60 protein-coding genes and 4 tRNA genes (2 of these 64 cut by a window edge) are annotated in these 55008 nt (G+C 61.4%); 43 read left to right on the top strand and 21 right to left on the bottom strand.

Going from position 1 to position 55008, the window contains the following annotated elements; all coding sequences use genetic code 11:
* The 5 genes from A4A58_RS08010 to A4A58_RS31075 all read left to right on the top strand — a co-directional run.
* Positions 1-963, top strand: partial view of a beta-ketoacyl-ACP synthase III gene (locus A4A58_RS08010; protein WP_068730934.1) — the 3' portion only. Its footprint begins 15 nt before the window's first position; the window shows 963 of its 978 coding nt (coding positions 16-978); its start codon lies off the left edge, out of view; the stop codon is at positions 961-963.
* Positions 964-1097: 134 nt separating this feature from the next.
* Positions 1098-1433 carry an integration host factor subunit alpha gene (locus A4A58_RS08005; RefSeq protein ID WP_068730933.1) on the top strand — a complete coding sequence of 112 codons (336 nt, stop codon included), beginning with the start codon at positions 1098-1100 and terminating at the stop codon, positions 1431-1433.
* Positions 1434-1468: 35 nt separating this feature from the next.
* The gene (locus A4A58_RS08000) at positions 1469-2278 is read left to right on the top strand and encodes a MerR family transcriptional regulator (protein WP_068730932.1); all 810 of its coding nucleotides are present in this window, start codon (positions 1469-1471) and stop codon (positions 2276-2278) included.
* A 159-nt stretch (positions 2279-2437) separates the two neighbouring features.
* Positions 2438-2515 (top strand) — tRNA-Pro (locus tag A4A58_RS07995).
* A 434-nt stretch (positions 2516-2949) separates the two neighbouring features.
* The gene (locus A4A58_RS31075; protein ID WP_165826964.1) at positions 2950-3087 is read left to right on the top strand and encodes a hypothetical protein; all 138 of its coding nucleotides are present in this window, start codon (positions 2950-2952) and stop codon (positions 3085-3087) included.
* A 128-nt stretch (positions 3088-3215) separates the two neighbouring features.
* On the opposite strand, the gene A4A58_RS07990 is transcribed toward A4A58_RS31075, so the two are convergent.
* Both A4A58_RS07990 and A4A58_RS31070 read right to left on the bottom strand, forming a co-directional pair.
* Complete coding sequence (locus A4A58_RS07990) at positions 3216-3497, bottom strand: hypothetical protein (protein ID WP_068730931.1); 282 nt, start codon at positions 3495-3497, stop codon at positions 3216-3218.
* Between the two features lie 346 nt (positions 3498-3843).
* Complete coding sequence (locus A4A58_RS31070) at positions 3844-4014, bottom strand: hypothetical protein (RefSeq protein WP_170849687.1); 171 nt, start codon at positions 4012-4014, stop codon at positions 3844-3846.
* 184 nt (positions 4015-4198) lie between these two features.
* Here A4A58_RS31070 and A4A58_RS07985 point away from each other — a divergent pair, with 184 nt between their 5' ends.
* Positions 4199-4444 carry a hypothetical protein gene (locus A4A58_RS07985; RefSeq protein ID WP_068730930.1) on the top strand — a complete coding sequence of 82 codons (246 nt, stop codon included), beginning with the start codon at positions 4199-4201 and terminating at the stop codon, positions 4442-4444.
* Positions 4445-4508: 64 nt separating this feature from the next.
* Here the strand turns inward: A4A58_RS07985 and A4A58_RS07980 are convergent, their stop codons facing one another.
* The 3 genes from A4A58_RS07980 to A4A58_RS07970 all read right to left on the bottom strand — a co-directional run bounded on the left by A4A58_RS07980 (position 4509) and on the right by A4A58_RS07970 (position 8620).
* Positions 4509-5777 carry an O-antigen ligase family protein gene (locus A4A58_RS07980; protein ID WP_068730929.1) on the bottom strand — a complete coding sequence of 423 codons (1269 nt, stop codon included), beginning with the start codon at positions 5775-5777 and terminating at the stop codon, positions 4509-4511.
* 62 nt (positions 5778-5839) lie between these two features.
* Entirely contained in the window at positions 5840-7378 is a 1539-nt protein-coding gene (locus A4A58_RS07975) for an undecaprenyl-phosphate glucose phosphotransferase (protein WP_068730966.1), read from the bottom strand.
* A gap of 108 nt (positions 7379-7486) precedes the next feature.
* On the bottom strand, positions 7487-8620 hold the full coding sequence (locus tag A4A58_RS07970; protein ID WP_068730965.1) for a glycosyltransferase family 4 protein: 1134 nt from the start codon (positions 8618-8620) through the stop codon (positions 7487-7489).
* Positions 8621-8852: 232 nt separating this feature from the next.
* On the opposite strand from A4A58_RS07970, the gene A4A58_RS07965 reads away from it, so the two are divergent.
* Together A4A58_RS07965 and A4A58_RS07960 are read left to right on the top strand one after the other, a co-directional pair.
* Positions 8853-11156 carry a GumC family protein gene (locus A4A58_RS07965; RefSeq protein WP_068730928.1) on the top strand — a complete coding sequence of 768 codons (2304 nt, stop codon included), beginning with the start codon at positions 8853-8855 and terminating at the stop codon, positions 11154-11156.
* A 508-nt stretch (positions 11157-11664) separates the two neighbouring features.
* Complete coding sequence (locus A4A58_RS07960; protein ID WP_139069801.1) at positions 11665-12339, top strand: hypothetical protein; 675 nt, start codon at positions 11665-11667, stop codon at positions 12337-12339.
* A gap of 8 nt (positions 12340-12347) precedes the next feature.
* Here A4A58_RS07960 and A4A58_RS07955 read toward each other — a convergent pair whose 3' ends face one another.
* Positions 12348-13529 (bottom strand): GNAT family N-acetyltransferase, encoded by a 1182-nt coding sequence (locus tag A4A58_RS07955; RefSeq protein WP_068730926.1) that lies wholly within the window; start codon positions 13527-13529, stop codon positions 12348-12350.
* 126 nt (positions 13530-13655) lie between these two features.
* Here A4A58_RS07955 and A4A58_RS07950 point away from each other — a divergent pair, with 126 nt between their 5' ends.
* Positions 13656-14693: a polysaccharide deacetylase family protein gene (locus A4A58_RS07950; RefSeq protein WP_068730925.1), complete on the top strand. Its 1038-nt coding sequence runs from the start codon at positions 13656-13658 to the stop codon at positions 14691-14693.
* On the opposite strand, the gene A4A58_RS07945 is transcribed toward A4A58_RS07950, so the two are convergent.
* On the bottom strand, positions 14690-14914 hold the full coding sequence (locus tag A4A58_RS07945) for a DUF2842 domain-containing protein (protein WP_068730924.1): 225 nt from the start codon (positions 14912-14914) through the stop codon (positions 14690-14692). The genes A4A58_RS07950 and A4A58_RS07945 overlap by 4 nt on opposite strands.
* A gap of 153 nt (positions 14915-15067) precedes the next feature.
* Between A4A58_RS07945 and A4A58_RS07940 the strand changes: the two genes are divergently transcribed.
* Together A4A58_RS07940 and A4A58_RS07935 are read left to right on the top strand one after the other, a co-directional pair.
* Positions 15068-16159, top strand: a complete 1092-nt coding sequence (locus A4A58_RS07940) for a COX15/CtaA family protein (protein ID WP_068730923.1) — start codon at positions 15068-15070, stop codon at positions 16157-16159.
* Between the two features lie 119 nt (positions 16160-16278).
* Positions 16279-17088 carry an FTR1 family iron permease gene (locus A4A58_RS07935; RefSeq protein ID WP_068730922.1) on the top strand — a complete coding sequence of 270 codons (810 nt, stop codon included), beginning with the start codon at positions 16279-16281 and terminating at the stop codon, positions 17086-17088.
* Between the two features lie 18 nt (positions 17089-17106).
* Here A4A58_RS07935 and A4A58_RS07930 read toward each other — a convergent pair whose 3' ends face one another.
* The 3 genes from A4A58_RS07930 to A4A58_RS07920 form a co-directional block, all read right to left on the bottom strand.
* Positions 17107-18387 (bottom strand): O-acetylhomoserine aminocarboxypropyltransferase, encoded by a 1281-nt coding sequence (locus A4A58_RS07930; RefSeq protein ID WP_068730964.1) that lies wholly within the window; start codon positions 18385-18387, stop codon positions 17107-17109.
* A 148-nt stretch (positions 18388-18535) separates the two neighbouring features.
* The gene (locus A4A58_RS07925) at positions 18536-19132 is read right to left on the bottom strand and encodes a CoA-binding protein (protein ID WP_068730921.1); all 597 of its coding nucleotides are present in this window, start codon (positions 19130-19132) and stop codon (positions 18536-18538) included.
* Between the two features lie 5 nt (positions 19133-19137).
* Complete coding sequence (locus A4A58_RS07920; RefSeq protein WP_068730920.1) at positions 19138-19959, bottom strand: enoyl-CoA hydratase; 822 nt, start codon at positions 19957-19959, stop codon at positions 19138-19140.
* 76 nt (positions 19960-20035) lie between these two features.
* Between A4A58_RS07920 and A4A58_RS07915 the strand changes: the two genes are divergently transcribed.
* The 6 genes from A4A58_RS07915 (at position 20036) to A4A58_RS07890 (ending at position 23797) form a co-directional block, all read left to right on the top strand.
* Complete coding sequence (locus A4A58_RS07915) at positions 20036-20467, top strand: PaaI family thioesterase (protein WP_068730919.1); 432 nt, start codon at positions 20036-20038, stop codon at positions 20465-20467.
* Between the two features lie 151 nt (positions 20468-20618).
* A complete protein-coding gene (rplM, locus tag A4A58_RS07910; RefSeq protein ID WP_068730918.1) occupies positions 20619-21083 on the top strand; it encodes a 50S ribosomal protein L13 in 465 nt (154 codons plus the stop codon).
* On the top strand, positions 21083-21559 hold the full coding sequence (gene rpsI / locus A4A58_RS07905) for a 30S ribosomal protein S9 (RefSeq protein WP_068730917.1): 477 nt from the start codon (positions 21083-21085) through the stop codon (positions 21557-21559). Before rplM ends, rpsI begins: the two co-directional genes overlap by 1 nt.
* 244 nt (positions 21560-21803) lie before the next feature.
* On the top strand, positions 21804-23048 hold the full coding sequence (locus A4A58_RS07900) for a GGDEF domain-containing protein (protein ID WP_068730916.1): 1245 nt from the start codon (positions 21804-21806) through the stop codon (positions 23046-23048).
* 137 nt (positions 23049-23185) lie between these two features.
* Entirely contained in the window at positions 23186-23422 is a 237-nt protein-coding gene (locus A4A58_RS07895; RefSeq protein WP_068730915.1) for a hypothetical protein, read from the top strand.
* A gap of 78 nt (positions 23423-23500) precedes the next feature.
* Complete coding sequence (locus tag A4A58_RS07890) at positions 23501-23797, top strand: antibiotic biosynthesis monooxygenase family protein (protein WP_068730914.1); 297 nt, start codon at positions 23501-23503, stop codon at positions 23795-23797.
* 105 nt (positions 23798-23902) lie between these two features.
* Here the strand turns inward: A4A58_RS07890 and A4A58_RS07885 are convergent, their stop codons facing one another.
* Entirely contained in the window at positions 23903-25042 is a 1140-nt protein-coding gene (locus A4A58_RS07885; protein ID WP_068730913.1) for an AI-2E family transporter, read from the bottom strand.
* Between the two features lie 122 nt (positions 25043-25164).
* Between A4A58_RS07885 and A4A58_RS07880 the strand changes: the two genes are divergently transcribed.
* Positions 25165-25851 (top strand): hypothetical protein, encoded by a 687-nt coding sequence (locus A4A58_RS07880; protein ID WP_068730912.1) that lies wholly within the window; start codon positions 25165-25167, stop codon positions 25849-25851.
* Positions 25852-25926: 75 nt separating this feature from the next.
* Here A4A58_RS07880 and glnA read toward each other — a convergent pair whose 3' ends face one another.
* Both glnA and A4A58_RS07870 read right to left on the bottom strand, forming a co-directional pair.
* The gene (gene glnA / locus A4A58_RS07875; RefSeq protein WP_068730911.1) at positions 25927-27336 is read right to left on the bottom strand and encodes a type I glutamate--ammonia ligase; all 1410 of its coding nucleotides are present in this window, start codon (positions 27334-27336) and stop codon (positions 25927-25929) included.
* 233 nt (positions 27337-27569) lie between these two features.
* On the bottom strand, positions 27570-27908 hold the full coding sequence (locus A4A58_RS07870; protein WP_068730910.1) for a P-II family nitrogen regulator: 339 nt from the start codon (positions 27906-27908) through the stop codon (positions 27570-27572).
* Between the two features lie 442 nt (positions 27909-28350).
* Here A4A58_RS07870 and A4A58_RS07865 point away from each other — a divergent pair, with 442 nt between their 5' ends.
* Complete coding sequence (locus tag A4A58_RS07865; RefSeq protein WP_068730909.1) at positions 28351-29847, top strand: bifunctional ADP-dependent NAD(P)H-hydrate dehydratase/NAD(P)H-hydrate epimerase; 1497 nt, start codon at positions 28351-28353, stop codon at positions 29845-29847.
* 12 nt (positions 29848-29859) lie between these two features.
* Here the strand turns inward: A4A58_RS07865 and A4A58_RS07860 are convergent, their stop codons facing one another.
* Complete coding sequence (locus A4A58_RS07860; protein WP_068730908.1) at positions 29860-31176, bottom strand: multicopper oxidase family protein; 1317 nt, start codon at positions 31174-31176, stop codon at positions 29860-29862.
* Positions 31177-31326: 150 nt separating this feature from the next.
* On the opposite strand from A4A58_RS07860, the gene A4A58_RS07855 reads away from it, so the two are divergent.
* The 6 genes from A4A58_RS07855 (at position 31327) to A4A58_RS07830 (ending at position 38839) form a co-directional block, all read left to right on the top strand.
* Positions 31327-31411: transfer RNA gene (locus A4A58_RS07855), tRNA-Leu, on the top strand.
* A 161-nt stretch (positions 31412-31572) separates the two neighbouring features.
* Positions 31573-32925, top strand: coding sequence for a trigger factor (gene tig, locus A4A58_RS07850; protein ID WP_068730907.1), 1353 nt, complete (start codon positions 31573-31575; stop codon positions 32923-32925).
* A 310-nt stretch (positions 32926-33235) separates the two neighbouring features.
* Entirely contained in the window at positions 33236-33871 is a 636-nt protein-coding gene (locus tag A4A58_RS07845) for an ATP-dependent Clp protease proteolytic subunit (protein ID WP_068730906.1), read from the top strand.
* 446 nt (positions 33872-34317) lie between these two features.
* Positions 34318-35592: an ATP-dependent Clp protease ATP-binding subunit ClpX gene (gene clpX, locus A4A58_RS07840; RefSeq protein ID WP_068730905.1), complete on the top strand. Its 1275-nt coding sequence runs from the start codon at positions 34318-34320 to the stop codon at positions 35590-35592.
* A gap of 306 nt (positions 35593-35898) precedes the next feature.
* The gene (gene lon, locus A4A58_RS07835) at positions 35899-38325 is read left to right on the top strand and encodes an endopeptidase La (protein ID WP_068730904.1); all 2427 of its coding nucleotides are present in this window, start codon (positions 35899-35901) and stop codon (positions 38323-38325) included.
* Between the two features lie 97 nt (positions 38326-38422).
* Positions 38423-38839: a GFA family protein gene (locus A4A58_RS07830; protein WP_068730903.1), complete on the top strand. Its 417-nt coding sequence runs from the start codon at positions 38423-38425 to the stop codon at positions 38837-38839.
* Between the two features lie 12 nt (positions 38840-38851).
* Here A4A58_RS07830 and A4A58_RS07825 read toward each other — a convergent pair.
* From A4A58_RS07825 to A4A58_RS07800, 6 genes are all read right to left on the bottom strand, one after another.
* Positions 38852-38928, bottom strand: a tRNA-Val gene (locus A4A58_RS07825).
* Between the two features lie 97 nt (positions 38929-39025).
* Entirely contained in the window at positions 39026-39211 is a 186-nt protein-coding gene (locus A4A58_RS07820; protein WP_068730902.1) for a hypothetical protein, read from the bottom strand.
* Complete coding sequence (locus A4A58_RS07815; RefSeq protein ID WP_068730901.1) at positions 39211-39825, bottom strand: acyl-homoserine-lactone synthase; 615 nt, start codon at positions 39823-39825, stop codon at positions 39211-39213. Before A4A58_RS07815 ends, A4A58_RS07820 begins: the two co-directional genes overlap by 1 nt.
* An 82-nt stretch (positions 39826-39907) precedes the next feature.
* The gene (locus tag A4A58_RS07810; RefSeq protein ID WP_068730900.1) at positions 39908-40642 is read right to left on the bottom strand and encodes a helix-turn-helix transcriptional regulator; all 735 of its coding nucleotides are present in this window, start codon (positions 40640-40642) and stop codon (positions 39908-39910) included.
* 204 nt (positions 40643-40846) lie between these two features.
* Positions 40847-42106 (bottom strand): peptidase T, encoded by a 1260-nt coding sequence (pepT, locus tag A4A58_RS07805; protein WP_068730899.1) that lies wholly within the window; start codon positions 42104-42106, stop codon positions 40847-40849.
* Between the two features lie 98 nt (positions 42107-42204).
* The gene (locus A4A58_RS07800; protein WP_068730898.1) at positions 42205-42525 is read right to left on the bottom strand and encodes an HU family DNA-binding protein; all 321 of its coding nucleotides are present in this window, start codon (positions 42523-42525) and stop codon (positions 42205-42207) included.
* A 255-nt stretch (positions 42526-42780) separates the two neighbouring features.
* Here A4A58_RS07800 and A4A58_RS07795 point away from each other — a divergent pair.
* A tRNA-Asp gene (locus A4A58_RS07795) sits at positions 42781-42857 on the top strand.
* 109 nt (positions 42858-42966) lie between these two features.
* Here A4A58_RS07795 and A4A58_RS31445 read toward each other — a convergent pair.
* Positions 42967-43242, bottom strand: coding sequence for a DUF3072 domain-containing protein (locus A4A58_RS31445; protein WP_244499694.1), 276 nt, complete (start codon positions 43240-43242; stop codon positions 42967-42969).
* A gap of 75 nt (positions 43243-43317) precedes the next feature.
* Here A4A58_RS31445 and A4A58_RS07785 point away from each other — a divergent pair, with 75 nt between their 5' ends.
* The 17 genes from A4A58_RS07785 to nuoL all read left to right on the top strand — a co-directional run.
* Positions 43318-43509, top strand: a complete 192-nt coding sequence (locus tag A4A58_RS07785; protein WP_068730896.1) for a hypothetical protein — start codon at positions 43318-43320, stop codon at positions 43507-43509.
* Entirely contained in the window at positions 43497-43706 is a 210-nt protein-coding gene (locus A4A58_RS07780) for a hypothetical protein (RefSeq protein ID WP_068730895.1), read from the top strand. The genes A4A58_RS07785 and A4A58_RS07780 overlap by 13 nt, the downstream gene beginning before the upstream one ends.
* Before the next feature lie 231 nt (positions 43707-43937).
* Complete coding sequence (locus A4A58_RS07775) at positions 43938-44303, top strand: NADH-quinone oxidoreductase subunit A (RefSeq protein ID WP_068730894.1); 366 nt, start codon at positions 43938-43940, stop codon at positions 44301-44303.
* On the top strand, positions 44294-44881 hold the full coding sequence (locus A4A58_RS07770) for a NuoB/complex I 20 kDa subunit family protein (protein ID WP_068730893.1): 588 nt from the start codon (positions 44294-44296) through the stop codon (positions 44879-44881). The genes A4A58_RS07775 and A4A58_RS07770 overlap by 10 nt, the downstream gene beginning before the upstream one ends.
* Positions 44882-44907: 26 nt before the next feature.
* Positions 44908-45522, top strand: a complete 615-nt coding sequence (locus A4A58_RS07765; RefSeq protein WP_068730892.1) for an NADH-quinone oxidoreductase subunit C — start codon at positions 44908-44910, stop codon at positions 45520-45522.
* On the top strand, positions 45519-46712 hold the full coding sequence (locus A4A58_RS07760) for an NADH-quinone oxidoreductase subunit D (RefSeq protein WP_068730891.1): 1194 nt from the start codon (positions 45519-45521) through the stop codon (positions 46710-46712). Before A4A58_RS07765 ends, A4A58_RS07760 begins: the two co-directional genes overlap by 4 nt.
* Entirely contained in the window at positions 46709-46999 is a 291-nt protein-coding gene (locus tag A4A58_RS07755; RefSeq protein ID WP_068730890.1) for a hypothetical protein, read from the top strand. The genes A4A58_RS07760 and A4A58_RS07755 overlap by 4 nt, the downstream gene beginning before the upstream one ends.
* Positions 46996-47964, top strand: coding sequence for an FkbM family methyltransferase (locus tag A4A58_RS07750; protein WP_244499693.1), 969 nt, complete (start codon positions 46996-46998; stop codon positions 47962-47964). The genes A4A58_RS07755 and A4A58_RS07750 overlap by 4 nt, the downstream gene beginning before the upstream one ends.
* A gap of 10 nt (positions 47965-47974) precedes the next feature.
* Positions 47975-48781 carry an NADH-quinone oxidoreductase subunit NuoE gene (nuoE, locus tag A4A58_RS07745; protein WP_068730889.1) on the top strand — a complete coding sequence of 269 codons (807 nt, stop codon included), beginning with the start codon at positions 47975-47977 and terminating at the stop codon, positions 48779-48781.
* Positions 48781-48993 carry a hypothetical protein gene (locus tag A4A58_RS07740; protein ID WP_068730962.1) on the top strand — a complete coding sequence of 71 codons (213 nt, stop codon included), beginning with the start codon at positions 48781-48783 and terminating at the stop codon, positions 48991-48993. The genes nuoE and A4A58_RS07740 overlap by 1 nt, the downstream gene beginning before the upstream one ends.
* An 11-nt stretch (positions 48994-49004) precedes the next feature.
* Entirely contained in the window at positions 49005-50330 is a 1326-nt protein-coding gene (nuoF, locus tag A4A58_RS07735) for an NADH-quinone oxidoreductase subunit NuoF (RefSeq protein WP_068730888.1), read from the top strand.
* Between the two features lie 11 nt (positions 50331-50341).
* A complete protein-coding gene (gene nuoG, locus A4A58_RS07730) occupies positions 50342-52411 on the top strand; it encodes an NADH-quinone oxidoreductase subunit NuoG (protein WP_068730887.1) in 2070 nt (689 codons plus the stop codon).
* A gap of 4 nt (positions 52412-52415) precedes the next feature.
* Positions 52416-53441, top strand: a complete 1026-nt coding sequence (gene nuoH / locus A4A58_RS07725) for an NADH-quinone oxidoreductase subunit NuoH (protein WP_068730886.1) — start codon at positions 52416-52418, stop codon at positions 53439-53441.
* 7 nt (positions 53442-53448) lie between these two features.
* Positions 53449-53937 carry an NADH-quinone oxidoreductase subunit NuoI gene (gene nuoI / locus A4A58_RS07720; RefSeq protein WP_068730885.1) on the top strand — a complete coding sequence of 163 codons (489 nt, stop codon included), beginning with the start codon at positions 53449-53451 and terminating at the stop codon, positions 53935-53937.
* Positions 53938-53946: 9 nt separating this feature from the next.
* Entirely contained in the window at positions 53947-54585 is a 639-nt protein-coding gene (locus tag A4A58_RS07715; protein ID WP_068730884.1) for an NADH-quinone oxidoreductase subunit J, read from the top strand.
* Positions 54582-54890: an NADH-quinone oxidoreductase subunit NuoK gene (gene nuoK, locus A4A58_RS07710; RefSeq protein WP_068730883.1), complete on the top strand. Its 309-nt coding sequence runs from the start codon at positions 54582-54584 to the stop codon at positions 54888-54890. Before A4A58_RS07715 ends, nuoK begins: the two co-directional genes overlap by 4 nt.
* A gap of 7 nt (positions 54891-54897) precedes the next feature.
* Positions 54898-55008 carry the start of an NADH-quinone oxidoreductase subunit L gene (nuoL, locus tag A4A58_RS07705; protein WP_068730882.1) on the top strand. It continues 1968 nt past the right edge of the window, so the window shows 111 of its 2079 coding nt (coding positions 1-111); its start codon is at positions 54898-54900; its stop codon lies beyond the right edge, outside the window.

The following is a 55008-nucleotide window of genomic DNA, read 5'->3' as shown; positions in this document are numbered from 1 at the left end:
TCGGTCGTGCTCGGCTGCGGCTCTTACCTGCCGGAGCGGATCCTGACCAATGCCGAACTGGCATCCAAGGTTGACACATCGGACGAGTGGATCGTTCAGCGCACCGGTATCAAGCAGCGCCATATCGCTGCGGATGGCGAGTTCACCTCGCATCTGGCGATCAAGGCCGCGCAGGCGGCGCTGGCCAATGCCGGCGTTGACGCGCAGTCTATCGATCTGATCGTGCTGGCGACCTCGACCCCGGACAATACGTTCCCGGCAACCGCCGTTGCGGTGCAGAACGCGCTGGGCATCACCCATGGCGCGGCGTTCGACCTGCAGGCGGTGTGTTCCGGCTTCATCTTTGGGCTGACCACCGCCGACAGTCTGCTGCGCACCGGCGCCGGCAAACGCGCGCTGGTGATCGGTGCGGAGACTTTCTCGCGCATTCTCGACTGGACCGATCGCGGAACCTGCGTGCTGTTCGGTGACGGCGCCGGTGCGGTGGTGCTGGAAGCACAGACCCAGCCCGGCGAAGCCAGCGATCGCGGCGTGCTGACCACGCATCTGCGCTCGGACGGCCGGCACAAGGAGAAGCTGTTCGTCGATGGCGGCCCGTCCTCGACGCAGACGGTGGGTTACCTGCGCATGGAAGGTCGCGAGGTCTTCAAACATGCGGTGGGCATGATCACCGACGTGATCGTCGATGCCTTCAAAGCCACCGGCGCCAGCGCCGAGACTATCGACTGGTTCGTGCCGCATCAGGCCAACAAGCGCATTATCGATGCGTCCGCGCACAAACTGCATATTGCACCGCAAAAGGTGGTGCTGACCGTGGATCTTCACGGCAACACGTCGGCGGCGTCGATTCCGCTCGCATTGTCGGTGGCGGTCAATGACGGCCGCATCAAGAAGGGCGACCTCGTGCTGCTCGAAGCCATGGGCGGCGGCTTCACCTGGGGGTCTGCACTCATTCGCTGGTGATGATGCAGATCGACAACATCTCAAATTGTCATGATTTTCCATGCCTTTGCATCGATGGTGACTGTTGACCGGAGCGCGTTAACCTCCTAATTTCTGACGCGAATTTGGTTCGCCGAGAGTAGTTGGGGCAGGCGATGACGGGCACGGGAAAAACAGTCACACGCGTCGATCTGTGCGAGGCGGTCTACCAAAAGGTAGGTCTCTCGCGCACGGAGTCGTCCGCGTTTGTTGAATTGGTTTTGAAAGAAATTACGGATTGTCTGGAGAAGGGCGAGACAGTGAAGCTGTCGTCGTTCGGCTCCTTCATGGTGCGCAAAAAAGGCGAGCGCATCGGTCGCAATCCGAAGACGGGCACAGAAGTACCGATCTCGCCGCGGCGAGTGATGGTATTCAAGCCGTCGGCGATCCTGAAACAGCGGATCAATGGCGACAGTACCGCAGTGGGCAACGGTAAAGATCACGACGACTAACGAGAGAAACAGGGCGAACCACAGGGATCCTGCACTTGGACAAAGCGCCGGATGCGTTTCGAACCATAAGCGAGGTCGCTGACGATCTCGATATACCGCAGCATGTTCTGCGGTTCTGGGAAACGCGGTTCACTCAAATCAAACCGATGAAGCGATCAGGCGGCCGGCGATATTATCGTCCGGACGATGTCGATCTGCTGCGCGGCATCCGCCGGTTGCTCTACGGCGAGGGTTACACCATCCGCGGTGTGCAACGAATCCTGAAAGAGAACGGCATCAAATCGGTGCAGGGGCTGGTCGACGGCCACGCTGCGCCGAGCTTCGCGCCGACGTCTGCCGCCATCGCGCCGCGCGTCCAGGCGAAGCGTCCCGTGGTCGAAGAGGATCACGAGGAAGAAGAAGCCGAGGACGAGGCTGAACGCGACGAGGACATCGAGGAAGAGGCCGAAGACGAGGCTGACGCCGAAGGCGCCGAGGACGAGGAAGAAGAGGGCGACGAGGACGACGGCGAAGAGGGTGAGGACGAAGAGGCTGAGGAAGAAGACAAGGAGGAAGCTGCTGCTCCCGTTGTCGCTCGCCGCGAACCTCCGATGACATCGACGTCGCCGCGCGTGGGGCCACAGCTGCAGCGGCCGCCATCGCGGGCAAACCCCGCCTTGGCAAATCCTGGCGTGGCGCGGCCCGAACCGGCGATGTCGGCTCCGACGCAGAGCGCAAGACCGGCTGCGATCCCGCACCCAAGGCCGAACCCACAGCGCCGGCTGGAGCGCGAACGGCTCGAAGCCGTGCTCGAGGAGCTGCTGGCGGCGCGTCAGGCGCTCGATACGGCGATGAAGGACGGCTAGAGTTTGCTTCATCTCCGATGAAGCAAACTCTAGCGTTTTTCCTTATTGGAGCATGATCTTGTCCGAAAACCGGTATCCACCCCCGCCCCACAACCAATCCGGTTCAATCCACTCAGCCTTCTTGCGCCTCGAACAGATCGAAGCTACACGATGCCCCATCGGAGCGTAGCGCAGCCCGGTTAGCGCACTAGTCTGGGAGACTAGGGGTCGGAGGTTCGAATCCTCTCGCTCCGACCATTTTTCCAAATGATTTCAAGATATTAGAAGTCTCGCTTGCGAGCGGTGCCGGCTGAATTGGGCGGCCTCGATCGAGCGCGCGCGACACCGCCTTACGATTTCGGTTCGACGAAATCACCGTGAATCACGTCGTCTTTCCGTCCGGCGAACCAGAGAAGCCCGACATAAGCCGCTGCACAAACCAGGAAGCCGAGGACAATAATCTCTAACATAATATCTACTCTACGCTGAAAACATTAGACTTCTCCCGGCTCCGGGTTCCGTCAATTGCCCCAGCCGCACTCCTTAGTGAATCCTTGCCGTCGTGACCCTTTGGCCACAGATGCCGATGTCGCCTTTGGGAGGGCGGCCAGGTAGGTGGCGCCGACGTGTCGTTTTTGCGCCAATGGAACCCTTCGTCATCGAGCCGATTATCCTGAAAACAGGAGGCTCGCATGGCAAGTCACTGGCATACCGCAGATGGTCCGTCGGAGATCCGGCATGACGATGATATCGGCTACTACGGTGGTTGGACCATCAGCGGGTTAGCGGTGGTTGCGACCATCACGGCTGTTTGGCTGTTTGGTATCTAGGCCACTGCGTAACTAAAGCACTTGCGGTGTGTGACAACGCAGCAGCGATGCGCGCGAAGGCTGAATGATGGTGACGAAAAAAGGCCCGGAGCAATGCTCCGGGCCTTTTTCGATTCAGCTAGCTGCGGTTAGTAGTAGCCGTAGCTGCGATAGTAGCGAGGGCCGCCATAGTAGCCGTCGCCGTAACCATAGCGCGGACCATAGGCATAACGCGGGCCGTAATGGCGCGGGCCATAAGCATATCCGTAACCGGGGCCGTAAGCGCCATAGGCACCGGCCGCCAATGCGCCGGCAGCGATGCCAAGACCGATGGCGGCGCCGCGACCGCCACGGGCCTCAGCGGGTTTCGATGCGATCGACGCCGCGCCGACGGCAGCGACGGTGGCAAGAATAAGTGCTGTCTTCTTCATGCTGCTTCTCCTTCGTGTCGAGAAGTCAACGTGTCGGTGTTTTGAAGGTTCAGTTCCGATTCATGGCATATCGACCACAAATTTTGCCGCGATGGGGGAACGAATAATATGGCTCGATCAGCTAGCGGCGTTCCGCTTTACGCGTTGCGACCGAAAGTGAGATGCGCGTGCAGCGTCGATCATCTCGCAGCTCATGGTGGGTCCAGAAAAGATAATGGCCCGGAGCGAACTCCGAGCCATCAAACGCAGACGTACATCCGGTCTGCGCTTCCTTGACTCCACAGTGAGTCGAGAAGGTTAATAAATGTCTAACGTCGATGCGTGACGACATGATGACCGATCGCGGTCATCCCGTCGGGCCTTCGACTTCCTTGTGATCCTTGTCAGGCAAGACGCCGCTGCCGGGCGTCTTGTTCTCGTCGGTCAGTTCCGGCTTGTCGTGCGGGCCGGCCGGCGGAATTTTCTGATCGGGCTTCGGCTGTTTGTCGAAGGCGCGGTTCTTTGCTTGCTGTGTCATGCGAAGAGAACGGCTCAGTTCCTCGCGTGTTCCCTTGATGATGGATGTCCATCGCAAATCACAAGAGAATCTGGCACGGCTCGAACATGCGCGGGTCCTTTGTCGATGTGCTTCATTTCGTGCGGAACCTTCCGGGCGGTAATGGCTTGTCCCGCGATACTTTTAAAGGAAGGAATAAATTGTCATGATCAAGAAACTGGCTTTGCTGGCGGCTGCGGCCGTTCTCTATGTCGCAGCACCTGCAGGCCCCGCGTCTGCGCAGGGCATCAATGTGCAGATCGGCGGCGGTGGTTATCACCATCAGGATCGTGGCTATCATCGCGGCCATGGCTATCGCCAGAGCCGCGCCTATGTGCGCCGCGACTACGGTCACCGCCATCACGGCTGGGATCGCCGCGGTACGCGCACCAAGACTGTGATCGTTCGCTAACGGACGTCTATGGTTTGAACAAAGCAGCCTCGCGCAAGCGGGGCTGCTTTCGTTTGTGAGCTTGTCAGACGCTGCCTGGCAGTCCGGATGCCGTACGCAATTGCGCCGTGGCCATATATTGCTGCGTGGCGACGAACATGCCCCACATGATGCCGAGCATCATCCAGAAGTGGCGCCAGTGGTCGGTGTCGATGATGAAGGCTTCACCGACTGTCCCGAGATAGGCTGCGAACACCGCGAGATAAGCGCGCTGCCATGGTACGCGCACGAAAATGTAGCGAAAGCCGAGCAAAGCCGTGATGAACACCAGCGCGGGATAGCACACCCCTGAAATCCAGCCGCCGGACATGAAGGCGTTGAGATAGGAGTTGTGGGTGTCTTCCGGAAAGAAGCGCGTGAATTGCAGCGGGCCGATGCCGAAGGGCAGATCGAGTGCCATTTGCGCGCCGAGAATATGTCGGCCGAAACGACCGAAGCGGCCTTCGTCATATTTCTGATCGAACGAGGCGCGCTGCTTGAACATGTCGGCGATGAAGTCGAACTGCAGCAGGATCACGATCACCAGCGCCACGACGGCCACGGCCGCCAGCGCCATGATGATGATGCGCGAGCGCTGTTTGTTGGACTGGCTGGTCAACACCATCAGCATCAGCATGAAGGCCGAGGTGATCGCCAGCAGACCCCAGGCGGCGCGGGAGAAAGCGAGCAGGACGGCGAGCGCAATGATGCCGAGCGCAATGGCACTGCGAAGCGAGCGGCTGAAACCGTCGCTGACCACGCTCTGCAGGCAGAACAGCGCCGGCAGGACCAGAAACGCGCCCAGCACGTTGGGATCCTTGAAGGTGCCGGCGGCGCGGCCGTAGAGCGTGAACATCTCCGCGCCGGGGATCAGATGCAGATAGCCCAGGATGCCGGCCAGCGATGCCACCAGTGCGCCGACGATCAGGCCGCGGCGCAGCAGATCGATGCGCGCCAGCGTGTCCTCGGACATCACCAGCGCGACGAAGATCGCCATGATGGCCATGTACCAGGAGGTCAGGATCCAGTTCACGATAGGCGTCTTGTCGAGCAGATAGGCCGCGCAGATCGTGTAGCCGAGATTGACCAGGAACAGCATGAGCAGCAGCGGCATGAACACCAGCCGCATGCGCAGGCCCGACGCGAAGAACACCACCATCGCGGTGAGGGTGGCGATCTCAAAGGGGCTCGGCTCGATGAAGACGATGGCGCCGCCAAAGCCCATCGCCCACAGCAGCGCGCGCTGCAGCGTCACCACGGCGGGAGGCGCCGCAGGCGAGGCGATGTAGTGATCGGCAGTCGCGTGAGTGCTCATGGTGGCATCACTCTACGCAGGCAGGGTTGACGAGTGGTGTAAGGCAGAGGCTGAGGCCTGCCTCAATACGCGTTCTCGTTCTTCGTCAGCATTGAAACCGGCGTTTTCAGCATGATGTAGACGTCGAACAGCACTGACCAATTCTCGATGTAGTAGAGATCGAACTCGACGCGCTTCTGCAGTTTCTCCTCGCTGTCGACTTCGCCACGCCAGCCATTGACCTGCGCCCAGCCCGTGATGCCGGGCTTGACGCGGTGGCGAGCGAAATAGCCGTCGACGGCCTCGTCCAGCAGTTGGCTCTGCACCCTCTGCTGAACGGCGTGGGGGCGGGGGCCGACCAGCGACAGGTTGTTCTTGAACACCACGTTGAAGAGCTGCGGCAATTCGTCGATGGAGGATTTGCGAATGAACCGGCCCACGCGGGTAACGCGCTTGTCACCCTTCGTCACGACGGTCTTGGCCAGCGGATCGGCCTGGTCATGATAGAGCGAGCGGAACTTGAAGACGTCGATGCGCTCGTTGTTGAAGCCGAAGCGCTTCTGCCGGAACAACACCGGGCCGGGGCTGTCGAGCTTGATGGCGATGGCGACCAGCGCCATGAACGGCAATGCGGCGATCAGGATCAGGCCGCCGACGATATGGTCGAACAGCCACTTCATCACCAGATCCCAGTCGGTGATCGGCGCCTCGAATACGTCGAGGGTCGGCACCTTACCGAGATAGGAATAGGAGCGGGGGCGGAAGCGCAGCTTGTTGGTGTGGGCGGAGAGGCGGATATCCACCGGCAACACCCACAGCTTCTTCAGCATTTCCAGAATGCGCGTCTCGGCCGAGATCGGCAGCGCGAACAGCACGAGATCGACGCGGGTGCGCCGCGCGAATTCGATGATGTCATCGACCTTGCCAAGCTTCGGCGCGCCCGAGATCGTGTCCATCGAGCGCTTGTCGTTGCGGTCGTCGAACACGCCGAGGATCTGGATATCGGAATCCTCTTGCGCATTGAGGTCTCTGATCAGCGTCTCGCCATTGGAATCGGCGCCGACGATGATGGTGCGGCGGTCGAGACGGCCCTGATGCGCCCAGCGCTTGATCAGCGCGCGCACGACGGCACGTTCCGCGATCAGGGCGACGAGGCCGACGAAGAAGAACGAGGAGAGCCAGACACGCGACACCGCGCCGCCGACCTTGGCGAAGAACGAGACGCCGATGAACAGCAGGAACACGAAGGCCCATGCCGACATCATGCGCGTGAGCTGCTTGATGTGGCCGCGGAACACCTGCACCTGATAGATGTCGGCAGATTGGAAACACACCACAGCAGCAGCAGCCATCGCGACGATCGCGGCGAAGTATTCCCATCTGAAGCCAGCTTCTGGCGCGACATAGAGCAGGTTGAGCGCAATGCCGATGATGCTGAGCATCAGGAAATCGACCACGCGCACGACGCCCGTGATGACGACGGGCGAGTAGGCGGCGCGCACCTTCTGATCGGCGACGGCGAGCGCCGCGGGCGTCAGTCTGCGACGACGTTCGAACCGGCGTTCGCCGGGCGCGTCCGTCGCGGCCGCGTCGATCATTGAGCGTGCGTTGATCGGGTCCAAGGTGAAATGTCCGTTGTTGCGCTGGCGTGCGATGTCGCACGTCAAGCCTACCGCTTTTCGCAAGAATTACCGGACAAATCGGAAGATTTGGTTACAGGTTAAGGAAAGTTAACGTTTCGCAAATGCGCTGCGATAGCCTTCGATGACGCCCTCGACCATCGCGTCCTGCGAGAAATGTTCCGCGATGCGCTCACGGAGCAATTGTGCACGCGCGCGCGCAGCGGCGATGTCATCGAGAGCAGTTTTGATCGCCGCGGCCATGGCGTCGACATTGTTCGACTGGAACAATGCCGATGTGTGCGATCCGAAGATTTCCGGAATGCCGCCGACATTGGCGGCGATCATCGGAATGCCGGCAGCGGCGGCCTCGATCACGACATAGGGCATCGAGTCGCCGCGCGATGGAACCACCAGCAGGCGTCCTTTCGAGAACCCGTAACGCGGTTTGACGTGGCCGATGAAGCGTACGGCGTCGGTGAGACCAAGGCGCGCAATCTGAGCCTTCAATGCGTTGGTCTCTTCGCCGTCGCCGCCCAGCGTCAGGGTGACGGGCTGACCATCGGCACGCAGGCGCGCCACGGCATCGACCAACAGATCCGCGCCCTTGATGCGGCGGAACTCACCGACATAACAGATGTCGGTGGCGTCATCGGCGGGCTCGATGGGGTCGAATTCGCCAGATGTCACGCCGTTGAACACGCATTTCACGAGCCCTGACGGTGTGCCGATCATGCGCTGATAGGTGTCGCGGGCGAAGGCGCTCTCGAACAGGAACAGTTCGGTGCGGTTCATCAGGGCGCGTTCGAGGCGGCTGTAGAAGGCGCCTTTCGCCGTATTTTGCGGATAATGCAGCGAACCGCCATGCGGCGTGTAGATGCGGATGACGTTGTTCGACTTTGCCTTCAGGCGCACGAAGGCGCCGGCCTTGGCGCCGTGGCCGTGCAACACGTCCGGCTTCAGCTGGCTGACGAGGCGCATGAACTGCATCCAGACCAGAACGTCGCCCGGATGTGGCTCGCGGTGGATCGGCAGGCGATAGGTGCCCAGTTTCAGGCGCGGGGCGATCTCGGCCAGTGCATCGCGGGCGCGGTCGCCGCCGGTCAGACTGTCGGCGACGATGCCGACTTCATGGCCGCGATCGGCCTGGCCGTTGGCGACATCGATGATGTGGCGAAAGATGCCGCCGACCGGCGCGCGGACAGCGTGCAGGATGCGAAGCGGCTTGTCCGAAGGTGCGTCCATGATCAGAATCGGCATTCGCTGACGAGGAGGGCGTCGCCGGGAGCTGGGACGCACATCGGAAAATCCCTGAAGCAATTGAATCCAATAAGAGCCTTCGTCGTTAAAAAAACGTGTGGATTCAGGCTTCCGCTGCAACGTCGGGTATCAGCCTGCCAATTAACCGCGCGGCAACCTTAATCGTCTTTAATCGATTCCGTTGAGTAGACGCTGTGGCGTTTGGGTGGGGTAGGCGATGCGTTTGGCATTCTGGCGTGCAGGCAAGGGCGATGCGTCGGTCGAGCGGGCCATCAAGGCGCCAACCATGCCAAACCCGGTTTCTCGCAAAAATCCGGAGAAGAAAGCAGAGCGTGTGATCGCTGCGCCGGCGCCTGATCTCGGCGACCTCGATCTGCGTGCGCTGTGGCAGGCGCTCATCCGCCGCAAGATGTGGATACTCGTCCCGACGCTGCTGGCGCTCATCGGCTCGCTCGTTGTCGTCAACATGATCACGCCGCGCTTCAAGTCCGAAGCGCGCATTCTGATCGACGGGCGTGAAAACGTTTTCCTGCGGCCAAGCGGCGAGCGCAACGAAGAGCGTACCTCTCTCGATGCGGAAGCCGTGACCAGCCAGGTGCAGCTGCTGCTGTCGCGCGACCTTGCCCGGGAGATCATCAAGAAGAACAAGCTCGCGGAGCGCCCGGAATTCGATCCGGTGTTGCAGGGTGCGCAGCCATGGCGGTCGCTGCTCGGCCTGATGGGCATTGGCCGCGATCCGTTCTCGATGACGCCTGAAGAGCGCGTGCTTGATGCCTATTACGAGCGTCTGACGGCCTATGCAGTCGACAAGTCGCGCGTCATGGTCGTCGAATTCCAGTCGCGCGATCCTGAACTTGCTGCGCGTGTCGCCAATTCCATCGCCGACGGTTATCTGGTGATGCAGCAGAACGCGCGGCAGAATCAGGCGCGATCGGCCGGGCAATGGCTGTCCGGCGAGATCGATGACCTGCGTAAGAAGGTCGTCGAGGCGGAAGCGCGCGCGGAGGAATTCCGCTCCAAGTCGAGCCTGTTCATCGGCACCAACAATACGTCGCTCTCGAACCAGCAACTCGGCGAAATCAACAGCCAGCTCAACAATGCGCGTTCGCTGAAGTCCGACGCCGAATCGAAGGCACGGCTCATCAAGGACATGCTGCAGACCGGCAAGCCGATCGAATTCTCGGAAGTGCTGAATTCCGACCTGATCCGCCGGCTGTCCGAGCAGCGCGTGACGCTGCGTGCGCAGCTCGCCGAACAGTCCTCGACGCTGCTCGACGCGCATCCGCGCATCAAGGAATTGCGGGCCCAGCTCGGCGATCTCGACAAGCAATTGCGCGACGAAGCCGCCAAACTGTCGCGCATCTTCGAGAACGATGCGCGCATCGCCAGCGGTCGCGTCGATGGCCTCACCAACAATCTCGAACAGCTGAAGCGCCAGGCGACGTCCAGCAACGGCCAGGATGTGCAGTTACGGGCCCTGGAGCGCGAGGCGAGGGCGCAGCGCGATCTGCTCGAATCCTATCTGGCGAAATACCGCGAAGCGTCCACGCGTGAGAATATCGAGGCGGCACCGACCGATGGTCGCATCATCTCCCGCGCTATCGTGTCCAATACGCCGGCCTATCCGAAGAAACTCCCGATCGTCCTGATCGCGACGCTTGCCACGCTGATGCTGACCGCCGGTGGCATCGTGACCAGCGAGCTGTTGCGCATGACCGCGCCGCGCGGTGCTGCGCCAATGGCGCCTGTTGCACAGGCCCGCGTCACCGAGCCGGCGTTCAAGCCGTTCGTGGATCAGGCGCCTGCTGCCGTGCGTGAGCCGGAAAGTGTCGTTGCGCCGGGCATCGTGCCTGAGCCGGCTCCCGTTGCCGCGCCGCGGCCCGTGGTGCGCGATACGCATCCCGAACTGGCCGCTGGCGTCAGCGAAATCGAACAGCTTGCGCAGGAATTTCGTGCGGCAGGCAAATCGGCGCGCAAGATCACGATCCTCGGCACCGGCCACAACGACAACATTGCGCTCACCGCGCTGACCCTGTCGCGCATCCTGTCGCGCGATGCGAAAGTGGTGCTGGTCGATCTGGCCTCGTCGTCGCCGACGCTGGAAGCGGTGTCGAACGATCCGCGCGCGCCCGGATTGGCGGAGCTGATGCTGGGCGAGGCGTCGTTCGGCCAGATCATCACCAAGGACCGGATGTCGGGCCTGCATATGGTGGCGGCTGGCCGCGCCGGCGCAGATCGCTCGCTGTTGCAGTCGCCGCGCCTGACCATGGCGCTGGACGCGCTGTTACGCGTCTATGACCACGTGCTGCTGGATGCCGGCACCGCGGCCGATCTGCCGGCGGGACTTCTGACCGATCAGGCCCGCGCCGTGGTGGTGCCGGAAGTGACCATGAGCATGGATGCGCGCGAGCTGATGGCCGAACAGCTCAAAGCCGTGGGCTTCGCCGATGTGAAAATGTTGCGCTCAACGCCGCCCGCCAACGACCCGGTCGGGCCGGGCGGCCGCGTGTTTGCGGCGTGATGCTTGCTTACCTCGCCCCGCCTAGCGAAGCTTCACTTCGCCGGGCGGGGAGAGGTCGGATTGCGAGCGTAGCGAGTGATCCGGGTGAGGGGGAGTTCGTGAGTCTCACTGGCCGCCCCTCACCCGAAACCTTCGCTTCGCTCTGGTTTCGACCTCTCCCCGCAAGCGGGGAGAAGTAAGGAAAGGTGCGTCTCCTAGTGGATAAAATCAGACGTTTGGTACCCTGTTGAATGCCTGCTCTCGACCCCAAGCGGAAATTGCTGAGGAGTCCTGCGGACGCCGGCTTTTGGTTCACAGCTGAAGTTCTTGAGGTCCCCAGGCGGTAGGCTTGGTAATAACCGCCAATGCTTGGTGGAGCAGCTTAGCACGAGGCGGAATGGTTGGCTTTGTCTCCTTAAGGCTTGGCCGACCATATCACCGGCTCCGTCGAAAAATGGGGCCTGTCAGATTAGCAAGAAACCGCTATCGTAGGCGAAGACTCGCTTGGCGAAATATTGAACTTGGCAGTGTGACATTGCCCATATTGCGAACTACTGACGGGACGACGGTCACTGCGACGAGCGAACAGCTCGCACAATTTCGCGCCTGGCTTGCTGTGGAAAGCGGCCTGGACAGTCGGATTTCGAAGTTGTTCTGGTTGGATATGTATCTGGGATACACGGTTCAGAACCTTAACTGCGTCGCGGTGATGCGGGCGATACGAGATCTGGAAGCCGATGAGCCGCATTCAGGCGTGAAGGCAGCTACCCAATTCAAGCATCCACCTCTCAAGGGACTCTGGCACAAACACCATTATTCCGCGCAGTGGCTAATCCCAAACGTCATTCAAGGGTTCGGCAAGAACGGCCTGGAAAAGCTTGCAAACGAGATCATGGACCCAGCTGTGCACACTGTCGTCACGGAGCAGATGTGCAACGAATTGGCTTGTCGGGCCATCTTTGAGCCCCTTGCCAACCGCAGCTCAGATGGAAAACTTACCGGTGAATGGCTGATTTTCGCCAAGAGTGAAGGGGTGAACCGTTATCTTTCGTTGGGATACCATCCCACCGACGACCATGCCAGCTACGACCAAGTTCTGTACGATAGGATCATGAAGCACTGCGTCGACGATTTTCCCGATCTGCACAAGTGGATCATCTCAATGGGGGTCAGCTTGCCACCCTTAGGGGATCCAAGCGTCTGATTTATCCACTAGCGCTGAAACGCGTGGCGCAGCATCTGTGCCATCTGCAGCAGGGCTGGTGTCTGCTTCACGATCCGCTTGGCATGGGCGAAGGACGACAGGCCCATGGCACCGAGCTTGCCACGCGTGGTGAGCGGCACGAAACTGTCGAAGATCGGCTCGTCATCCTTGCAGAACATCCGCTTGTAGTCGTCGCCGCCAATGCCGAGATCCAGCGAGGTCACGCCGCGCTCGGCATAGGCATCGATGATGGTGCGCATCAGGATCAGCCCGGGGCTGTATTTGGCATTCTCCGACATGGTGTAGGTGTTAAACATCATCGAGAAGCGGTTGTCGTCGGCGACGCCGGCGAACATCGCGATCACTTCCTCGTCGCATGCGAGCGCGTGGATATCGATGGTGTAGCCGTCCGCACGTGGCGTCGTACAGGCCTGGTGGATGAAGGCCTCGACGCCGGGCTCGGCGAATACGTTGGGCAGGTTCTGTTCGGCCATGCGGAGCGGCTTGATTGCGAAGAAGGCGTCGAGCACACGCTTGACCTCGGCCTCCGTCTTCGCGTGCATGTAGCGATAGCCGGCAAGATTTCGGTACTTGCCTTCCTTGGTCTTCAGGCGCTTGCGGAACGAATTGCTGATCCGATCGGTCGGCGCTTCGCCGGGCACCATGTTCAGCACCGGGCAATCATTGGTCGAGGCCTGGCTTGGCAAAAGCGCGAGCGGATTGTCGATGCCGATCCAGCTTTTAGGCTGACGGACCAGCGCGAGCACGTCGACCGTCTCGGTGTGTTTTTGAATTCTCCGCAGCAGCGCGTCGATATCTGCCTTTGTCGCCTGCGCCGCGAAGTCGCGCCGAAACAGCGGCATGTTGAAGGTGACGTGCTTGCCGCCGAGATAGCCGGCGACGCGCATGCCGTTTTCGCGGCTGACGGCGAGCGGCAACAACATCAGCGGCTGATGTGCGGCGTCATAGGCGATGATGATGAAGGGCTTCAGCCCTTCCTGGACGCCGATATGGGTCTGCCAGGCCGACTGGAAGTCGAAGCGCTGATAGGGCGTGGAGAGCTGTTCGGACGTCTCAAGGCTGCGCCAGATGGCTTCGGCGGCGCTGAAATCGCTGATCACATCGACGCGCGCGATGCGGCTCGCAGTTGCCATCGCCACAGGTGTTTCCATCACAGCAGCCATGGTCATCGCGAGCCTGTTTCAGATTTTGTTTAGATTTTTAGGTTTGGGGCGACCTTTGCAAAGAAATGTCAACAAACAGTAATGACAATAGCCGACTGGCGAGAGGCATGACGCCGCTTGGGGGAATCTGCGGTGTCATACAAGACCGGTTGGCTGTTGGCGCTGGGCTTCGAGCTGACTTATCTCAGCGGCATGCACCGTTTGCTGGAGGGCAGACACGGCGATGCCGGTATCATCCTCAAATTCGAACGCGTGCGACCGCCCCGGCAGGATGCATTCCAGCCGCTGAAAGCCCACGAGATCACGCCGTGGTTTCTCGATCGCACGATCCGCGCGCTGAAGCGCTGGCCCGTCGATATCGTGGGCATGGACGAGGTGTGCCGCCGCGCCAGCGAGCCGCGTGCGGGACGGCGCTTCGTTGCGCTGACCTTCGATGGTGGCACGCGCGACTTCGTCGATTTCGCCTATCCGCTGCTTCAGGCGCATGAGGTGCCGTTCACACTCTATCTGCCGAGCGCCTTTGCCGACGGGCTCGGTGCCATGTGGTGGCTGGCGCTGGAGCAGGCGATCGCAACGCATGATCGCATCAGCCTGATCATCGATCACCGGCAGCGGCATTTCGAAACCGCCTCGGTCGCTGACAAATATCGCGCCTACTATTATCTCGATGGCTGGATGCGGACGCTGCCGCCGCATGAACTGGCCGTCGCGGCGGACGATCTCTGCAAACGCTATTCGGTCGATAATGCGACCCTGTCACACCATGCTGCGATGCATTGGGACGATGTGGCCACATTTGCGGGAAATCCGCGGGCGACGATCGGTAGCAGCACGGTCAACTATCCGGCGCTCGCCAATCTCGGCGATAGCGCGGCGTCGCGCGAGATCGCCATGGGGCGGGCCGTGGCGCAAGCTGCACTGCCCTATGAGCCGCGGCATTTCGCCTATCCGTTCGGCGATAAAGCCTCATTCAACAGGCGTCACGTCGCGATGGTGGAGCAGGTCGGCTTTGCCAGCGCCGTGACATCGCTGCCTGGTGTCATCGAGGCCAATGGCAGATCGGATCTGCATGCGCTGCCGCGGCTCGCCTGGGACGGCCGCCGACAATCGTTGCGCGCCTTGCGCGTGATGGTATCCGGCGTGATGCTCGGCGCTGGCGCGCAGCGCTAGCCGACCTCGGGATCCACAGGATCGGCCTTGCTCATCCAGCTGATGATCGGCATCGCTGGCAGCACCCAGCCGAGGCCGGCGATGACATAGAAGGCTGCCTGCAGCCAGCCGTTATTGGCCAGCCACGGCGTCTGCGCCACGGTCATGCCGAGCAGCGACCACACCACCACGAGGATCAGCAGAAAGATGGTTCCGAAGAATTTGCGGGTGCGGATGGTCATGACGGAAATGTGCGGTCCAAAGTCGGTCTGAGATCGGGTTAGGCAAAGTGCCCAACTTTGCAGGCCTTCGCGGGCGGACTATAAGGGGCTCGAAATTTCATTCAAGGCGCTGATTTTGGCGCCGATTTTGCGACTGCTCCCGAGATCCATGCGATGACCGCTTCGTCTCAAACCCGCCCCAAGGAATTACGCCCGGTGCGCTGGTGGCTGATTGCCGTCGCCGCGATGATCGTCGCGATGGTGCTGGTCGGCGGCGCGACGCGGCTCACCGAGTCCGGCCTGTCGATCGTCGAATGGAAGCCGGTGACCGGCGCCATTCCGCCGCTGGATCAATCGCACTGGATCGCGGCCTTCGAGGCCTACAAACAGATCCCGCAATATCGCGAACTCAATGCCGGCATGACGCTCGATGAATTCAAGACCATTTTCTGGTGGGAATGGAGCCATCGTCTGCTCGGCCGTGTCATCGGCGTGGTGTTCCTGCTGCCATTCCTCTGGTTCCTGTGGCGCGGCGTTCTCACCTCGGAACTGAAGAAGCGGCTGTGGGTGATCTTCGGTCTCGGCGGCCTGCAGGGCGCGGTGGGCTGGTGGATGGTGGCATCGGGCCTGACCAAGCGCGTCGAAGTCTCGCAATATCGGCTGGCGGCGCATCTGATGCTGGCACTGATCATCTTCGCCGCCATTGTCTGGACGCTGCGCCGCCTCGGCGACCGCGCGCCGGTGCTGGCGGCAGGCCGCTTGCGCGTGACGAGTTGGGTATTGCTGGGGCTGACCTTCCTGCAGATCTATTTCGGTGCGCTGGTCGCGGGCCTACGCGCGGGTCGCGTGTTCAATACCTGGCCGGAGATCGATGGCGCGCTGATCCCGTCGGCGTCACGGCTGTTCTTCGAGGACCCGTGGTGGCGCAACATGTTCGACAACACGCTGACGGTTCAGTTCCAGCATCGCATGACCGCCTATGTGCTGTTCGCACTGGCGATCTGGCATGTGGTTGATGCGATCCGCGCGCGGGCAGGGAGCGCCGTCGTCAATGGCGCGTTGTGGCTGGCGGCATCGATCGCGGTGCAGGCAGCACTCGGCATTCTCACGCTGCTGCATCAGGTGCCGATCGATCTGGCGCTGACGCATCAGGCGGTTGCGATCGTAGTTTTGACGCTAGCGATCCTGCAGGTGGAGCGGATGAAGCCGCGCGGGGCGGCATTGACGGAACGTCAGCTCGATCTCGCGGTCGGCAAGGCTGCCTAGCTGTTGCGCGTTACCGACTAGAACGATTGTAACGGAGTTGACGCAGTCGTGTGGCTGCGCGGCTTTCGCTCATACGCAGTGCGCAATAGATTCGGCACACCACCACACGGGATTGGGTCATGTCCTCCGCATTCATTCAGGCTGCCGTCATTCTGCTGCGCGAGGGCCTTGAGGCCATGCTCGTGATCGCGGCACTGGCCGGCTATCTCAGGAAATCCGGCGGCAGCCATCGCGTGACCGCGCTCTATCTGGGCGCGCTGGCGGCGATCCTCGCCAGCCTGGTCGCAGCCTGGGCTTTTGCGGTGTTCAATTCAGGTGATCACAGCGACGTCTTCGAGGCCATCGTCATCCTGTTTGCGGCAGGCCTGATGCTCTATGTCAGCGGCTGGCTGATGGTGAAGCAGGATCCGCGCGGCTGGCAGGATTATCTGGCGGCGAAGGCGGATCAGGCGATCGCGCAGGATACCGGTCTCGCCGTCGCGATGCTGGCATTCCTGGCGGTGTTTCGTGAGGGCGCCGAGACGGTACTGTTCATCAACGCGCTCGCGACCACCGAAGGCGGCTGGAGCGTCGGACTGTTCGGCGGTCTGGCAGCGGCGACCGCCGGTCTGGTCGTGCTGTTCTATTTCATCAATATGATTGCTCAGCGCATCCCGCTGCGGCCGCTGTTCATCATCACCTCGGGCTTCCTGTTCGTGATGGGCATCAAGTTCATCGGCGAAGCAATCCAGGAATTCCAGGAACAGGCGATGATCGGGGTGACCGACGCGCCAGGCAGCGCATTCCTGACGGCAATCGGATTCAATCCGACGCTGGAGGCGCTGTCGATCCAGTTGCTGGTGGTGCTGTTCGCGCTGGCGACCTATTCGGTGTTCCAGCGCAATGCGCGCTTGATCCGCGAAGCGAAAGCGATGCGCGCCAAAGCGTGACGCGCATCGCAGTTCGGCTTACGCGTTCAGCGCCTGTTCGAGATCCGCGATCAGATCTTCCTTGTCCTCGATGCCGACAGACAGCCTGACAACGTCGGGCCCGGCGCCGGAGCGCGTCTTGGCTTCGTCGTCGAGCTGGCTGTGGGTGGTCGAGGCCGGGTGGATCACCAGCGAGCGGGTGTCGCCGACATTGGCCAGATGCGAGAACAGTTTCAGGTTCGACACGAGACTCACGCCGGCGTCATAGCCGCCCTTCAGGCTGAAGGTGAACACGGCGCCCGCGCCCTTCGGCGCATATTTGCGGGCGAGGGTGTGATAGCGGTTATCCGACAATCCCGAATAATTCACCGCCGCCACTTTCGGATGTGCCGATAGCCATTCGGCGACCGCCTTGGCATTGTCGCTGTGGCGCTGCATGCGCAGCGGCAGCGTTTCGATGCCGGTCTGGATCAGGAATGCGTTGAACGGCGACAGCGCCGGACCGAGATCGCGCAGGCCGAGTACGCGGCAAGCAATGGCGAAAGCGAAGTTACCGAAGGTCTCCTGCAGCTTGATGCCATGATATTCCGGGCGCGGCTCTGACAGCACCGGATATTTGTTGCCTTTCGACCAGTCGAAGGTGCCCGCGTCCACGATGATGCCGCCGAGCGAATTGCCGTGGCCGCCGAGAAACTTGGTCAGCGAATGCACGACAATGTCGGCGCCGTGATCGATCGGCTTGATCAAATAGGGCGTCGCCAGCGTGTTGTCGACGATCAACGGCACGCCGGCCTTGCGGGCCACGGCCGCGACCGCCTCGATGTCGGTGATCGAGCCGGCAGGATTGGCGATGGACTCGATGAAGATCGCCTTGGTCTTGTCAGTCACCGCGCGCTCGAACGAGGGGACGTCATCGGGATCGGCCCACACTACGTTCCAGCCGAAGCTCTTGAAGGCATGGCTGAACTGGTTGATCGAACCGCCATAGAGTTTGCGCGAGGCGATGAATTCGTCGCCGGGCTGCAGCAGCTGCTGAAACACCACGAGCTGCGCGGCATGGCCGGACGCGACGGCGAGGGCTGCCGTGCCGCCTTCCAGCGCTGCGACGCGTTCCTCGAGGACAGCCGTGGTCGGATTGGTGATGCGCGTATAGATGTTGCCGAAGGATTGCAGGCCGAACAACGAGGCGGCGTGATCCGCATCGTTGAAGACGAACGAAGTGGTCTGATAGATCGGCGTCGCACGCGCGCCGGTGGTCGGGTCGGGCTGCGCGCCGGCATGGACGGCGAGGGTGCCGAAGCCTGGAATACGATCGTTCATCATCACTCCCTGTCGAATAGCGGTTTGTTGGCGCCAACCTGATCGGGCGCAGCGCTGCCGTCAAGGCGAGGCGACATTTTGCCCAGACTTCGCAACAGTCATGCTGCGCTGTGTCATTTCAAAGGAAATAAAATCGCGAAACGCACCGTCAGGCGGTGTCGTTCTTGTCCTTGTTATTTTGCTGCGCAACGCGATCGGCCGCAGCGGTGCTGCCACCGCCGACACTGCTGCGATTGAGCGACAGCCGCATGCCCTGCGTCGGGATCGGCGCGCGCTTGGAGCTGAGCGTGCGCGAATTGACACCCATCCACTGGATCTCCGACGACAGCCGGCCATATTCGATCTTGGGGCAGCGGTTCATCACCACTTTGATGCCCGCGGCTTCAAGCTTGGCGGCGGCCTCATCATGGCGCACGCCGAGCTGCATCCAGACCACCTTGGGCAGCGGATCGAGCGTCAGCGCGATGTCGACGATCGGCATGACATGCTCGGCGCTGCGGAAGATGTCGATCATGTCGATGGGGCGACCGATCTCCCGCAGCGAGGCGACGAACGGCTTGCCCAGCAGGCTCTTGCCGACCTGGCCCGGATTGGTCGGGATCATGTCGTAGCCGCGTTCGGCGAGATACTTGAACACGAAATAGCTCGGCCGCACGTTTTGCGGAGAGGCGCCGACCATCGCGACGGTTTTGACGGTGTTGAGGATCTCGCGGATATAGGCGTCGTTATAGCTGTCGTGGTTCATTTCAATTACCGGTCTGCCCACTTCGGCTCGCGCTTTGCGATGAATGCGCCGATGCCTTCCTCGGCATCGCGGGCCATCATGTTCTCGGTCATCACCTCGGCGGCGAAGCGATAGGCCTCCGCGAGGCTCATCTCAGCCTGGCGATAGAACGCTTCCTTGCCGATCTTGACCGTATGCGCCGACTTGCGCGCAACTTGTTCTGCCAGCGCGATTGCCGCATCGCGTTCGGTGCCAGCAGGTACGACGCGGTTGACCAGGCCGATCTCTCGCGCGCGTTCGGCGGAGATGGGCTCGCCGGTGAGCAGCATCTCCATCGCCTGCTTGCGCGGTACGTTGCGCGACAACGCCACCATGGGCGTCGAACAGAACAGGCCGATATCGACGCCGGGCGTCGCGAACTTTGCGTGTTCGGAGGCGATGGCGAGATCGCAGCTCGCCACGAGCTGGCAGCCCGCGGCAGTGGCGACGCCTTGCACCGCTGCGATCACCGGCTTCGGCAGCCGCACGATGGCCTGCATCATGGCGCTGCAGATTGTCATCATATGCGCGAAATAGGCGCGGCCGCGATCGGTGTCTGTACGTCGCGCGGTAAGTTCTTTCAGGTCGTGTCCGGCGGAGAAGACCGAGCCGTTGGCGGCGATCACCACGGCGCGCACGGTCTTGTCGCCGGCCATGTCATCGAGGGCGGCGTGCAATTCGCCGATCAGTCCTTCGGAGAGACTGTTGCGGGCCGCCGGACGATTCAGCGTCAACACGCCGATGCTGCCGACCGTTTCACGCAGAAGAATGGATGGCCGCGCTGTTTCCGCGCGTGCTGGTTGAACCATGACTTGAGATTCCATCGCTGGGCAGGACCATCACCATATTGTAACAGGACGGCACAAGCGAGAGCAGGGTAGAGACATGGCGACTGCGAAAATGAGCGTGGCTGAACTCGAGGCGTTTCTGAAGCGCGAGTTCCCGCAGGCCTTTGGCGCCGGCGATATCGCGATTGAAAGCGCTGATGGTACCACTTGCCTGCTGCGCCAGACCTATGGCGAACGCATGCTGCGGCCGGGCGGTACGGTATCGGGTCCGACACTGATGGCCCTGGCCGATTTTGCCATGTACGTCGTGCTGTTGTCGGCGATCGGCCCGGTCGGCCTCGCGGTGACCACCAGCCTGAACATCAATTTCCTGCGCAAGGGCCTGCCGGGGCAGGATGTGCTGGCTGCCGCCAAGCTGCTGAAGCTCGGCAAACGCCTCGCAGTGGGAGAAGTCACCCTGTTGTCAGGCACTTCGGCCGATCCAATCGCCCATGTAACGTCGACCTATTCCATTCCGAACGTTGGGTAATTCCAAGGGTATTATAGAACCATAATTATAACGTAATGATTTAACTGGCGAATTCAGTCATGTTTGGCATTGACGGAATCCGGTTCTCTATCTAGAAACGCGTTCAGTTCGGCGGATCACCGCCGATATCCCCTTTTCATGGATATTCACAATGAAGACGTTTTCGGCAAAGCCCGCCGAGATCACGAAGAAGTGGATCGTCATCGACGCCACTGGTCTCGTGGTGGGCCGGCTGGCCACGCTGGTCGCAATGCGGCTGCGCGGCAAGCACCTCCCGACCTACACCCCGCATGTCGATTGCGGCGACCATGTCATCATCGTCAACGCGGACAAGGTGGTTTTCACCGGCCGCAAGCGTGAAGACAAGGTCTACTATCACCACACCGGCTTCATCGGCGGCATCAAGGAGCGCACTGCAAAGTCGATCCTCGAAGGTCGTTTCCCGGAGCGCGTTGTCGAGAAGGCCGTTGAGCGCATGATCCCGCGTGGCCCGCTCGGTCGCGTCCAGTTCGGCAATCTGCGTGTTTATGCCGGTGCAGAGCACCCGCACGAGGCCCAGCAACCAGAAGCATTCGACGTTGGCGCGTTGAACCGCAAGAACAAGAGGGCCGCATAATGTCGGATACCATGCAGTCTCTCGACCAGCTGTCGTCACTGAAGGTGTCGGCTCCTGATGCGCCGAAGTATGTGAAGAAGATCGACAAGCAGGGCCGCGCCTATGCGACCGGCAAGCGTAAGGACGCTGTCGCTCGTGTCTGGATCAAGCCGGGCGCCGGCAAGGTCGTGGTCAACACCCGTGAAGTCGAAGTGTACTTCGCGCGTCCGGTGCTGCGCATGCTCATCCAGCAGCCGCTGGTCGCTGCAGCCCGCGCTGGCCAGTACGACGTGATCTGCACCGTTGCCGGTGGCGGTCTGTCGGGCCAGGCCGGTGCCGTGCGTCACGGCATCTCCAAGGCTCTGACCTGCTTCGAGCCGGATCTGCGCGGCGTCCTCAAGAAGGGCGGCTTCCTGACACGTGACTCGCGTGTCGTCGAGCGCAAGAAGTACGGCAAGGCGAAAGCCCGCAAGTCCTTCCAGTTCTCGAAGCGCTAATTTCTGCTTCGATAAAATTTGCCGCAAATGCGGTGAATACAATTTTGAAAAGGGCGCCTTCGGGCGCCCTTTTTGCGTTCCGGTACATTCCGGATACCGACAGATTGATGCAGTTTTTCGTGAAAACTTGTGCGGGCGCGCAAACGGATTTCCAATCGGTACACTCGTATGTTCGATGATGGCGAAGAGGCCAGTCCGAATCATGATGGTTCGGAAATCTCGCAACAATTGCCGGTGCTCAAATATGTCGCTCGATTCTTCCACGCTCTATCTGGTGGCAACCCTGGTTGCGGCGATGTTGGGCGGGATGCTGCTGTTCTTCGGACGACAGGAAAAGATCGCGGCCCTCAACTGGTGGGGGCTGGCTTACCTGCTCGGCGCCGTATCGGTCGCATTGTGGACACTTGCCGCGTCGCTCCTGGGTGACGTGCTGTCGCTGGCATTCAACGCCGTGGGCTTCGTGGCCTGCGGCATGGTGTGGAACGCTGCGCGCGTGTTCCATGGCCGCAGCCCGAGCTGGGCCGGCCTGTTTCTCGGCGCCATCGCCTGGATCGCGGTGATCTTCACCCTGCCGGCTGAGGCCGCGTCGCTGCGCATGACCATCGGCGCCGGCATCGTCGCGCTTTATGCGATGTTGACGGCCCATGAATTGTGGAACGAGCGTCGCAAGGCGGTGCAGCGGCGGTGGCCGACCATCCTGGTGCCGATGCTGCATGGTTTCGTCCTGATGCTGCCGATCCTGCTCGGCGATCTGCTGCATGGCGATCACAGCAATTTCGGCAGCAGCATCTGGGTCACGGCCTTTGCCATCGAGCTCGTGCTCTATGCTGTTGGCACGGTGTTCCTGATCTTCATGCTGGTGTCGGAGCGCGCGGTCACGGCGCACAAGGTCGCGGCATCCTGCGATCCGCTCACCGGCCTGTTCAACCGCCGCGGCTTTTCCGAGGCTACGGCGCGGATGATCGAGCGCGAGGCGAAAGCCGGCCGCCCGGTCACGGTCATGATCTTCGACATCGATCACTTCAAGTCGATCAACGATCGCTTCGGGCATCCCGCCGGCGACGAGGTGCTGAAACTGTTCGCCACGGTCATCACGCATACGCTGCGGATTACCGACCTGTCGGGCCGCATCGGCGGCGAGGAGTTTGCGGCGATGTTGCCGTGCAGCCTGGACGAGGCGATGCAGGCGGCCGAGCGCGTGCGTGAGGCTTTTGCGACCTGCGGCATCCAGGTCGACGAGGCGCCGGTCGCGACCACCGTGAGTATCGGCGTAGCCGGCGGACCGGCCGGCACTGAACTCGATGTCCTGTTGGCTGCCGCGGATACTGCGCTCTACCAGGCCAAGCGCAGCGGACGTAACCGCGTGCAGGCGGCGGAGGAAGAACCGCTGTCGCTGGAGCAGGGGCGCCGCGCTGCGGCGATCGGGCAAGCGGCGAAGCCGAGCGTCGTGCGGGCTGCGGTCACGATGACGGCAAGCGGCGTGCGCTAAAGTCTGGTGCATCAGACTTCTGTTGTTTGAGCATGATCTCTCGACAAACGAACTCGCTTGTCGGCGAAAACCGGCATCCACTTTTCGGGATCACGCTCTAAAGGATCCGTTTACCATTCGATCCCTAATGTCATCGCATGATGACCTTGCCCGACTCGACCTCCGACACTGCTTTGATGTCCCTTGAAGCGGCCGCTGCCTCGGCCCGTGCCGGCTTTGCCTGCATGTTCTCGAGCTCGGACGAATACGAGACCGCGCTGATCACCGAACGTCGTGCGCAGGGGCGCTACGGCGCGCAGCACAGCAAGCTGCCGGTCGTCGCTTTCATCGGCTGCTGCGTCATGGTCGTCGGCACGGTTCTGCTGTTCACCTGATCACTTTTCGGCGGCTCCTTCACCGAACCCCGACTTTGCGGTAAAGACACCGACCGCAAAACAAAGGGTCGGGAAACCATGATCACTGAAATCGCACAGATCGACGTCAAGCCGGGCACCGAGAAGGATTTCGAGGCGGCCGTCGCCAAGGCGAAGCCGCTATTCCTCCGCGCCAAGGGCGGCAAGGGTTTTGAACTGCACAAGTCGGTCGAGATGCCGTCGCGCTACCGCCTCGTTGCCAAGTGGGAAACCCTCGAAAACCACACCGTCGATTTCCGCGGCTCGCCCGATTTCTCCGAATGGCGCGCGCTGGTGGGCCCGTATTTCGAAACGCCGCCTTATGTCGAGCACACCGAGACTGTGCTGACCACCTGATTTATGCTCGTCATGCCCGGGCTTGTGCCGGGCATCCACGCCTTATATCTCGCGCAAAGTAAGACGTGGATGGCCGGCACAAGGCCGGCCATGACGGAGTTCATTTTACGCCGCCATCGCCTTATCCTGTGCGGAGGCTTCGTCCTCTTCGCGCATGAAGTCGATGACGACTTTCACGATCGCCAGCACCGGCAGCGCCAGTGCGAGGCCCCAGACGCCGAACACCACGCCGAGCAGGATCTGGAACGCGAACAGCGTGGCCGGCGGAATATCCAGTGCCTGCCGCTGCAGGATCGGCGTCAGGATGTAGCTCTCCAGCGCATGCACGCCCATGAACAGCGCAAAGGCTGACGCGGCGGCGACCCAGCCCGAGGCGAGGCTGGCGAGCACGACGATCAACCCGCCGAGCAGGGCGCCGACGGTGGGAATGAAGGCGAGCAGGCCGGCCTGAACACCGAGAATGAAGGCGCTGGGAATCCCGATCAGCTTCAGCCCGATCCAAGTAATGGCGCCGACCACCACCATGGTGATCATCTGCGCGATCAGCCAGCGCTGCAGCGTGTCGCTGATGCGATCGACGATGATCGTCATCGGCGCGCGATGCTTCGCCGGCGTGAGATGCAACAATCCTTTTCGATAGACGCTGGGCTGTGCGGCAAACGTTAATCCCAAAAACAGCACGATGAAGAAGTTGCCGACCGCGCCGACGGTGCCGAGCAGGATTTTCAGTGTCTGGCTGACGATGGCGCCACCTGATGATGCGATGGCGCCGGCGCTCGGCAAGCCGCTGCTGGACTTCGGCGGTGAGGTGGCGGGCGATGTGCCCTGCTCGGTAGGCGGATCCGACGTGATGCTGTTGAAATCGAAATAGCTGGTGTCGACGCCGTGCTGCTCAAGATAGGTCTTTACGTTGACGACCTGTGACTTGAGGGTGCCGGACAGCGTCTTGGCCTGATTGGCGATGGTCGGTCCGCCCAGATACATCACGCCGACCAGCATCGCGGCGAGCACGATGCAGATCATTGCGAGCCGCATGGGATGCGGGCCGCCCATGAAGCGCCCGAATAATTCCGTCAGCGCATTGAGCGCTACGCCAAGCAGGACGCCTGCGAAGATCAGGAACAGCGTTCCCGAGAAGTACCAGGCGAAGCCTATGAAGATTGCAAAGGACACCGTAGCGATGCCGCCCGCCGTGATCGCCCAGGCAAGGTCACTACGCGTCTGGACATTGGCTTCTGCGGGCACGGTGGATCCTTCGCATTGACTGGACTTTCACTGTTCCGTCAATTGCTTCGGGGATCAAGACATATCGCCGCTTTGACGTCTCCGTCGCGATCGTGCATGGCCGATGGGGGAGGCCAATAATAATGAACATCCTGAAATGGGTCGGTCCGGTCGGATTGCTCGCTGCCCTGGTGATCGGCGATCAGATCCGGATCAATCGGCCCGCGCACAAATATCGGCTGACCATGGAGGTCGAGACGCCGGACGGCGTGAAGTCGGCCTCGAATGTCGTCTCCGTGCATCCCTATCGGGGCTACCAGCCGTCCGGCAAGGTGACGTCACGGGGCGATGCGGTGGTGCTCGATCTCGGCGGCGGCAGGAACCTCGCCGCGCTGATGCTGCATGATGACAAGGGCAGCGCGGATTTCGATGGCGCGAACTTCGTGGCGATGCGGGCCTATCAGGCGGCCGGGCGCAAGATCGCCTTTCGCGACGTCAGCAGCCAGACCGGCGCCGTTCCGGTCACCGGCGAATTGATGCCGGTGCTGGCCAGTTTCACAGACCCCCGGGATGCATCGACGGCGCGGCGGCTGCAGCCGGACGATCTGTCGCCCCTCGGCACCGGCACGCGCCTGCGCAGCGTCACGGTCGAGGCGGTGCCGAATGGATTCTGGCCGATCGATTTCGGCGGGGGTCTCGGCGAACCCGTCACGCGCGGTGTCACCGCGAAGCTGCCGTGGGCCACCAGCGAAGGCGAGGCAGCCAGGGCGCTTGCGGCGATAGGCTTCCCGAACACGCCTGAACCGGCGACGGCTCTCGCCCGGAAATAGGCGCCAGGAGAAGCGCAACGAAAAAGGCGCCCCGTTGCCGGAGCGCCCTGATCGTTCGTGCAATCCCTGACGGGATTACAGCGAGTAGTACATGTCGAATTCGACCGGGTGCGGCGTCATTTCGTAACGCATCACTTCGGTCATCTTCAGTTCGATATAGCTGTCGATGAAGTCGTCATCGAACACGCCGCCGTTCTTGAGGAAACCGCGATCCTTGTCGAGGTTCTCGAGGGCTTCGCGGAGCGACCCGCACACCGTCGGGATCGACTTCAGCTCTTCCTTCGGCAGATCATAGAGGTCCTTGTCCATGGCCGGACCCGGATCGATCTTGTTCTTGATGCCGTCGAGACCGGCCATCAGCATCGCGGCGAAAGCGAGATACGGATTGGCCATCGGATCCGGGAACCGGACTTCGACGCGCTTGGCCTTCGGGTTGGTGGTGTAGGGGATGCGGCAGGAGGCCGAGCGGTTGCGCGCCGAATAGGCGAGCAGCACCGGAGCCTCATAGCCGGGGACCAGACGCTTGTAGGAGTTGGTCGACGGGTTGGTGAAGGCGTTGATCGCCTTGGCGTGCTTGATGATGCCACCGATGTAGTGGAGGCAGGTCTCGGAGAGATCGGCATATTTGTTGCCGGCGAAGGTCGGCTTGCCGTCCTTCCAGATCGACTGGTGCACATGCATGCCCGAGCCGTTGTCGCCAAAAACGGGTTTGGGCATGAAGGTGGCGGTCTTGCCGTAGATGTGCGCGACCTGATGGATGCAATACTTATAGATCTGCATCTGGTCGGCCATGTAGGTCAGCGTGTCGAACTTCATACCGAGTTCGTGCTGGGCGGACGCCACTTCGTGGTGATGCTTCTCGACCTTGACGCCCATGCGCGCCATTGCGCCGAGCATTTCCGAGCGCATGTCCTGCACCGAGTCCTGCGGCGGGACGGGGAAGTAACCGCCCTTGGTGCGGATGCGGTGGCCGAGATTGCCGCCTTCATATTCGGTGCCGGAGTTGGTCGGCAATTCGGACGAGTCGAGCTTGAAGCCGGTGTTGTACGGGTCGCTCGAGAAGCGGACGTCGTCGAACACGAAGAATTCGGCTTCCGGACCGACGAACACGGTGTCGCCGATGCCCATGGACTTGACCATGGCTTCGGCCTTCTTGGCGATGCCGCGCGGGTCGCGGTTATAGGGCTCGCCGGTGGAGGGCTCGAGAATGTCGCAGGTGATGACCATGGTGGTCTCTGCGAAGAACGGATCGATCGTCGCCGTTGCCGGATCCAGCATCAGCATCATGTCGGACTCGTTGATCGCCTTCCAGCCGGCGATCGAGGAACCGTCGAACATGGTGCCTTCGGCAAACATTTCTTCATCGACCATCGAGACGTCGAAGGTCACGTGCTGCCACTTGCCGCGGGGATCGGTGAAACGCAGGTCGACGTACTTGACGTCATTGTCCTTGATGGACTGCAGGACTTCTTTGGCGGTCGTCATGGGGCTCCCTACCTTTATTTGCGGGCCGATTTCCGGGACGTAACAACAATCTGTCGTGACGATCAGGTCACAACGGCATGTTTTCAACAAGACAAACCGTCAACAACAGAAGGCTGCCGAAGCAGCCTTTTTGGTGACGCCTTGAAGCGTTGAATGTCGGATAGCACCCGGCTTGGAGAGCGTCCAGTCCGTCAGGTCCTGCATTGCAGGTCCTGCGTCGCAGATCCTTGCCGTCAGATCGCGTCGAGTCCGGACTCGCCGGTACGGATGCGCACGGCTTCCTCGATGTTCGACACAAAGATCTTGCCGTCACCAATGCGGCCGGTTTGTGCGGCGCGACGGATGGCATCGATCGCCTTTTCGACGAGGTCGTCGCCAATCACGATCTCGATCTTCACCTTGGGTAGAAAGTCGACGATGTATTCAGCGCCGCGATAAAGTTCGGCGTGGCCCTTCTGACGGCCGAAGCCCTTGGCTTCCGTGACGGTAATGCCTTGCAACCCGACTTCCTGAAGAGCCTCTTTCACCTCGTCCAGCTTGAAGGGCTTTATGATGGCTTCGATCTTTTTCACTGAACGTCTCCCCGGCACTTCCAATCAGGCCGCAAGTTATTTGCCTCAAGTAGCTTTGACCATTGCGCGTTTTGCGCACACTGTTCGATACCCAATTTCGGGCGTTATTGCGCTGCCGCCACGCCGCACCGACGAAATCTCGCCGATGCGGTAGACGGTCGGCCACCCTCTGTCTCTTAAACAGGTGTCTTTCAACATTTGCCGGTGAGCGCGACGGACCCGAAGCTGGCTTCCCTAAAAGCAGGGTCCGTGCCAAGTTCGCTCCTCGGCTATTTTTGAAGCATTATCAGGTTATTACATCGCACCTGACGAGGTTCGCATCAAGAGTATTCGACTACTTTTGCCTACATAGTGGTCAAAGTGATCGTGCGATGTGCAATTTTACTCTGCTGCGTTCGCGTGTGACGCGAGTGCCTTCCAAAAAGGCGTAGTGAGAAGCGAGATGGATATTCTAACGACCGACGAGATGGCGCGCGCCGATCAACTCACGATTGCGGCGGGTACGCCAGGCTTCAAACTCATGCGCGCCGCCGGACGGGCGGTCGCGGATGTGGCGGGCGAACTGGCCGAGGAGGGGGCGATCCTGGTCGTTGCCGGTCGTGGCAACAATGGCGGCGACGGCTTCGTCGCGGCGGCCGAGCTCGCGGCGCAGGGGCGTGACGTTTCGGTGATCCTGCTGTGCGACCGGGCGACCCTGAAGGGCGACGCCGCGCTGGCTGCCAAGGGGTGGAAGGGCGAGGTGCTGCCCTGCGATCCCTCGCTGATCGGGCAGCCGGCTTTGATCATCGACGCGCTATTCGGCGCCGGGCTCAATCGTCCGGTCAAGGGCGACCCGCTGATCATGATCGATGCCATCAACGCGGCCGGCGTGCCCGTACTGGCTGTCGATCTGCCGAGCGGTATCAACGGCGATTCAGGGGGCGTGATGGGCGGCGCTATCAGGGCGACCGAGACAGTGACGTTCTTCAGGCCCAAGCCGGGTCATCTGCTGGTGCCGGGCCGGGTGCATTGTGGCCGGCTGCGGGTAATCGACATCGGCATCGACGAGGATGTGCTGGCGGAAATCCGCCCGCAGACCTTCGAGAACAATCCGGACCTGTGGGCCGACGCGTTTCCGGTGCCGAAGATCAACAGCCACAAATTCTCACGCGGCCATGCCGTGATTGTCTCCGGCGACATCGCGTCCACGGGCGCTGCTCGGCTGTCCGCCCGCGCCGCCTTGCGAGGCGGGGCGGGGCTGGTGACGGTGGCGTCGCCGCGCGATGCGCTGGCGGTCAATGCCGCCGCGCTGACGGCGGTGATGGTGCGGCCGGTGGATACGGCGGCGGAGTTCGCCGCGCTGATCGGCGGCAAGGTGTCAGCCTGCGTGATCGGGCCGGGGGCCGGTGTGGGCGAGCGGACGCGCATGTTCGTGGAGGCTATCCTGGCTGCGAGGCGCCATGCGGTGCTCGATGCCGATGCGCTGACCAGCTTCGCCGATGCGCCCGAACGGCTGTTCGATCTGATCAAGGCCAGCCCGGAATCCGGCGTCGTGTTGACGCCTCACGAAGGTGAATTTTCACGCATCTTCAGCAAGGTGGATGAGAAACATCCAGCAGTATCTAAACTGGAGCGCGTTCGTCTGGCGGCGCAAGAGTCAGGCGCTATCGTGCTGTTGAAGGGGCCGGATACGGTCGTGGCGTCGCCGGACGGCCGGGCCACCATCGCTGCCAACGCGCCGCCATGGCTGGCCACGGCAGGCTCCGGCGACGTGCTGGCGGGCGTCATCGGCGCGCTGCTGGCGCAAGGCGTTCCGGCCTATGAGGCCGCTTGTATCGGCGTCTGGATGCATGGCGAGGCGGGCAGCGAAGCTGGCCCCGGGCTGATCGCCGAAGATCTGACCGAGGTGCTGCCGGCGGTGTTCCGCCGGCTCTATGACCAGCTCGGTATCCAGTACTAAAATAAAAAAGGTCTAGTCGACGCCGTACCAGCGGACCTGCCGCGGGGCGGCCCAGTCGGCGACGAAGGCCTCCATCAGCCAGCGCCCGACATTGTTGGCGGCAAAGGCGATGCGCTGGGTCTGACCGGCGTCGAGCGCGAGGGTGTCGAGCCAGAACGGTTTCCAGCCGTCATCAAGCCTGTCGAGCAGGCGGACGTGATGGCCGTGGATCTGGAACACCATCGGGCTGGTGGCCCGGTTGGTCAGCGCAAGCACCACGGTCCGGCCGGGCTTGGTCCGGAATGCCGGCGGCGTGCCGGTGGACAGATCGACCGGCTTCGTCCATTCGGGACTGACGGCGCTCAGGGCCATATCGACGCGCAGCGCGCCCTTGAGATCGAGCTGAGCTGGCAAACCGTTGGAGGGCAGCGGCGCGGCGGCCGGCAGGGGCGTGGCCCGTAGCGGCGGATCGTTGGACATTTTGATCTGGCCGATCGGCCGGGCTGTCTTGCCATCATGGAGCAGGATCGCCGAGGTTGATCCCGCCGGCCTGACGGCGTCGAGGAAGACGTCGACCCGGGTTCCGGGCGCCAGCACCACCTGATTGTTACGGGCGGAGAATGGCTCCGAGGGCTGACCGTCGATGGCCATCACACGGACCTCGTGATCGTCGAATTTCAGAGCGATCACATTGCGTTGGCAGCCATTGATAAGACGGAGTCTGAGCCGTTCGTTGACCCGGGCCGACAGCTCCAGCGTGGATTTCCGGTTGATCAGGAACAGAGCGGCGGCGTCTTTCGGATCACTGGCGGGGGCGAGCAGGCTGCCGTCCAGCTTGAGGCGGAAGTCCTCGATCAGCAGCACCTCGTCGCGGTCCACCTCGACCGGATCGCTCTCCTGGACGACCAGGCTGCGGACCTGGGACGGCAGCGCCTGACCGTCGCCGAGCAGGCGCACGTCCAGATACGACGTTCCGGCGCTGCGCATCTGCAGCTTGAACGCGTCCTTGGCCCCGGCCGCGACCGGCTTGCGGTCGAGCAGCGGCCCGATCCCGGACGAGCCATTAATGCCTCGGCAGTTCAAAACGATAGGGACCGGCAGCTGATTGGCGAGTTGAACTGTGATCTCGTCGCCGCGGTTGAAGCGCAGCGGACCCTTCTGGGGCGAATGGAGCGTCCAGGCCTCAGTGGAGGCGCCGGGCTTCACCGGGAAGGGATCAGCCTTGGCCTGTAGTTCCAGCGCGGCGACGGCTTGCGCGAGGCTGCCCCGGGGCAGAATCGGAGCGATCAGCGCGCTCCCGGCGCCTGCAAGCAGGGTCCGGCGCGTGAGGGGGTGAAAGCGGTTCGTCATGCCCAAATCCCGACTATTTTGCCGCGCCAAAGTCCAGTTGCCGGGGCTGCGGCAAGTAAGCCGCTATGTGACCATTTTTTTGCTGCGAACCACGGTCCCCATGTTATAAGCCCGCCGCTCGCGACATCGCGGCCGGACATGATGTTTTTCGCGGGCGTGGCGGAATTGGTAGACGCGCTGGATTTAGGTTCCAGTGACGAAAGTTGTGGGGGTTCGAGTCCCTCCGCCCGCACCAAGCGCACATAGCGTTTGACCATGACGATTTTCGGACGTGTTTCCGCAAGGTTGGCCTTGCAGAGACAGTTCGCACCACCGGCGCAGGCTCTGGCCTGATGCCGCACAGATTTACAATGTCCGGGCCATTGGGCCGGACCAAGCGGGAAGAAGATTGACGCCATGCAGGTGAATGAAACCCTCTCCGAGGGATTGAAGCGCGAGTTCTCGGTCAACGTGCCGGCTGCCGACATCGAAGCCAAGGTCGATGCGCGCCTCGATGACATGAAGGGCAAGGTCAAGCTCAACGGCTTCCGCCCGGGCAAGGTTCCCGTCGGTCACCTGAAGCGTCTCTATGGTCGCTCGGTTGCCGCCGAGACCGTCGATGAATTGATCCGCGACACCAACACGCAGATCTTCACCGAGCGTGGCTTCAAGCTCGCCTCCGAGCCGAAGATCACGATGCCGACCGAGCAGAAGGAAGTCGAAGACATCCTGTCGGGCAAGTCGGACCTCAATTACACCGTCGCTATCGAAGTCGTGCCGCCGATCGCGCTTGCCGACTTCAAGAGCTTCACCGTCGAGAAGCCGGTGGCCGAAGTAACCGACGCAGACGTCGATGAAGCGATCAAGCGCGTCGCCGACCAGAACCGTTCGTTCACCGAGAAGGCTGGCAAGGCCGAGTCAGGCGACCGCGTTACGGTCAATTTCAAGGGCACCATCGACGGCGTCGCCTTCGAGGGCGGCACTGGCGAGGAGATCCCGGTTGCGATCGGCTCCAACACCTTCATCCCCGGCTTCGAGGACCAGCTGATCGGCATTGCCGCCGGCGAGACCCGCACCCTCAAGGTGTCGTTCCCGGTCAACTATGCGAGCGAGACGCTGGCCGGTAAGGCCGCCGAGTTCGAGACCACCGCGGCCAAGGTGGAATCGCCGGTCGACACCGTGATCGACGACGAGTTCGCCAAGAGCCTCGGCCTCGAGTCCCTCGACAAGCTGAAGGAAGCCGCACGCGAGCGTCTGGTTGCCGAATTTGCCGGTGCGACCCGCCAGCGCGTCAAGCGCCTGCTGCTCGACCGTCTCGACGAGACCCACAAGTTCGATGCGCCTCCGTCGCTGGTCGACGAGGAGTTCAAGCTGATGTGGAATTCGATCCAGCAGGAGATGGCATCGTCGGGCAAGACCTTCGCCGATGAGGACACCACCGAAGAAGCCGCTCAGGAAGAGTACCGCAAGATCGCCGACCGCCGCGTGCGTCTCGGTCTCGTGCTCTCGGAGATCGGCGAGAAGAACAAGATCACCGTCAGCGACGACGAGGTCAGCCGCGCGGTGATCGAGCGCGCCCGCTCGATGCCGGGCCGCGAGAAGGAAGTCTGGGACTTTTACCGCAGCAATCCCCAAGCGTTGGCCCAGCTTCGTGCACCGATCTACGAGGACAAGGTCGTCGACTTCATTCTCGAACTGGCCAATGTGACCGAGAAGAAGGTGTCCAAGGACGACCTCTACAAGGATGAAGACGAGAAGACTGCGGTCTGAGCCGCAGCTTCTTAGAAGACGTTAAAAGAAGCGCCGGCTGGGTGCTCCAGCCGGCGTTTTGACGTTAAGGATACCGCTCGAAACAGGTTCCAAAAGGGCTCCAGCGCTTTGCGGTGGCCGTCCGAATCGGCTTGAACTGAGCTTCAGGGCGGCATGTGGACCGGTGGTCTTGTTGCCGCTCGATTGGCTCATATCTGTGGGCTCTGTTTGTTGTTCCTGCATCACGGGACGTTCGTCCTTTCCCGGCAAACCGTAACCGGTTCCAGTCTTGCCGATGGACGTGTGTCTCCTCCAACCTTTCGGGTGATCAATGCGCGATCCGGTAGAAACCTACATGAACCTCGTCCCGATGGTGGTCGAACAGACCAACCGCGGTGAACGGGCTTACGATATCTTTTCGCGCCTTCTGAAGGAGCGCATCATCTTCGTGACCGGTCCGGTCGAGGATGGCATGTCGACGCTGACCGTTGCCCAGCTTCTGTTTCTCGAAGCCGAGAATCCGAAGAAGGAAATCTCGATGTACATCAACTCGCCTGGTGGCGTGGTGACGTCGGGTCTGGCGATCTACGACACGATGCAGTTCATTCGTCCGCCGGTGTCGACGCTGTGCGTCGGTCAGGCTGCGTCGATGGGTTCGCTGCTGCTCGCTGCCGGCGAAAAGGACATGCGCTTCTCGCTGCCGAATTCGCGCATCATGGTCCATCAGCCGTCGGGTGGTTTCCAGGGCCAGGCAACCGACATCATGTTGCATGCTCAGGAAATCCTGAATCTGAAGAAGCGCCTCAACGAGATCTATGTGAAGCACACAGGTCAGCCCTATCCGGCGATCGAGGAAGCGCTCGAGCGCGACAAATTCCTCACCGCGGACATGGCGCGCGATTTCGGTCTCATCGACAAGGTGATCGACAAGCGCGCTGAAGAGTCGACCCCGGCAAAGCCGGCCTAAACGGCGCCGTATCCGGCGAACATATTGAGACCGGGACAGACGGCGCCCGCGCGCCGCCTGTCCCAAGCCAGTCATATCGATCAAGTTATTCCCGAATTGGTACTATGTGCCGACGCCAGCAGACGCGAGAGTTCCGCTTTCGTGCTGGTCGGGTGGTGTCATTCACGCAACGTTCCCCAATTTTCGGGGGTCTCCCGCGCAAATGCCGCAAATCACGCTATTGTCACGCTCCAGGCGATGGAGCCGATTAGCGAATTCTTGATCATCGGCTGTCAGCATGGTTCGCTGATGCGGATCGGTTAGTATCGCGGGGATTCGAGTGAGCCGTGATTCGAGCGGCATTCTGGAACGAGGTCTTTTTTGGTACGGATTTTGCTCTATTTACGGGATATGTCCCGTAACTGGGCGACCGGCAGACAAAGATCGAACGGCGGACGGAGATAGGAATGAGTAAGGTCGGTACCAGCGACTCCAAGAACACGCTGTATTGTTCGTTCTGCGGCAAGAGCCAGCACGAAGTTCGCAAACTGATCGCGGGTCCTACCGTCTTCATCTGCGACGAATGCGTTGAACTGTGCATGGACATCATCCGCGAGGAGAACAAGTCCTCGCTGGTCAAGTCGCGCGACGGCATTCCGACGCCGAAGGAAATCTGCAAGGTGCTCGATGATTACGTCATCGGTCAGTTCCATGCGAAGAAGGTTCTCTCGGTCGCGGTGCATAACCACTACAAGCGCCTCAACCACCAGACCAAGCACAACGACGTCGAACTCGCGAAGTCGAACATCCTGCTGATCGGCCCCACTGGTTCGGGCAAGACGCTGCTCGCGCAGACGCTCGCCCGCATTCTGGATGTGCCGTTCACGATGGCCGATGCGACGACGCTGACTGAAGCCGGTTATGTCGGTGAGGACGTCGAGAACATCATCCTGAAGCTGCTGCAGGCGGCCGACTACAATGTCGAGCGTGCGCAGCGCGGCATCGTCTATATCGACGAAATCGACAAGATCTCGCGCAAGTCGGACAATCCGTCGATCACCCGTGACGTGTCGGGTGAGGGCGTGCAGCAGGCTCTGCTGAAGATCATGGAAGGCACCGTTGCCTCCGTGCCTCCGCAGGGCGGTCGCAAGCATCCGCAGCAGGAATTCCTGCAGGTGGATACGACGAACATCCTGTTCATCTGCGGCGGTGCGTTCTCGGGCCTCGAGAAGATCATCTCGTCGCGCGGGCGGACCACCTCGATCGGCTTCGCAGCGCAGGTTCTGGCACCCGAAGATCGCCGCACCGGTGAAATCTTCCGCCACGTCGAGCCGGAAGATCTGCTGAAGTACGGCCTGATCCCCGAATTCGTCGGCCGTCTGCCAGTGGTCGCGACGCTCGAGGATCTCGACGAGATTTCGCTGAAGAAGATCCTGGTCGAGCAGAAGAACGCGCTGGTCAAGCAGTACCAGCGTCTGTTCGAGATGGAGAACATCGAGCTGACCTTCGCCGACGAGGCGCTGGGTGCGGTGGCCCGCCGGGCCATCGAACGCAAGACCGGTGCCCGCGGATTGCGGTCGATCCTGGAGAGCATCCTGCTCGAAACCATGTTCGATCTGCCCGGTCTGGAAGGTGTCGAGGAAGTCGTCATCTCCAAGGAGGTTGTGGATGGGACGGCTCGGCCGCTCTACATCTACGCCGACCGCTCGGACCGGACCGCCGAGAGCAGCGCAAGCGCCTGATCGCGCGGCTTTCGGGCCCATCGACTTAAGTTCAATAGGCGGCTGCCGGTGATCGGCGGCCGCCTGTTTTATTGCTGCTACGCTCTGTAAACCGCCCTTGTTCATGGGTATTTCCGCGACTTGACACCCCCCCGGCCCATAGCCACCTAATGCTCTCGGCGAACACAAAATCTCCCTCAAGATTCGCCATAACGATCCGGACACGTAGAGCCTGAGACGGCCGAGCAAAGACGGAAAATCGGCACCTTGTGCGGTTGCGCCATCGGGCGGACTGCTTGCAAGGGGGCACAGCAAAAGGAATGGGCCATGACTGCCTCCAAACCCCGGCCAACCATTGTTCACGGCGAAAGCCACTCCTATCCGGTATTGCCGCTGCGCGATATCGTCGTCTTCCCGCACATGATCGTGCCTCTCTTCGTCGGCCGCGAGAAATCGATCCGCGCGCTCGAAGAGGTGATGAAGAACGATGCGCTCATCATGCTCGCCACGCAGAAGAATGCGTCGGACGATGATCCATCGCCGGACTCGATTTACGAGATCGGTACGCTCGCCAGCGTGCTGCAGCTTTTGAAGCTTCCCGACGGCACCGTGAAGGTGCTGGTGGAAGGGCTCGAGCGCGCCAAGGTCGAGAAGTATTCCGATCGCGTCGAATATTACGAAGCGACGGCAGTCGCGCTGGCCGATACCGATGCGAAGAGCGTTGAGGCGGAAGCGCTGTCGCGTTCAGTGGTCTCGGACTTCGAGAGCTATGTGAAGCTCAACAAGAAGATCTCCGCCGAAGTCGTCGGCGTCGTGCAGGCGATCACTGACTTCGCCAAGCTCGGCGATACTGTCGCGTCGCATCTCGCCGTCAAGATCGCGGATCGCCAGGGCATCCTGGAAACGCTGTCCGTCACCGCGCGCCTGGAGAAGGTGCTTGGGCTGATGGAGAGCGAGATCTCGGTGCTGCAGGTCGAGAAGCGCATCCGCTCGCGCGTCAAGCGCCAGATGGAGAAGACCCAGCGCGAGTACTATCTCAACGAGCAGATGAAGGCGATCCAGAAGGAGCTCGGCGACGACGAAGGTCGTGACGAGCTGGCCGACATCGAAGAGAAGATCGCCAAGACCAAGCTGTCGAAGGAAGCCCGCGAGAAGGCGCAGCATGAGCTGAAGAAGCTGCGCCAGATGTCGCCGATGTCCGCGGAAGCGACCGTCGTGCGCAACTATCTCGACTGGCTGCTGTCGATTCCGTGGGGCAAGAAGTCCAAGGTCAAGAAGGACCTCGCCGCGGCGCAGGCCGTGCTGGACGACGATCACTACGGGCTCGAGAAGGTCAAGGACCGCATCGTCGAGTACCTCGCGGTGCAGACGCGCGCCAACAAGCTGAGCGGGCCGATCCTGTGCCTCGTCGGACCTCCCGGCGTCGGCAAGACCTCGCTCGGCAAGTCGATCGCCAAGGCGACCGGACGTGAGTTCGTGCGCGTGTCGCTCGGCGGCGTGCGTGACGAAGCTGAGATCCGCGGACATCGCCGGACCTATATCGGTTCGATGCCCGGCAAGATCATCCAGTCGATGCGCAAGGCCAAGACGACGAATCCGCTCTTCCTGCTGGACGAGATCGACAAGATGGGCGCCGATTTCCGCGGCGATCCGTCGTCGGCTCTGCTTGAGGTCCTCGACCCCGAGCAGAACGGCACCTTTGCCGATCACTATCTGGAGGTCGACTACGATCTGTCGAACGTCATGTTCATCACCACGGCGAACACCCTGAATATTCCGGGCCCGCTGATGGATCGTATGGAGATCATCCGGATCGCCGGCTACACGGAGAACGAGAAGGTCGAGATCGCCCGCAAGCATCTCATTCCGATCGCGCTCTCGAAGCACGGTCTGGATGCCAAGGAATGGTCGATCGACGACGACGCCTTGCTCTTGATGATCCGCCGCTACACCCGCGAAGCGGGCGTGCGTAATCTGGAGCGCGAGCTCTCCACACTGGCCCGCAAGGCCGTGAAGGAGCTGATGCTCTCGAAGAAGAAGGTGGTGAAGGTCACCGAGAAGAATCTCGAGGAATTCCTCGGCGTGGCGAAGTATCGCTACGGTGAGATCGAGAGCGACGATCAGGTCGGTGTCGTCACTGGTCTGGCATGGACGGATGTCGGTGGTGAGCTGCTCACCATTGAAGGCGTCATGATGCCCGGCAAGGGCCGCATGACCGTCACCGGCAACCTGCGCGACGTGATGAAGGAATCGATCTCGGCGGCGGCGTCCTATGTCCGCTCGCGCGCGATCAACTTCGGGATCGAGCCGCCGCTGTTCGAGCGGCGCGACATCCACGTCCACGTGCCCGAGGGTGCAACGCCGAAGGACGGTCCGTCCGCAGGCGTGGCGATGGCGACGACGATCGTGTCCGTGCTCACGGGCATTCCGATCCGGCACGATGTCGCCATGACCGGCGAGATCACGCTGCGCGGCAGGATCCTGCCGATCGGTGGTCTGAAGGAGAAGTTGTTGGCGGCGGCCCGCGGCGGCATCAAGACGGTGCTGATCCCCGAGGATAATGCCAAGGACCTCACCGAGATCTCCGACGCCATCAAGGGCGGGTTGAATATCATCCCGGTCGCCCGGATGGACGAGGTGATTGCCAACGCCCTGGTGCGGGCGCCGAAGGCGATCGTCTGGGAAGAGGACACCAAGCTGCCGGTGAAGGCTGACGGAGCGGAAGAGGCCGGCAGCGGCCTGACGGCGCACTAAGGCCGACATCCTCGATAACAATCAGCGGCGCCCTTCGGGGCGCCGTTTTTTTGTGACAGGATCGGATCTATGCGGAGGTTGTTCTGGAGACGGCACGATGGACATCGACGGCCAATGCCACTGCGGCTTCATCAGCTATCGCGCGACAATCGATCCGCAGCTGGTTTCGATCTGTCACTGCACCGATTGCCAGATGCTGACGGGCTCACCCTATCGCGTCACGGTGCTGACGCCGGCCGACACGATCGAGATGACGGGCGGTGCACCGAAGGTCTATGTCAAGCGCGGCGACAACGGTCTCAACCGGCTGCAGCACTTTTGCGGGGACTGCGGCTCGCCGATATTCGCTAGTGGCGAGGCGGCTGACGACAACGAATGGGGCATTCGCTGGGGCAGTATCCGCCAGCGCGCCGAGCTGCCGCCACGACGTCAGATCTGGTGCCGGTCAGCCGCGCCCTGGATTCATGATCTTGCGGAACTGCCAGCGCGGCCAAAGGGATCGAACGATCCGTAGTGGCCAAGGAGGTGGTAGGCGGCGAGAGATTCGAACTCCCGACCCTCTCGGTGTAAACGAGATGCTCTAACCAGCTGAGCTAGCCGCCCTCGGGCAATCGCCCTCACGGCCTTTCTTAACGCCGGGACTCGGTCGCGGCAAGGCGTTCTCGCGCGGATATTCCGATCTCGCCCTCAGGTGTTTCGCCTAGCGCGCCGCCAGCACCTTGGCGAGTTGAACGCCTTCGTTCAACAGCGCCATGCGCAGCAGATCATAGGTCGTCTCGGACCCGCATGCGTTTGCCAGCCGCAAAGCTTGCAGCATCGTGACGATCAGCTCGTCGCTGTCCTTGCCGCCCTGAATGACATGGAACTGATTGGGGGACATCGGCATCAGGCGATCCGCCGGGATGTCTGAGGCAGTGCAAAGACGCTGTCTTCGATGGCGACACTCTTGCTGACGCGGGCGAAACACTTTTCACTGACATGAAACAGCACGGCGATGGTGGTCTCGCCATCGATCATGGCTGGCAATCCCAGCGGCTCGATCTCCAGTCCGAAGCCCTGAAGAATCGGGATGCGCAAGGGATTGATGACCGAGGTGAAACCGGACAGGCCTTCCATCAGGCCATATTCCTGAATCGCGAGCAGCAGTTCGAAATAGTGCCGGCTGCGGCGTTCGGATTTGCGCATGGCAAAGCGCGTCAGCTCCAGTACATCACGTCGCTGGATCAGCGCACCATCGACAAGCTGCGCAAAATTCTCGCTGAGCATGTGAGGCAAGACGGTTGGATAGAGCCGGAAGCCGCCGGCGACAGCGCCTGCGTCATCGGCCGCGACCAGATAGACGGCAGCATCATCGTCATACTGGTCCTTCTCGTGGATGCCATCGACATCGAAGGCGGTCCAGCCGCGCTCTCCGACAAAGACCTCGTGTCGTAACCGAAATTGCTTGTCCAGGAGATCGCCGAACTGCCCAGCATTACCGCTGTGAATGACCTCGATCATAAAAAGCTCTCCACGCTCGTCTGCGTGGAGGGTTCTCATGATGACTTTGGTCGCGATATTCCGTGGGCAGGGGATTGACAATTCAGAAAGCGATCAGTCCTTGTGTGATCGCTTCGGCCACGGCCTGCGCGCGCGTATGCGCATTCAACTTGTGCATGGCAGCGGTGACAGTCTTGTTCACCGTGTCTTCGGAGATACCGAGAATGACGCTCGTGTCCCAGGCGGTCTTTCCGGCAGCGACCCAGCTGACGACCTCGCGCTCCCGCAAGGTGAGGGCGATCAACTTCGCACGCTGGTGAGAGCGAAGCGTCGCAAAGCGGTTGAACGCATACATGGTGACGAGCTCGATGGCGCCGTGCGCGTCCTCGGTATTTTCGACTTCGTAGCCTGCCAGTGACAGGCCGGCCTGATAGCCGTTCATGCCGTGCACGGGTGCGCAGAGGCCGAACTTCAATCCGTAATCGACAGACGCGATCTCCATGATGGTCCGTGATATCGGGCTGACCTCATCGAGCCGGATGTCGGACCAGGTGAACAGCTCGGGTTGCCGGCGGATCCGCGGCGCGACAGGATCCGAGGCATAGAAATTGGACGCGCTATATTGTTCGGCCCAAGGCTTGGGCCATACTTTCAGCAACACGCGATCTTCGAACGGTTGGTGGACGCCGGTCGAGGCCAGAAAGCAGACGTGGTTGTAGCCGAACGATTTGACCGTAGCGGCCACGATATCGCCAACCGCAGACATGGAGGCGGCATTGGCAATGCTTTCGATGGCCGACAATGCGGTCTGAAAATGCTTGCCTTTGAATGACCCCATGGCGCGCCTGCGTGTCAGCTGAAATGGAGCTATGTTTTGGGAAATAATTCTTGTAATAATTTATAATATGTACGGGGCGAGGATATCGTCGCCGTCACGGCGCGCAATTCGCCATTCGATTGACAACACAACTATACACCGTTCCGTCATTGCCGGAACGCCCGTCCCTCGCTGCTTTGTGCCGCGAATGGTTCTTTGTTACCACTACGCCCTTTCTTCCCAGATCATCGCCAGATGTACGATGGTCTGCACGGCTTTTTCCATGTCCTGGACGCTGACCCATTCGGTACGGCCATGGAAGGCGTGTTCGCCGGCGAAGATATTGGGGCAGGGCAGGCCCATGAAGGACAGCCGCGATCCGTCGGTGCCGCCGCGGATGCTGCTGCGGACGGGTTTGAGCCCGGCGCGCTGGATCGCTTCCACGGCGTATTCGACCATCTGCGGATAGCGGTCGATCACCTGCTTCATGTTGCGGTATTGCTGCTTGATCTCGAGCGTTGCCGTCGAGTGCGGATAGGCCATCATCACGTCGTCGACGATGGATTGCAGCAGCGCTTCCTTCTCCGCAAGGCCGTCATCTGTGAAGTCGCGCACGATCAGACTGAGCGTCGCTCGTTCAAGCGCGCCTGAAATGCCGATCGGATGCAGGAAGCCTTGCTTGCCGTCGGTGGTCTCAGGCGAACAGGTGTCTTTCGGCAGTCGCTCGACGATTGCGGCAGCGATCTTGATGGCGTGCTCCATCTTGCCCTTGGCAAAGCCGGGATGCGCGCTGACGCCTTCGATGGTGATGACGGCACCGTCGGCCGAGAAAGTCTCGTCTTCGACATAGCCGGCGGTCTCGCCATCCATGGTGTAGGCGAAGTCGGCGCCCAGCTTTGTCAGGTCGACCTTGTCGACGCCGCGGCCGATCTCTTCATCGGGCGTGAACAGGATCTTGATGGTGCCGTGCCTGATCTGTGGATTGGCAACCAGGAAACGTGCCGCGTCCATGATCTCGGCGAGGCCAGCCTTGTTGTCGGCGCCCAGCAAAGTGGTGCCGTCGGTGGTGATGATGTCATGGCCGATCTGGTCCTTCAGCGCCGGATTGTCGGCGACGCGGATGACCTGCGTTGTGTCCACCGGCAGCACGATATCGCCGCCCCGATAGTTTTTGACGATCTGCGGTTTGACGTCCTTGCCGCTGCAGTCGGGCGAGGTGTCCATATGCGAGCAGAAGCAGATCACCGGCACCTTCTTGTCCGATGTTGCGGGGATCGTCGCATAGACATAGCCATGCTCATCGAGATGCGCGTCCCTGAGCCCCAGGTCCCGCAGCTCCTGCGCGAGCACGCGGCCGAGATCCTTCTGCTTTTCGGTCGATGGGCAGGTGGGGGAGGCGGGGTCGGACTGGGTGTCGATCACCACATAGCGCAGGAAGTGCGCAGTTACGTCATGAGCGAAATCGAAGGGGGGAGTTGCTGTCAAAGGGCACCATCTGATTGCAGAAGTCCTCACAGCTTAGAAGTTTCATTCCGGGCCGTCACGAGGACGCGGCCCGGAATGAGATCAGTTCAAGCGGTCGATCAGACGGCTTCCTTGAGTTCCTTGGCCGGCCGGAACGCGACCTTCTTGCTGGCCGCGATCTCGATCTGCTCGCCGGTCGCCGGGTTGCGACCCATGCGGGCGGCGCGCTTGCGGACCTGAAGGATGCCAAGGCCGACAATGCGGATACGCTCGCCGTTCTTGAGGTGGTTGGTGATGCGCTCCACCATGTCACCGAGGATTTCTTCGGCCTTCTTCTTCGACAGCTCGTGATCTTCAGCCAGGGCCGCGGCGAGATGCTTCAGCGTGATGGTGGGAGGAGTGGCCGCTTTCGCGGCGGTGGTGGTTGCAGCTTTTGCCATGAATCTGGCCCTTCTCGTTGGTGGTCTGTCTTAAACCTGTGACGCAGCAGGGCTTAAACGATTCGGAGCGATGCCGCCCCGCTGTTTTGCCTGCAAACAGGGGCTTATTTGCATTTCCGGCCTTAAAACGGCCTTCTCGCACAGCCTGCAGCGACGCCCTCTAGTGATGTCCCGGGGAATGGTTCTGCAACGTCCTTGACTTCAAAAGGGCGTCCCTTTATGTCCAGCCCCACTGCGGGATTGCAGACGATCCACGCGGGAGTAGCTCAGTTGGTTAGAGCGCTGCCCTGTCACGGCAGAGGTCGCGGGTTCGAGTCCCGTCTCTCGCGCCATTCCATCGGGAATGGCGGGATTCAGGTCCATCCGCGGTCGTCCCCACAAGTTTCCTCAAGAGAACTATAGAGTTGCAGACGTCTCGCGCGGCATTTGACGTGCCAGCGCTCAGAACGAATCTGCCAACGCGATTTCCTGCTTCAGCGCCTCGATTCGCCGGGCGGCTTCAGCGCGCGTCAGGTCCTTTTCGAATTGTTTGGGCTGATAGGCCTCGATCGCCAGCGATTTCAGCGTCAGCGCCTGGCCGCGGGTCATCGGGCCGGAGAGGCGATCCGGCAGGCTCTCATACGACGATACCGATGCCGCAGTCGCGGGGACGACAATCTCACTGTGGGTGCTCAAAGTCGGGGTCTTCAAAGCCAGGGTCATTAAAGCAGGGGTCATGGGAACCTCCAAAAAATCCGATCTGGGTCGAAACAATGGCTTGTCAATTTGTTCTCTTTTTGTTCTATATCGCAAATGACCAAGCTCGCCAACCTGAATTTCAGAATCGCCCGGCTGCGCTACCAGATGAAGGGGGTGCAGTCGGATATCCGGCTGCTGACCAATGCCGGGCTGGACTGTGCCAATGCCTCCATGCGCCTGCGACGGATGCAGGCCGATCTGCTGGTGCTCATTGCGGAGCGTGAGGGGCTGGCATGTCCGGCGTGAGCGAGCCGCCGCAGCTCAGGATCATCACATTGCGGGCGCAGATCGCCGAGCTCGGCGCGGCGATCCGTCTGTTGCGACAGGCGGGCATGGACAACGCCGCCGCGGAGTTGCTGCTGGTGCGGAAACGCGCCGAACTGGAGGGCTTGATGTTGCCGGGAAGGAGCGCCAGGTCCGACCCGCCGACGGGCGAGGTTTGACGGTCCCGGTGGTTGAGAAGTCATGCCGGATTTTTGAGAATCTGCGGAAGGTTTGTCGCAGCCGGCGATGCATCGGCAAGGTTGCGTTTCAATCGTCGCGCCGCGCATGGCAGAGCATGAAACTGTCAACATCCCTTGTCTTGCATGGCTTGTTGCGCTGCGCTAAGGCTCAGAACCATTCCAATGTTCGAATCTGTGGCAAAGTCAGGGCCGCAGGAGTAAGGCTCGCCGATGAACGGCATCTTGCATAATTATCTCCCACTTGTGGTCTTTATCGGCATAGCATCCGTCATCGGTCTGGCCTTGCTGATCGCGCCATTTCTTGTCGCCTACCAGCAGCCAGATCCGGAAAAGCTGTCCGCCTATGAATGCGGATTCAACGCTTTTGACGACGCGCGCATGAAGTTCGATGTGCGGTTCTATCTGGTGGCGATTCTCTTCATCATCTTCGATCTGGAAGTCGCCTTTCTGTTTCCGTGGGCAGTGGCCTTCGGCAAGCTTGGCGCAACCGGCTTCTGGTCGATGATCGTGTTTCTCGGCGTGCTCACCATCGGTTTCGCCTACGAATGGAAGAAAGGCGCGCTCGAATGGGATTGAGCCCAGTCACAGCCTCGGCTCCCGCCATCGCGCAGGCGCCAAAAGGCATCATCGATCCGTCCACCGGCAAGCCGGTCGGCGCGAACGATCCGTATTTTCTCGAGGTCAATGCCGAGCTGTCCGACAAGGGCTTCTTCGTTGCCGCGACCGACGACCTGATCACATGGGCGCGCACCGGCTCGCTGATGTGGATGACCTTCGGTCTCGCCTGCTGCGCGGTCGAGATGATGCAGGTGTCGATGCCGCGTTACGACGTCGAGCGCTTCGGCTTCGCGCCACGTGCGTCGCCGCGTCAGTCCGACGTGATGATCGTCGCCGGCACGCTGACCAACAAGATGGCCCCTGCGCTGCGCAAGGTCTATGACCAGATGCCGGAGCCGCGTTACGTCATCTCGATGGGTTCCTGCGCCAATGGCGGCGGCTACTATCACTACTCGTATTCGGTGGTTCGGGGCTGCGACCGTATCGTGCCGATCGACATTTATGTCCCGGGCTGCCCGCCCACCGCAGAAGCGCTTCTCTACGGCGTGCTGCTGCTGCAGAAGAAGATCCGCCGCACCGGCACGATTGAACGCTAAGACTCGCGAACGCTTAAGGCTTTGTCATGGACGATGTGAGGCTCGACACACTGGGTCAGACGATTGTCGGCGCCCTGCCGGGTGCCGCGCTCGCGCATGAGGTGGCGTTCGGCCAGCTGACGATTGCGGTGGAAACATCGAAGATCGTCGAGGTCGCGCAGTTCCTGCGTGACGATCCGCGCTGCCGCTTCGTCAATTTCACCGATGCGACGGCTGTCGACTATCCCGGTCGCGAAAAGCGCTTCGACGTTGTCTATCACCTGATGTCGCCGACGCTGAATACGCGCATCCGCGTGAAGGCGCTCGCATCCGAAACAACTCAGGTGCCGTCGATCATTTCGGTGTTTCCCGGCGCTGACTGGTTCGAGCGCGAAGCCTATGACCTCTATGGCGTGATCTTTGTCGGTCATCCCGACATGCGCCGGCTGCTGACCGATTACGGTTTCGACGGCCATCCGCTGCGCAAGGACTTCCCGCTCACAGGCTTCGTCGAGGTTCGTTACGACGACCAGGAGAAGCGGGTGGTGTACGAGCCGGTCCGGCTCAACCAGGAATTCCGCAAATTCGATTTCCTCTCGCCCTGGGAAGGCGCGGATTATCCCGTGCTGCCGGGTGACGAGAAGGCAGAGGTCAAGCCATGACCGAACAACCCAACGTTCGCAATTTCACGATCAACTTCGGACCGCAGCATCCGGCCGCGCACGGCGTGCTCCGCCTGGTGCTGGAGCTCGACGGTGAAGTCGTCGAGCGCGTCGATCCGCATATCGGCCTGCTTCACCGCGGCACCGAGAAGCTGATCGAGCAGAAGACCTATCTGCAGGCGATCCCGTATTTCGACCGGCTCGATTACGTCGCGCCGATGAACCAGGAACACGCGTTCTGTCTGGCTGCTGAAAAGCTGCTCGGCATTACCGTGCCGCGCCGCGGCCAGTTGATCCGCGTGCTGTATTCCGAAATCGGCCGTATCTTGTCGCATCTTCTCAACATCACCACGCAGGCGATGGACGTCGGCGCGCTGACCCCGCCGCTATGGGGTTTCGAAGAGCGCGAGAAGCTGATGGTGTTCTATGAGCGTGCCTCGGGCTCGCGCATGCATGCCGCATTCTTCCGTATCGGCGGCGTACATCAGGATCTGCCGCCCAAGCTGATCAACGACATCGATGCCTGGTGCGATGCCTTCCCGCAGGTGCTCGACGATCTCGAGACGCTGCTCACTGGTAACCGCATCTTCAAGCAGCGCAACGTCGATATCGGCGTGGTGTCGCTGGAAGACGCCTGGAAGTGGGGCTTCTCCGGCGTGATGGTGCGCGGCTCCGGCGCCGCCTGGGATCTGCGCAAGTCGCAGCCTTATGAGTGCTACGCCGAAATGGAATTCGACGTTCCGATCGGCAAGAACGGCGATTGCTACGATCGTTACTGCATCCGCGTCGAAGAGATGCGGCAGTCGACCAAGATCATGAAGCAGTGCATCGCCAAGATGCGCGCCGCGGACGGGCAGGGTGCTGTCGCCGTCGAGGACAACAAGATTTTCCCGCCGCGCCGCAGCGAGATGAAGCGCTCGATGGAATCGCTGATCCATCACTTCAAGCTCTACACCGAAGGCTTCCGCGTGCCGGAAGGCGAAGTCTATGCCGCCGTCGAAGCGCCGAAGGGTGAGTTCGGCGTCTATCTCGTCTCCGACGGCAGCAACAAGCCGTACAAGTGCAAGATCCGTGCGCCGGGCTTTGCGCATCTGCAGGCCATGGACTTCATGTGCCGCGGCCATCTGCTCGCCGACGTCTCTGCCATCCTCGGTTCGCTCGATATCGTGTTCGGAGAGGTCGATCGATGAACGTGACTGCGGGTCTCAGTCTGGCTATGACAGGTCTGATCGGATTGCCCGCTTTCGCGGCCGAGCTCGGCTGCGCGCACTATGCTGCCTTCAAGAAGCTGCCAGCCGGCTTCCAGGAAATCGCCAGCGGCGATCTGGGCGGCGTTGAGAGCTTCGTTTTGTCGAACGGTGATTGCACCTGCAACAACGGCCCCGTGATTGCGCGCCGCTTTGGCCGACCGGCTCCCGTGGGTGAGAACTGGTCGTGCCGTCACGCAATCGGTGATGAGGTTGAGGTCAAACAGTGACGCTGACGCCTCCCATCCAGTTTGACCGGGCGTCCGGCGTTCTCCAGAGCGTGAATCTCTGGGAACGTGCGATGGCATGTGCGCTGGTGGTTGGCTCGAAGATCTCGTCGTCGTTCTCGCATCGCGGCTACAACATGTGCGCCAACCTGATGCGCAGGACGGTGCTGCCGGCGCGGGATCTCGTGGTGAAGCTGAATGCGGATGCGCTGTTCGCGTTCCCGTTCGGCGATGGCTACTGGAGCAAGTTGCTCAACCGCACGTTCTCCTATGAAGACGAGCTTGAGGTGTTGTTCCGGAACTCGATCGACGTCGATTACACGCTGCTCGATTGCGGCGCGAATTATGGATACTGGTCGGTGCTGGTGTCGAGCGCGCCGTTCGGCTCGCACAAGGCGATTGCGATCGAGCCGTCATTCGATAATTTCGCCAAGCTCGCCAACAATGCCAGGATCAATGGTGACCGGTTCGACGTCATCAAATGCGCGATCGGTTCGCAGCGCGGCACGGCACATCTGTCGGGCACCAAGCACGAAGCCTTCAGCATCGCCGGTGATCCCAATGCCGGCGGCGAGGAAGTGCCTGTGATCTCGCTCGATAATCTGCTCGACGACGGCAAGGTGTCGATGTCTGGCAAATACCTGATCAAGCTCGACGTCGAAGGCGTCGAGATCGAGGCTATCAAGGGCGGCGCGCGATTGCTGCAGGGCGACTCGGTCATCATGTGCGAAGAGCACGGCAATGACCCGCATCACACTGTCTCACGCTTTATCCTGGATCAAACGCCGCTCAAGTTGATCGTGCATGATCCCGCCACCAACCGTTTCGAAACCGTGACCGAGTTGTCGATCCTCGATCGCATCAAGGTGTCCACACATGTTGGCTACAACGTGTTTGGCACATCGAGTGCGTTCTGGCTCGACCGCATCAACAGCCTGAATGCGAGCGCGGCGCGCCGCACTCATTGAGAGACTAGACATGTCCGTCCGCCGTTTGGCTCCGAAAGAAGTTCAGCCCGCTTCGTTTGAATTCACGCCTGAGAATTTGGCGTGGGCGAAAGAGCAGATCACGCATTATCCGCCCGGCCGTCAGGCATCGGCCGTGATCGCGATCCTGTGGCGCGCACAGGAGCAGCAGGCCGGCTGGGTGTCGGAAGCCGCGATCCGCGTCGTCGCCGACATGCTGGAAATGCCCTATATCCGCGTGCTCGAAGTCGCGACCTTCTACACCCAGTTCCAGCTGCAGCCGGTCGGCAAGAAGGCGCATATTCAGGTCTGCGGTACCACGCCTTGCATGCTGCGCGGCGCCGGCGATCTGATCGACGTCTGTCAGCATCGCATCCATCACGACCCGTTCCATCTGTCCGCAGATGGCGACTTCTCGTGGGAGGAGGTCGAGTGCCTCGGCGCCTGCGTCAACGCCCCGATGGCGATGATCTGGAGCGACACCTACGAAGACCTCACCAAAGAGAGCATGAACAAGCTGATCGACGGCTTTGCCGCCGGCACGCCGCCGAAGCCGGGTTCGCAGATCGGCCGTCAGTTTGCCGCGCCCGAAGGCGGCGCGCGCGTGATGACGAGCGGTGGCGCCGCCACATACACGAAGGTTCTGGATATGCCGAAGGAGCCCGCGCTCGCCGATGCAGAGCCGAAGAAGCAGACCGAGTCGGCCAATGTGCAGGAGCGCCCGGCGCCGAAGCCGCCGGCTGCCGACGCGACCAAGACCAATCCGCCGAAAGGTGGAACTCCCAAGGATCCGAAGAATCCCAAGGAGCCGAAGAAATGATGCGCGCGCTGTCGATGAAATTTGCAACGCAGTCGGGGGACGCGGCAATGAACAAGTGGCTCTACATCGCACTGCATACGACGGTCGCAGCTGCGTTCATTTTCTCGCTGCAGCGCTTCTTTTTGAACGCCACGCTTGAATCAAGTCTGTTGTGGGCCGTTGTGTTCGGCGGTTGCGCCGCGATGCTCGCCTACAAGCAATCCAATCGCTGATCGAGGAAGCCATGCTCGACGACAACGACCGCATCTTCCGCAATCTCTACGGCCTCGACGACTGGGGTCTCGCCGGCGCACGCCGCCGCGGCGGCTGGGATGGCACCAAGGCCATCATCGACAAGGGCCGCGACTGGATCGTCAACGAGATGAAGGCGTCGGGCCTGCGTGGCCGCGGCGGTGCAGGTTTCCCGACCGGCATGAAGTGGTCCTTCATGCCGAAGGACAATGCCGACGGCCGCCCGAGCTATCTCGTCGTCAATGCTGACGAGTCCGAGCCCGGTACCTGTAAGGACCGCGAGATCATGCGGCACGATCCGCATACGCTGGTCGAAGGCTGCCTGATCGCCGGCTGCGCCATGGGCGCCCATGTCGGTTATATCTATGTGCGCGGCGAATTCATTCGGGAGCGCGAGCATCTGCAGGCGGCGATCGATCAGGCCTATGAGGCCAATCTGATCGGCAAGAACAACATCCACGGCTTCCCGTTCGACCTCTATGTCGCGCACGGTGCCGGCGCCTATATCTGCGGCGAAGAGACTGCACTGCTCGAAAGCCTTGAAGGCAAGAAGGGCCAGCCGCGCCTGAAGCCGCCATTCCCGGCGAATGTCGGTCTCTACGGCTGCCCGACGACGGTGAACAATGTGGAGTCGATCGCTGTTGCGCCGGACATCCTGCGGCGCGGCGCGGCGTGGTTCGCCTCGATCGGCCGTCCGAACAATGTCGGCACCAAGCTTTACGGCATCTCCGGCCACGTCAACACGCCCTGCGTCGTCGAGGACGCCATGAGCATTCCGTTCAGGGAGCTGATCGAGAAGCACGGCGGCGGCATTCGCGGCGGCTGGGACAATCTGCTGGCGATTATCCCCGGCGGCGCATCGTGCCCGCTGATCCCGGCCGCGGATTGCGAAGAACTCATCATGGACTTCGACGGCACCCGCGCGGTGAAGTCGTCATTCGGTACCGCCGGCGTCATCGTCATGGACAAGTCCACCGACGTGGTCGCGGCGATTGCCCGCATCAGCTACTTCTTCAAGCATGAGAGCTGCGGCCAGTGCACGCCGTGCCGCGAAGGCACCGGCTGGATGTGGCGCGTGCTGAGCCGCATGGTCGAGGGCCGCGCCCACAAGCGCGAGATCGACATGCTGCTCGAAGTCACCAAGCAGGTTGAAGGCCACACCATCTGCGCACTCGGCGATGCCGCCGCGTGGCCGGTGCAGGGCCTGATCCGCGCCTTCCGCCCGGAGATCGAACGCCGCATCGAAGAGTTCAGCCGCAAGGCCACGCTTGACGATCAAGGCATCCTCGATCCCGCGCATCTGGTCGCGGCGGAGTAGGGCGCATGGCTATGACGAAACTGATCATCGACGGCAAAGAGATCGAGGTCCCCGCGGAATACACGCTTCTGCAGGCGTGTGAAGCCGCCGACGCCGAAATCCCGCGCTTCTGCTACCATGAGCGCCTGTCGATCGCTGGCAATTGCCGCATGTGCCTGGTCGAGGTGAAGGGCGGACCGAAGCCGGTCGCGAGCTGCGCCTGGGGCGTGCGCGATTGCCGTCCGGGCCCGAAGGGTGAGCCGCCGGAAATCTCGACCCGCTCGCCGATGGTCAAGAAGGCACGCGAAGGCGTGATGGAATTCCTGCTGATCAACCACCCGCTGGATTGCCCGATCTGCGATCAGGGCGGCGAGTGCGATTTGCAGGACCAGGCGATGGGCTACGGCGTCGACACGTCGCGCTTTGCCGAAAACAAGCGTGCCGTCGAGGACAAGTATCTCGGCGCTCTCGTGAAGACCTCGATGAATCGCTGCATCCAGTGCACGCGCTGTGTCCGCTTCGCCGCCGAGATCTGCGGCGTGCCGGAAATGGGCGCCACCGGTCGCGGCGAGGACATGGAAATCACTTCGTTCCTGGAAACGGCGCTGACCTCGGAGCTGCAGGGCAACCTCGTCGATATCTGCCCGGTCGGTGCGCTGACCTCGAAACCTTACGCTTTCGCCGCGCGTCCGTGGGAGCTCGGCAAGACCCAGTCCATCGATGTCATGGATGCGGTCGGCTCGGCGATCCGCGTCGACACCCGTGGCCGCGAAGTGATGCGCATCCTGCCGCGCGTCAATGAGGCCGTGAACGAGGAATGGATCTCCGACAAGACACGCCACATCGTCGACGGCCTGCGCACGCAGCGTCTCGATCGTCCGTATATCCGCGACAACGGCAAGCTGCGCGCTGCGACCTGGGCTGAAGCGTTCAGTGCCATCGCTGCGAAGGTGGCCGGCAGCAAGAAGATCGGCGCCATCGCTGGCGATCTCGCTGCGGTCGAGGAAATGTTCGCGCTGAAGCAACTGCTCGCAAGCATGGGTTCGGCCAATCTGGCGACCCAGAGCGCGGGCGCGTTTGATGCGGCCACTGGTCGCGCGTCCTACATTTTCAACCCGACCATCGCCGGCATCGAGCAGGCCGATGCGCTGCTGATCGTGGGCGCCAACCCGCGCAAGGAAGCCGCCGTTCTCAACGCGCGCATCCGCAAGGCATGGCGCACCGGTGCATTGAAGGTCGGCGTGATCGGCGAGAAGGCCGATCTGACCTATCGCTACGACTATCTCGGCGCCGGCACGGACTCGCTGGCCGAACTCGCCGCCGGCAAGAACGCCTTCGCCGATGTGCTGAAGAACGCCAAGCATCCGATCGTGCTGGTTGGCGCCGGTGTGGCCGCACGTGCCGATGGCGCTGCGGTACTCGCGGCGGCTGCCAAGCTCGCTTCGGACTTCGGTGTCATCAAGGACGGCTGGAACGGTTTTGCGGTGCTGCAGATGGCGGCCTCGACGGTCGGCGCGCTCGATATCGGTTTCGCGCCGACATCTGGCAGCCTGAGCCTCGCACAGATGACGTCGGCTGGTTCGCTCGATGTGTTGTTCTCGCTCGGCGCCGACGACGTGAAAGTCGCCGACGGCACCTTCGTCGTCTACATCGGCACCCATGGTGACCGCGGCGCGCATCGCGCCGACGTGATCCTGCCGGGTGCGGCCTATACCGAGAAGTCCGGCATCTTCGTCAACACCGAAGGCCGCGTGCAGATGGCGGAGCGCGCCGGTTTCCCGCCGGGCGATGCCCGCGAGGACTGGGCGGTGATCCGCGCATTGTCCGACGTGCTCGGCCACAAGCTGCCTTACGACTCGCTGGCTGCGCTGCGGCAGGCGATCTTCAAGGCTGCACCGCACCTGATGCGCATCGATCAGATCGAGGCCGGCGATGCCGGTGCGATCAAGACCCTTGCGGGCAAGGGGGGCACCGTCGACAAGACACCGTTCAAGGCCTCCGTTGAGGACTTCTACCTGACCAACCCGATCGCGCGTGCGTCAGCCATCATGGCGGAATGCTCCCGCCTGGCCTCCGGCCAGATGCTGACGGCGGCGGAGTAAACCGATGGCTGAATTCTGGACAAGCACCCTGTGGCCGCTGATCATCATGGTCGCGCAGAGCCTCCTTGTGCTCGTGGTGCTCTTGATTGCGATTGCCTACATCCTGCTGGCTGACCGCAAGATCTGGGCGGCGGTACAGATCCGCCGTGGCCCCAACGTGGTCGGGCCATTCGGCCTGCTGCAATCCTTCGCGGACTTGTTGAAATTCGTGTTGAAGGAGCCCGTGGTTCCTTCCAGCTCCAACAAGGGCGTGTTCCTGCTGGCGCCGCTGGTGTCCTGCGTGCTCGCGCTGGCGGCCTGGGCGGTGATCCCGATGGATCTCGGCTGGGTGATCTCCGACATCAATGTCGGCGTGCTCTATATCTTCGCGATCTCGTCGCTGTCGGTCTACGGCATCATCATGGCCGGCTGGTCGTCGAACTCGAAATATCCGTTCCTGTCGGCGCTGCGCGCCGCCGCGCAGATGGTGTCCTACGAAGTTTCGATTGGCTTCGTCATCATCACCGTCTTGCTCTGCGTCGGTTCGCTGAACCTGACGGACATCGTCGCCGCGCAGAATTCGAAGTGGGGCATTCTCGGCTGGTACTGGATCCCGCTGTTCCCAATGTTCGTGATCTTCTATGTCTCGGCGCTGGCTGAAACCAACCGTCCCCCCTTCGACCTCGTCGAAGCGGAATCGGAACTGGTCGCGGGCTTCATGACCGAATACGGCTCGACCCCGTATCTGCTGTTCATGCTCGGTGAATATGTCGCCATCGTCACCATGTGCGCGCTGGCAACGATCCTGTTCCTTGGCGGCTGGCTGTCGCCGATCCCGTTCGCGCCATTCACCTGGGTGCCAGGCATCATCTGGTTCGCCCTCAAGGTGATGTTCATGTTCTTCCTGATTGCGATGGCGAAGGCGATCGTGCCGCGCTACCGCTACGACCAGCTGATGCGTCTGGGCTGGAAGGTGTTTCTGCCGCTGTCGTTGGCGTACGTCATCATCGTCGCTGCCGTGCTGCAATTCGGGGGCCTTGCTCCGAAATGAGGTCACTATGAATATCAGGGCAACAGCTCATTCGCTTCTGCTGGCGGAGTTCGTCTCGGCGTTCATCCTCGCCATGCGGTATTTTTTCAAACCGAAGCCGACGCTGAACTATCCGTTCGAGAAAGGGCCGATCTCGCCGCGTTTCCGCGGTGAGCATGCGCTACGCCGCTATCCGAACGGCGAAGAGCGCTGCATCGCCTGCAAGCTCTGCGAAGCGGTGTGTCCGGCACAGGCCATCACCATCGAAGCCGGCCCGCGCCGCAACGATGGTACGCGCCGTACCGTGCGCTACGACATCGACATGGTGAAATGCATCTATTGCGGACTGTGCCAGGAGGCCTGTCCGGTGGATGCGATCGTCGAGGGACCGAACTTCGAGTTCGCCACCGAGACGCGTGAGGAACTCTATTATGACAAGGCGAAATTGCTCGCCAACGGCGACCGCTGGGAGCGCGAGATTGCGAAGTCAATCGAACTCGACGCGCCGTACCGGTAAGGTGACCAGATGATCCTTCCCGCACTGTTCTTCTATCTGTTCGCCAGCATCTGCGTGGCTTCCGCGGTCATGGTGATTGCCTCGCGCAATCCCGTGCATTCCGTGCTGTTCCTGATCCTGGCCTTCGTCAATGCCTCGGGCCTGTTCGTGCTGATGGGTGCCGAATTCCTCGCGATGCTGCTGATAGTCGTCTATGTCGGCGCCGTCGCGGTGCTGTTCCTGTTCGTCATCATGATGCTCGACGTCGACTTCACGCAGCTGCGCGAAGGCTTCATCCAGTATCTGCCGTTTGGTCTCGTGATCGGTGCGATCTTCCTGGCCGAATTGCTGCTGGTCGCAGGTGGCTGGGTGATGAACCCGAACGTCACCAAGTCGATCACGGCGGCCATCCCGACGAATGTGAGCAATACCGAGGCGCTCGGCCTCGTGCTCTATACGAAGTACATCCATTACTTCCAGCTGGCCGGCATGGTGCTGCTGGTGGCGATGATCGGCGCGATCGTGCTGACGCTGCGTCACAAGGTCAAAGTGCGGCGCCAGGACATCAATGTTCAGAACGCGCGCAATCCGGAACTGGCGATGGAAGTGCGCAAGGTCGCGACCGGGCAGGGCCTGCAGGACGCCGACGCGGGGAGCTGGGTCAAATGACGATCGGTCTCGGACACTATCTGGCGGTCGCAGCGATTCTGTTCACGCTGGGCATTCTCGGCATCTTCCTGAACCGCAAGAACATCATCGTCATCCTGATGTCGATCGAGCTGATCCTGCTCGCCGTCAACATCAACATGGTGGCGTTCTCGACCTTCCTCGGCGACATCGTGGGCCAGGTGTTCGCGCTGCTGGTGCTGACCGTGGCCGCTGCGGAAGCAGCGATCGGTCTCGCCGTGTTGGTGGTCTATTTCCGCAACCGCGGCTCGATCGCGGTTGAAGACGTCAATCTGATGAAGGGCTGAGCCAACAATGATTCAGGCTCTTGTATTCCTGCCGCTGATCGGCGCGCTGATCGCCGGCTTCATCGCCATCCTGGGTGCGCATGGGCGTAATCCGAGCGGCGACGAGATGGACCATGCG

Origin of the sequence: Tardiphaga robiniae (assembly GCF_001618955.1) — a bacterium.
In the GTDB taxonomy this organism is placed as follows: Bacteria; Pseudomonadota; Alphaproteobacteria; order Rhizobiales; family Xanthobacteraceae; genus Tardiphaga; species Tardiphaga robiniae_A.
This window is presented reverse-complemented; position numbering and strand designations above follow the sequence as displayed.

Bases quoted from the DNA above. Each gene is read 5' to 3' on its own strand.
- A4A58_RS08005 (WP_068730933.1), top strand. From the start codon at position 1,098: ATGACGGGCACGGGAAAAACAGTCACACGCGTCGATCTGTGCGAGGCG.
- A4A58_RS31075 (WP_165826964.1), top strand. From the start codon at position 2,950: ATGGCAAGTCACTGGCATACCGCAGATGGTCCGTCGGAGATCCGGCAT.
- A4A58_RS07990 (WP_068730931.1), bottom strand. From the start codon at position 3,497: ATGAAGAAGACAGCACTTATTCTTGCCACCGTCGCTGCCGTCGGCGCG.
- A4A58_RS31070 (WP_170849687.1), bottom strand. From the start codon at position 4,014: ATGACACAGCAAGCAAAGAACCGCGCCTTCGACAAACAGCCGAAGCCC.
- A4A58_RS07985 (WP_068730930.1), top strand. From the start codon at position 4,199: ATGATCAAGAAACTGGCTTTGCTGGCGGCTGCGGCCGTTCTCTATGTC.
- A4A58_RS07980 (WP_068730929.1), bottom strand. From the start codon at position 5,777: ATGAGCACTCACGCGACTGCCGATCACTACATCGCCTCGCCTGCGGCG.
- A4A58_RS07970 (WP_068730965.1), bottom strand. From the start codon at position 8,620: ATGGACGCACCTTCGGACAAGCCGCTTCGCATCCTGCACGCTGTCCGC.
- A4A58_RS07965 (WP_068730928.1), top strand. From the start codon at position 8,853: ATGCGTTTGGCATTCTGGCGTGCAGGCAAGGGCGATGCGTCGGTCGAG.
- A4A58_RS07955 (WP_068730926.1), bottom strand. From the start codon at position 13,529: ATGACCATGGCTGCTGTGATGGAAACACCTGTGGCGATGGCAACTGCG.
- A4A58_RS07945 (WP_068730924.1), bottom strand. From the start codon at position 14,914: ATGACCATCCGCACCCGCAAATTCTTCGGAACCATCTTTCTGCTGATC.
- A4A58_RS07940 (WP_068730923.1), top strand. From the start codon at position 15,068: ATGACCGCTTCGTCTCAAACCCGCCCCAAGGAATTACGCCCGGTGCGC.
- A4A58_RS07935 (WP_068730922.1), top strand. From the start codon at position 16,279: ATGTCCTCCGCATTCATTCAGGCTGCCGTCATTCTGCTGCGCGAGGGC.
- A4A58_RS07930 (WP_068730964.1), bottom strand. From the start codon at position 18,387: ATGAACGATCGTATTCCAGGCTTCGGCACCCTCGCCGTCCATGCCGGC.
- A4A58_RS07925 (WP_068730921.1), bottom strand. From the start codon at position 19,132: ATGAACCACGACAGCTATAACGACGCCTATATCCGCGAGATCCTCAAC.
- A4A58_RS07920 (WP_068730920.1), bottom strand. From the start codon at position 19,959: ATGGTTCAACCAGCACGCGCGGAAACAGCGCGGCCATCCATTCTTCTG.
- A4A58_RS07915 (WP_068730919.1), top strand. From the start codon at position 20,036: ATGGCGACTGCGAAAATGAGCGTGGCTGAACTCGAGGCGTTTCTGAAG.
- rplM (WP_068730918.1), top strand. From the start codon at position 20,619: ATGAAGACGTTTTCGGCAAAGCCCGCCGAGATCACGAAGAAGTGGATC.
- rpsI (WP_068730917.1), top strand. From the start codon at position 21,083: ATGTCGGATACCATGCAGTCTCTCGACCAGCTGTCGTCACTGAAGGTG.
- A4A58_RS07900 (WP_068730916.1), top strand. From the start codon at position 21,804: ATGTCGCTCGATTCTTCCACGCTCTATCTGGTGGCAACCCTGGTTGCG.
- A4A58_RS07895 (WP_068730915.1), top strand. From the start codon at position 23,186: ATGATGACCTTGCCCGACTCGACCTCCGACACTGCTTTGATGTCCCTT.
- A4A58_RS07890 (WP_068730914.1), top strand. From the start codon at position 23,501: ATGATCACTGAAATCGCACAGATCGACGTCAAGCCGGGCACCGAGAAG.
- A4A58_RS07880 (WP_068730912.1), top strand. From the start codon at position 25,165: ATGAACATCCTGAAATGGGTCGGTCCGGTCGGATTGCTCGCTGCCCTG.
- glnA (WP_068730911.1), bottom strand. From the start codon at position 27,336: ATGACGACCGCCAAAGAAGTCCTGCAGTCCATCAAGGACAATGACGTC.
- A4A58_RS07865 (WP_068730909.1), top strand. From the start codon at position 28,351: ATGGATATTCTAACGACCGACGAGATGGCGCGCGCCGATCAACTCACG.
- A4A58_RS07860 (WP_068730908.1), bottom strand. From the start codon at position 31,176: ATGACGAACCGCTTTCACCCCCTCACGCGCCGGACCCTGCTTGCAGGC.
- tig (WP_068730907.1), top strand. From the start codon at position 31,573: ATGCAGGTGAATGAAACCCTCTCCGAGGGATTGAAGCGCGAGTTCTCG.
- A4A58_RS07845 (WP_068730906.1), top strand. From the start codon at position 33,236: ATGCGCGATCCGGTAGAAACCTACATGAACCTCGTCCCGATGGTGGTC.
- clpX (WP_068730905.1), top strand. From the start codon at position 34,318: ATGAGTAAGGTCGGTACCAGCGACTCCAAGAACACGCTGTATTGTTCG.
- lon (WP_068730904.1), top strand. From the start codon at position 35,899: ATGACTGCCTCCAAACCCCGGCCAACCATTGTTCACGGCGAAAGCCAC.
- A4A58_RS07830 (WP_068730903.1), top strand. From the start codon at position 38,423: ATGGACATCGACGGCCAATGCCACTGCGGCTTCATCAGCTATCGCGCG.
- A4A58_RS07820 (WP_068730902.1), bottom strand. From the start codon at position 39,211: ATGCCGATGTCCCCCAATCAGTTCCATGTCATTCAGGGCGGCAAGGAC.
- A4A58_RS07815 (WP_068730901.1), bottom strand. From the start codon at position 39,825: ATGATCGAGGTCATTCACAGCGGTAATGCTGGGCAGTTCGGCGATCTC.
- A4A58_RS07810 (WP_068730900.1), bottom strand. From the start codon at position 40,642: ATGGGGTCATTCAAAGGCAAGCATTTTCAGACCGCATTGTCGGCCATC.
- A4A58_RS07800 (WP_068730898.1), bottom strand. From the start codon at position 42,525: ATGGCAAAAGCTGCAACCACCACCGCCGCGAAAGCGGCCACTCCTCCC.
- A4A58_RS31445 (WP_244499694.1), bottom strand. From the start codon at position 43,242: ATGACCCCTGCTTTAATGACCCTGGCTTTGAAGACCCCGACTTTGAGC.
- A4A58_RS07785 (WP_068730896.1), top strand. From the start codon at position 43,318: ATGACCAAGCTCGCCAACCTGAATTTCAGAATCGCCCGGCTGCGCTAC.
- A4A58_RS07780 (WP_068730895.1), top strand. From the start codon at position 43,497: ATGTCCGGCGTGAGCGAGCCGCCGCAGCTCAGGATCATCACATTGCGG.
- A4A58_RS07775 (WP_068730894.1), top strand. From the start codon at position 43,938: ATGAACGGCATCTTGCATAATTATCTCCCACTTGTGGTCTTTATCGGC.
- A4A58_RS07770 (WP_068730893.1), top strand. From the start codon at position 44,294: ATGGGATTGAGCCCAGTCACAGCCTCGGCTCCCGCCATCGCGCAGGCG.
- A4A58_RS07765 (WP_068730892.1), top strand. From the start codon at position 44,908: ATGGACGATGTGAGGCTCGACACACTGGGTCAGACGATTGTCGGCGCC.
- A4A58_RS07760 (WP_068730891.1), top strand. From the start codon at position 45,519: ATGACCGAACAACCCAACGTTCGCAATTTCACGATCAACTTCGGACCG.
- A4A58_RS07755 (WP_068730890.1), top strand. From the start codon at position 46,709: ATGAACGTGACTGCGGGTCTCAGTCTGGCTATGACAGGTCTGATCGGA.
- nuoE (WP_068730889.1), top strand. From the start codon at position 47,975: ATGTCCGTCCGCCGTTTGGCTCCGAAAGAAGTTCAGCCCGCTTCGTTT.
- A4A58_RS07740 (WP_068730962.1), top strand. From the start codon at position 48,781: ATGCGCGCGCTGTCGATGAAATTTGCAACGCAGTCGGGGGACGCGGCA.
- nuoF (WP_068730888.1), top strand. From the start codon at position 49,005: ATGCTCGACGACAACGACCGCATCTTCCGCAATCTCTACGGCCTCGAC.
- nuoG (WP_068730887.1), top strand. From the start codon at position 50,342: ATGACGAAACTGATCATCGACGGCAAAGAGATCGAGGTCCCCGCGGAA.
- nuoH (WP_068730886.1), top strand. From the start codon at position 52,416: ATGGCTGAATTCTGGACAAGCACCCTGTGGCCGCTGATCATCATGGTC.
- nuoI (WP_068730885.1), top strand. From the start codon at position 53,449: ATGAATATCAGGGCAACAGCTCATTCGCTTCTGCTGGCGGAGTTCGTC.
- A4A58_RS07715 (WP_068730884.1), top strand. From the start codon at position 53,947: ATGATCCTTCCCGCACTGTTCTTCTATCTGTTCGCCAGCATCTGCGTG.
- nuoK (WP_068730883.1), top strand. From the start codon at position 54,582: ATGACGATCGGTCTCGGACACTATCTGGCGGTCGCAGCGATTCTGTTC.